At 62.5% G+C, this 56,486-nt stretch carries 53 protein-coding genes (2 of these 53 only partly in view); 25 read left to right on the plus strand and 28 right to left on the minus strand.

The features are described 5' to 3' along the window. The 3 genes from NNX38_RS14090 to NNX38_RS14100 all read left to right on the plus strand — a co-directional run. Positions 1-216, plus strand: the 3' end of a protein-coding gene (locus NNX38_RS14090) for an AAA family ATPase (RefSeq protein WP_255798559.1). Its footprint begins 2,538 nt before the window's first position; only the last 216 of its 2,754 coding nucleotides appear in the window; the start codon falls outside the window, past its left edge; its stop codon occupies positions 214-216. Between the two features lie 233 nt (positions 217-449). Then, the gene (locus tag NNX38_RS14095) at positions 450-1,964 is read left to right on the plus strand and encodes a sugar transferase (RefSeq protein WP_255798560.1); all 1,515 of its coding nucleotides are present in this window, start codon (positions 450-452) and stop codon (positions 1,962-1,964) included. A gap of 24 nt (positions 1,965-1,988) precedes the next feature. Next, entirely contained in the window at positions 1,989-2,441 is a 453-nt protein-coding gene (locus NNX38_RS14100; RefSeq protein WP_255798561.1) for an adenylyltransferase/cytidyltransferase family protein, read from the plus strand. On the opposite strand, the gene NNX38_RS14105 is transcribed toward NNX38_RS14100, so the two are convergent. Then, positions 2,411-3,307 carry a family 16 glycosylhydrolase gene (locus NNX38_RS14105; RefSeq protein ID WP_255798562.1) on the minus strand — a complete coding sequence of 299 codons (897 nt, stop codon included), beginning with the start codon at positions 3,305-3,307 and terminating at the stop codon, positions 2,411-2,413. The genes NNX38_RS14100 and NNX38_RS14105 overlap by 31 nt on opposite strands. A 249-nt stretch (positions 3,308-3,556) precedes the next feature. Here NNX38_RS14105 and NNX38_RS14110 point away from each other — a divergent pair, with 249 nt between their 5' ends. The 3 genes from NNX38_RS14110 to NNX38_RS14120 are packed head-to-tail and all read left to right on the plus strand — an operon-like array spanning position 3,557 to position 5,496. Continuing rightward, entirely contained in the window at positions 3,557-4,447 is an 891-nt protein-coding gene (locus NNX38_RS14110) for a YveK family protein (RefSeq protein ID WP_255798563.1), read from the plus strand. A gap of 36 nt (positions 4,448-4,483) precedes the next feature. Then, positions 4,484-4,933 (plus strand): PssD/Cps14F family polysaccharide biosynthesis glycosyltransferase, encoded by a 450-nt coding sequence (gene pssD / locus NNX38_RS14115; protein WP_255798564.1) that lies wholly within the window; start codon positions 4,484-4,486, stop codon positions 4,931-4,933. Beyond that, a complete protein-coding gene (locus NNX38_RS14120) occupies positions 4,930-5,496 on the plus strand; it encodes a glycosyltransferase (protein WP_255798565.1) in 567 nt (188 codons plus the stop codon). Before pssD ends, NNX38_RS14120 begins: the two co-directional genes overlap by 4 nt. Here NNX38_RS14120 and NNX38_RS14125 read toward each other — a convergent pair. From NNX38_RS14125 to NNX38_RS14150, 6 genes are read right to left on the minus strand one after another with little or no spacing between them, the layout of a single operon-like run. Continuing rightward, a complete protein-coding gene (locus NNX38_RS14125; RefSeq protein ID WP_255798566.1) occupies positions 5,437-6,999 on the minus strand; it encodes a polysaccharide biosynthesis C-terminal domain-containing protein in 1,563 nt (520 codons plus the stop codon). The genes NNX38_RS14120 and NNX38_RS14125 overlap by 60 nt on opposite strands. Then, positions 6,996-8,276, minus strand: a complete 1,281-nt coding sequence (locus NNX38_RS14130; RefSeq protein ID WP_255798567.1) for an O-antigen ligase family protein — start codon at positions 8,274-8,276, stop codon at positions 6,996-6,998. Before NNX38_RS14130 ends, NNX38_RS14125 begins: the two co-directional genes overlap by 4 nt. Continuing rightward, positions 8,273-9,196: a glycosyltransferase family 2 protein gene (locus NNX38_RS14135; protein WP_255798568.1), complete on the minus strand. Its 924-nt coding sequence runs from the start codon at positions 9,194-9,196 to the stop codon at positions 8,273-8,275. Before NNX38_RS14135 ends, NNX38_RS14130 begins: the two co-directional genes overlap by 4 nt. 13 nt (positions 9,197-9,209) lie before the next feature. Further along, positions 9,210-9,956 carry a CDP-alcohol phosphatidyltransferase family protein gene (locus NNX38_RS14140; protein ID WP_255798569.1) on the minus strand — a complete coding sequence of 249 codons (747 nt, stop codon included), beginning with the start codon at positions 9,954-9,956 and terminating at the stop codon, positions 9,210-9,212. A 16-nt stretch (positions 9,957-9,972) separates the two neighbouring features. Further along, positions 9,973-12,807, minus strand: coding sequence for a fibrinogen-like YCDxxxxGGGW domain-containing protein (locus NNX38_RS14145; RefSeq protein WP_255798570.1), 2,835 nt, complete (start codon positions 12,805-12,807; stop codon positions 9,973-9,975). A gap of 24 nt (positions 12,808-12,831) precedes the next feature. Beyond that, positions 12,832-13,512, minus strand: coding sequence for a hypothetical protein (locus NNX38_RS14150; RefSeq protein WP_255798571.1), 681 nt, complete (start codon positions 13,510-13,512; stop codon positions 12,832-12,834). A gap of 372 nt (positions 13,513-13,884) precedes the next feature. Here NNX38_RS14150 and NNX38_RS14155 point away from each other — a divergent pair, with 372 nt between their 5' ends. From NNX38_RS14155 to NNX38_RS14170, 4 genes are all read left to right on the plus strand, one after another. Next, the gene (locus NNX38_RS14155) at positions 13,885-15,201 is read left to right on the plus strand and encodes a cysteine desulfurase (protein ID WP_370646459.1); all 1,317 of its coding nucleotides are present in this window, start codon (positions 13,885-13,887) and stop codon (positions 15,199-15,201) included. Then, entirely contained in the window at positions 15,202-15,651 is a 450-nt protein-coding gene (gene sufU / locus NNX38_RS14160; RefSeq protein WP_255798572.1) for a Fe-S cluster assembly sulfur transfer protein SufU, read from the plus strand. Between the two features lie 63 nt (positions 15,652-15,714). Continuing rightward, positions 15,715-16,791, plus strand: a complete 1,077-nt coding sequence (locus tag NNX38_RS14165; protein ID WP_255798573.1) for a hypothetical protein — start codon at positions 15,715-15,717, stop codon at positions 16,789-16,791. Further along, the gene (locus NNX38_RS14170) at positions 16,791-17,657 is read left to right on the plus strand and encodes a hypothetical protein (protein ID WP_255798574.1); all 867 of its coding nucleotides are present in this window, start codon (positions 16,791-16,793) and stop codon (positions 17,655-17,657) included. The genes NNX38_RS14165 and NNX38_RS14170 overlap by 1 nt, the downstream gene beginning before the upstream one ends. Positions 17,658-17,664: 7 nt before the next feature. On the opposite strand, the gene NNX38_RS14175 is transcribed toward NNX38_RS14170, so the two are convergent. Continuing rightward, positions 17,665-18,978, minus strand: a complete 1,314-nt coding sequence (locus NNX38_RS14175) for a UDP-glucose/GDP-mannose dehydrogenase family protein (RefSeq protein WP_255798575.1) — start codon at positions 18,976-18,978, stop codon at positions 17,665-17,667. 158 nt (positions 18,979-19,136) lie between these two features. Here NNX38_RS14175 and NNX38_RS14180 point away from each other — a divergent pair, with 158 nt between their 5' ends. Continuing rightward, positions 19,137-19,274 carry a hypothetical protein gene (locus NNX38_RS14180; RefSeq protein ID WP_255798576.1) on the plus strand — a complete coding sequence of 46 codons (138 nt, stop codon included), beginning with the start codon at positions 19,137-19,139 and terminating at the stop codon, positions 19,272-19,274. 108 nt (positions 19,275-19,382) lie between these two features. On the opposite strand, the gene NNX38_RS14185 is transcribed toward NNX38_RS14180, so the two are convergent. From NNX38_RS14185 to NNX38_RS14200, 4 genes are all read right to left on the minus strand, one after another. Then, positions 19,383-19,940: a peptidase gene (locus NNX38_RS14185; protein ID WP_255798577.1), complete on the minus strand. Its 558-nt coding sequence runs from the start codon at positions 19,938-19,940 to the stop codon at positions 19,383-19,385. Positions 19,941-20,185: 245 nt separating this feature from the next. After that, positions 20,186-21,808 carry a DUF4012 domain-containing protein gene (locus tag NNX38_RS14190; RefSeq protein WP_255798578.1) on the minus strand — a complete coding sequence of 541 codons (1,623 nt, stop codon included), beginning with the start codon at positions 21,806-21,808 and terminating at the stop codon, positions 20,186-20,188. A 371-nt stretch (positions 21,809-22,179) separates the two neighbouring features. After that, on the minus strand, positions 22,180-23,664 hold the full coding sequence (locus tag NNX38_RS14195; protein ID WP_255798579.1) for a sugar transferase: 1,485 nt from the start codon (positions 23,662-23,664) through the stop codon (positions 22,180-22,182). Then, the gene (locus tag NNX38_RS14200) at positions 23,664-25,139 is read right to left on the minus strand and encodes a polysaccharide biosynthesis tyrosine autokinase (RefSeq protein ID WP_255798580.1); all 1,476 of its coding nucleotides are present in this window, start codon (positions 25,137-25,139) and stop codon (positions 23,664-23,666) included. Before NNX38_RS14200 ends, NNX38_RS14195 begins: the two co-directional genes overlap by 1 nt. A 295-nt stretch (positions 25,140-25,434) precedes the next feature. Here NNX38_RS14200 and NNX38_RS14205 point away from each other — a divergent pair, with 295 nt between their 5' ends. From NNX38_RS14205 to NNX38_RS14215, 3 genes are read left to right on the plus strand one after another with little or no spacing between them, the layout of a single operon-like run. After that, on the plus strand, positions 25,435-26,214 hold the full coding sequence (locus NNX38_RS14205; RefSeq protein WP_255798581.1) for a glycosyltransferase: 780 nt from the start codon (positions 25,435-25,437) through the stop codon (positions 26,212-26,214). After that, entirely contained in the window at positions 26,205-27,275 is a 1,071-nt protein-coding gene (locus NNX38_RS14210; RefSeq protein ID WP_255798582.1) for a glycosyltransferase, read from the plus strand. The genes NNX38_RS14205 and NNX38_RS14210 overlap by 10 nt, the downstream gene beginning before the upstream one ends. Further along, complete coding sequence (locus NNX38_RS14215; RefSeq protein ID WP_255798583.1) at positions 27,215-28,603, plus strand: hypothetical protein; 1,389 nt, start codon at positions 27,215-27,217, stop codon at positions 28,601-28,603. The genes NNX38_RS14210 and NNX38_RS14215 overlap by 61 nt, the downstream gene beginning before the upstream one ends. 529 nt (positions 28,604-29,132) lie before the next feature. On the opposite strand, the gene NNX38_RS14220 is transcribed toward NNX38_RS14215, so the two are convergent. Beyond that, on the minus strand, positions 29,133-30,239 hold the full coding sequence (locus tag NNX38_RS14220) for an acyltransferase (RefSeq protein WP_255798584.1): 1,107 nt from the start codon (positions 30,237-30,239) through the stop codon (positions 29,133-29,135). A gap of 1,095 nt (positions 30,240-31,334) precedes the next feature. On the opposite strand from NNX38_RS14220, the gene NNX38_RS14225 reads away from it, so the two are divergent. Further along, entirely contained in the window at positions 31,335-32,096 is a 762-nt protein-coding gene (locus NNX38_RS14225; RefSeq protein ID WP_255798585.1) for a hypothetical protein, read from the plus strand. A gap of 822 nt (positions 32,097-32,918) precedes the next feature. Here the strand turns inward: NNX38_RS14225 and NNX38_RS14230 are convergent. Then, entirely contained in the window at positions 32,919-34,580 is a 1,662-nt protein-coding gene (locus tag NNX38_RS14230; RefSeq protein ID WP_255798586.1) for a cell wall metabolism sensor histidine kinase WalK, read from the minus strand. Between the two features lie 157 nt (positions 34,581-34,737). Here NNX38_RS14230 and NNX38_RS14235 point away from each other — a divergent pair, with 157 nt between their 5' ends. Next, positions 34,738-35,541: a response regulator transcription factor gene (locus NNX38_RS14235; RefSeq protein ID WP_255798587.1), complete on the plus strand. Its 804-nt coding sequence runs from the start codon at positions 34,738-34,740 to the stop codon at positions 35,539-35,541. A 7-nt stretch (positions 35,542-35,548) separates the two neighbouring features. On the opposite strand, the gene NNX38_RS14240 is transcribed toward NNX38_RS14235, so the two are convergent. The 4 genes from NNX38_RS14240 to NNX38_RS14255 all read right to left on the minus strand — a co-directional run bounded on the left by NNX38_RS14240 (position 35,549) and on the right by NNX38_RS14255 (position 39,012). Then, positions 35,549-37,153: a sensor histidine kinase gene (locus NNX38_RS14240; RefSeq protein ID WP_255798588.1), complete on the minus strand. Its 1,605-nt coding sequence runs from the start codon at positions 37,151-37,153 to the stop codon at positions 35,549-35,551. A 193-nt stretch (positions 37,154-37,346) separates the two neighbouring features. Next, on the minus strand, positions 37,347-37,841 hold the full coding sequence (locus tag NNX38_RS14245) for an Hpt domain-containing protein (protein ID WP_255798589.1): 495 nt from the start codon (positions 37,839-37,841) through the stop codon (positions 37,347-37,349). A 161-nt stretch (positions 37,842-38,002) separates the two neighbouring features. Beyond that, the gene (locus NNX38_RS14250) at positions 38,003-38,437 is read right to left on the minus strand and encodes a VanZ family protein (RefSeq protein WP_255798590.1); all 435 of its coding nucleotides are present in this window, start codon (positions 38,435-38,437) and stop codon (positions 38,003-38,005) included. After that, the gene (locus NNX38_RS14255) at positions 38,434-39,012 is read right to left on the minus strand and encodes a low molecular weight phosphatase family protein (protein ID WP_255798591.1); all 579 of its coding nucleotides are present in this window, start codon (positions 39,010-39,012) and stop codon (positions 38,434-38,436) included. Before NNX38_RS14255 ends, NNX38_RS14250 begins: the two co-directional genes overlap by 4 nt. Before the next feature lie 215 nt (positions 39,013-39,227). Between NNX38_RS14255 and NNX38_RS14260 the strand changes: the two genes are divergently transcribed. The 5 genes from NNX38_RS14260 (at position 39,228) to NNX38_RS14280 (ending at position 42,761) form a co-directional block, all read left to right on the plus strand. After that, positions 39,228-39,773 (plus strand): alternate-type signal peptide domain-containing protein, encoded by a 546-nt coding sequence (locus tag NNX38_RS14260; protein ID WP_255798592.1) that lies wholly within the window; start codon positions 39,228-39,230, stop codon positions 39,771-39,773. An 87-nt stretch (positions 39,774-39,860) separates the two neighbouring features. Then, the gene (locus NNX38_RS14265; protein ID WP_255798593.1) at positions 39,861-40,427 is read left to right on the plus strand and encodes a SipW-dependent-type signal peptide-containing protein; all 567 of its coding nucleotides are present in this window, start codon (positions 39,861-39,863) and stop codon (positions 40,425-40,427) included. A 15-nt stretch (positions 40,428-40,442) separates the two neighbouring features. After that, positions 40,443-41,201 (plus strand): signal peptidase I, encoded by a 759-nt coding sequence (locus NNX38_RS14270; protein ID WP_255798594.1) that lies wholly within the window; start codon positions 40,443-40,445, stop codon positions 41,199-41,201. Further along, positions 41,201-42,169 carry a hypothetical protein gene (locus NNX38_RS14275; protein ID WP_255798595.1) on the plus strand — a complete coding sequence of 323 codons (969 nt, stop codon included), beginning with the start codon at positions 41,201-41,203 and terminating at the stop codon, positions 42,167-42,169. The genes NNX38_RS14270 and NNX38_RS14275 overlap by 1 nt, the downstream gene beginning before the upstream one ends. Positions 42,170-42,209: 40 nt before the next feature. Further along, a complete protein-coding gene (locus NNX38_RS14280) occupies positions 42,210-42,761 on the plus strand; it encodes a hypothetical protein (protein WP_255798596.1) in 552 nt (183 codons plus the stop codon). Between the two features lie 4 nt (positions 42,762-42,765). Here the strand turns inward: NNX38_RS14280 and nhaA are convergent, their stop codons facing one another. The 4 genes from nhaA to NNX38_RS14300 form a co-directional block, all read right to left on the minus strand. After that, on the minus strand, positions 42,766-44,133 hold the full coding sequence (gene nhaA, locus NNX38_RS14285) for a Na+/H+ antiporter NhaA (RefSeq protein WP_255798597.1): 1,368 nt from the start codon (positions 44,131-44,133) through the stop codon (positions 42,766-42,768). A 166-nt stretch (positions 44,134-44,299) separates the two neighbouring features. Further along, complete coding sequence (locus tag NNX38_RS14290) at positions 44,300-44,521, minus strand: SCO4848 family membrane protein (protein WP_255798598.1); 222 nt, start codon at positions 44,519-44,521, stop codon at positions 44,300-44,302. Positions 44,522-44,524: 3 nt separating this feature from the next. Next, on the minus strand, positions 44,525-45,028 hold the full coding sequence (locus NNX38_RS14295; RefSeq protein ID WP_229952412.1) for a DUF2505 domain-containing protein: 504 nt from the start codon (positions 45,026-45,028) through the stop codon (positions 44,525-44,527). Between the two features lie 127 nt (positions 45,029-45,155). Continuing rightward, positions 45,156-45,821: a hypothetical protein gene (locus tag NNX38_RS14300; RefSeq protein WP_255798599.1), complete on the minus strand. Its 666-nt coding sequence runs from the start codon at positions 45,819-45,821 to the stop codon at positions 45,156-45,158. Positions 45,822-46,099: 278 nt separating this feature from the next. Between NNX38_RS14300 and mfd the strand changes: the two genes are divergently transcribed. Then, positions 46,100-49,699, plus strand: coding sequence for a transcription-repair coupling factor (gene mfd / locus NNX38_RS14305; RefSeq protein ID WP_255798600.1), 3,600 nt, complete (start codon positions 46,100-46,102; stop codon positions 49,697-49,699). An 8-nt stretch (positions 49,700-49,707) separates the two neighbouring features. Here mfd and NNX38_RS14310 read toward each other — a convergent pair whose 3' ends face one another. The 4 genes from NNX38_RS14310 to NNX38_RS14325 form a co-directional block, all read right to left on the minus strand. Continuing rightward, the gene (locus NNX38_RS14310; protein WP_255798601.1) at positions 49,708-49,845 is read right to left on the minus strand and encodes a hypothetical protein; all 138 of its coding nucleotides are present in this window, start codon (positions 49,843-49,845) and stop codon (positions 49,708-49,710) included. Between the two features lie 133 nt (positions 49,846-49,978). Further along, a complete protein-coding gene (locus NNX38_RS14315) occupies positions 49,979-50,230 on the minus strand; it encodes a hypothetical protein (RefSeq protein WP_146363517.1) in 252 nt (83 codons plus the stop codon). A 39-nt stretch (positions 50,231-50,269) separates the two neighbouring features. Continuing rightward, positions 50,270-50,944, minus strand: a complete 675-nt coding sequence (gene deoC, locus NNX38_RS14320; protein ID WP_255798602.1) for a deoxyribose-phosphate aldolase — start codon at positions 50,942-50,944, stop codon at positions 50,270-50,272. A gap of 155 nt (positions 50,945-51,099) precedes the next feature. Next, positions 51,100-51,261 (minus strand): hypothetical protein, encoded by a 162-nt coding sequence (locus NNX38_RS14325; protein WP_255798603.1) that lies wholly within the window; start codon positions 51,259-51,261, stop codon positions 51,100-51,102. Positions 51,262-51,491: 230 nt separating this feature from the next. On the opposite strand from NNX38_RS14325, the gene NNX38_RS14330 reads away from it, so the two are divergent. From NNX38_RS14330 to NNX38_RS14340, 3 genes are all read left to right on the plus strand, one after another. Next, a complete protein-coding gene (locus tag NNX38_RS14330; RefSeq protein ID WP_255798604.1) occupies positions 51,492-52,520 on the plus strand; it encodes a hypothetical protein in 1,029 nt (342 codons plus the stop codon). 167 nt (positions 52,521-52,687) lie between these two features. Beyond that, entirely contained in the window at positions 52,688-53,170 is a 483-nt protein-coding gene (locus NNX38_RS14335) for a hypothetical protein (protein WP_255798605.1), read from the plus strand. Further along, positions 53,167-54,735, plus strand: a complete 1,569-nt coding sequence (locus tag NNX38_RS14340; protein ID WP_255798606.1) for an EAL domain-containing protein — start codon at positions 53,167-53,169, stop codon at positions 54,733-54,735. Before NNX38_RS14335 ends, NNX38_RS14340 begins: the two co-directional genes overlap by 4 nt. 15 nt (positions 54,736-54,750) lie before the next feature. Here the strand turns inward: NNX38_RS14340 and NNX38_RS14345 are convergent, their stop codons facing one another. Both NNX38_RS14345 and NNX38_RS14350 read right to left on the minus strand, forming a co-directional pair. Beyond that, positions 54,751-55,308, minus strand: coding sequence for a dihydrofolate reductase family protein (locus NNX38_RS14345; RefSeq protein ID WP_255798607.1), 558 nt, complete (start codon positions 55,306-55,308; stop codon positions 54,751-54,753). A gap of 18 nt (positions 55,309-55,326) precedes the next feature. Then, positions 55,327-56,486, minus strand: partial view of a phospho-sugar mutase gene (locus tag NNX38_RS14350; protein WP_255798608.1) — the 3' portion only. It continues 607 nt past the right edge of the window; 1,160 of the gene's 1,767 nt are visible here — the last part of the coding sequence; the start codon falls outside the window, past its right edge; its stop codon occupies positions 55,327-55,329.

Genomic DNA, 56,486 nt, shown 5'->3' on the forward strand with positions numbered 1-56,486 from the left:
CTCGTCCGCCTTACCCGACGCGAACACGAGATTGTGGCCCTGTTGCTGTCCGGGGCAACCACCAAGGACATTGCCGGCCACTTCACGCTGTCCCAACGGACCGTGGAGGGGCATGTATACCGGATTTACGTCAAGCTGGGGATCAGCCGGCGGGCGGATCTGGAATCTGCCTACCGTGCACTGGAACCGGGCCCCCGCAGCAGTTCCCTGCTCTAGCGGCTGCTGTCCGGGCAGCGGGCAATACCGGGGGCCGGAATTACCGTCGGTTAGGCGGAACGCCGCGGCCCAAGAGTTTCATCTCCCAAACTGGGTAGTTGGCTGTACATGGCACAAGTTTGTGGCCCATGGCTGGGTATCCGGTACTCGTGCCAACTGAATTCCCAGCTCCTAGGCTTGGCCCGATCCAGTATCAAACAGGTCTTTTTCGGGTGGTTCACGGGGGACGAATGATGACGGCGGTACAAGAACCAGCGGCTGAGGTCCGGCAGGCTCCGGGCTACACCTTTCCGAGCTTCACCACCCAGGGGATCTTTGGCAGGGCCGGGCAACCCACAGCAGCTGCGTGGAGACGGCGGTACCGCCGTATCCTCGCGGCCTCCGATGCCGTCGTGGTGTCCGTTGCCGTACTGGCCGGATACCTCTGGCGGTTCGGCCCCGAACCAGCCGGTGCGCGGGTGGGGCCGTTCACGTACCTGTGGGTCTCCCTTTTTATCAGCGCGGCTTGGATGTTTGCGCTGCATATCTACCGCAGCCGGGATGCGAGGATCACCGGCATCGGCACTGACGAATACAAGCGCGTCGTCAATGCGACAGTCACCCTGGCGGGAAGCCTGGCGTTCACGGCCGTGGTCTTCGATGTGGACATCGCCCGGGGTTACTTCGGCTTCGTCCTGCCTGCGGGCGCCGCCGGGTTGATCAGTAGCCGCTGGTTGCTGCGGAGATGGCTCTGGGCCCAGCGGCGGCAGGGGGATTATCTCTCGAAGGTGGTGGTGCTGGGACGGGCACGGGACGTGCGATACGTGGTGCACCAGATTGCCCGGAAGTCCGCGTACCAAGTTGTGGGAGTGGCGCTGACCGGGAAGCCGCGCAGTTTCTTCGAGGTGGACGGTGAATCGCTGCCGGTGGTTTCGGACGAGCGGTCAGTGGTCGACGCCGTCCGCCGCGTGGGTGCCGATGCCGTCATTGTTGCGGGCCCTACCAAGGGCGGCAGCCAATACGTCCAGGAACTGGGGTGGGAGTTGGAAGAATCGGCAACCGAACTGATCCTGACAACGGGCCTGACCAATGTCGCCGGCCCTCGGATCCATTCCCGCCCCGTCGAGGGCCTGCCCCTGATGCATGTGGAACTGCCGCAGTACTCCGGGGCGCGGCACGCCGTCAAACGGATTTTCGATATTGCCGTCTCGGGTGTTGCACTCGTTCTTCTGCTCCCGTTTATGGTGCTGCTCGGCATGCTGGTCACACGCGACAGTCCCGGCCCGGCCCTGTTCCGGCAGGAACGGGTGGGACGCGGAGGACGCAAATTCCTGATGCTGAAGTTCCGTTCCATGGTGGAAACGGCCGAGGATGATCTGGCCGGCCTCTTGGACCGCAATGAAGGCGCCGGGCTGATGTTCAAGATCCGTGCAGACCCCAGGGTCACGAAAGTGGGTGCCTGGATGCGTCGTTACTCCCTGGACGAGCTGCCGCAGTTCTGGAATGTCCTCATCGGGGACATGTCGCTGGTGGGCCCTCGGCCGCCCCTGCAGCGCGAGGTGGACGGCTACCCCAGCCGGGTGCACCGCCGCCTCTATATCAAGCCCGGCATCACGGGCATGTGGCAGACCAACGGCCGCTCTGACCTTAGCTGGCAGGACAGTGTGCGCCTGGACCTCTATTACGTCGAGAACTGGTCCCTGACAGGGGACCTGATCATCCTCTGGCGCACCGTGGTCCAGATGTTCAAGCCGCTTGGATCCTACTAACCCGCGTCCTACGAAGGAGAAACCATGGGCATTCGAATAGGCTATGCCGCCGGCGCGTTTGACCTGTTCCACGTAGGCCACCTCAACATCCTTCGTCAGGCCCGCACGCATTGCGACGTCCTCGTCGCGGGTGCCGTCTCGGACGAACTCTGCCTGGCCACCAAAGGCCGGCTCCCCGTGGTTCCCCTGAACGAACGCATGGAGATACTGCGGCACATCGACCTGGTGGACAGGGTTGTCAGCGAGACGTCGCCGGACCGCCTGCGGGTCTGGCAGGAAGTGGGATTCAATGTCTTCTTCAAGGGAGACGACTGGAAGGACACCGCAAAGGGCAGGGCCATTGAGCGCAGCTTCGCCGCCGTCGGCGTGGAAGTGGTGTATTTCCCCTATACGGTCCACACCTCGAGCACGGTGCTGCGGCGGGCACTTGAAGTACTGTCCACCGGTCAGCGGGGGAGTTCCCAGACCCTGACGTAGTCGATTTCGAAGGGAGCCCGATCCACGGTGACCGAGGGATCAACCGGATCCGGATAGCCCCAATACTTCGAGCCGTACTGAAGGTTCAAGCGCATGTGGAACTTCGCTCCCGTTCCAAACGCAACGTCGTAGGCCGGATAATCCTCCCGAAGGACCTTCTTATAGAGCAGTCCGTCGATGTACCAGGCCATGCCCGTGGGCGTCCATTCGAAGGCCCAGACATGGAACTCGGTGTCCAGCCCCGGGATTGCCGGCGTCCACCCGCTGGTCTTGTTCTGTCCGGACTGGTCGAAATGCAGTGACGCCTGCGTCCGGCTGCGGGTTGAGAAACTATACGGGGAGGATGCCGCGGTCCCGTACGCCTCCATGATGTCGATTTCTCCTTCGGTGGCGCTGTTGTCGGGACGGAGCCAGAAGGCGGGCCAGATGCCTTGGGACGAGCCCGGAGGCAGCGGCAGCCTTGCACGGATTTCCCACCGGCCGAACTCCTGCGAAAAAATACCGGCGCTGTCCACATATCCCGTGACAAACGGACGGTCTTCGTTGCCTGGGATCGGCGCCTCAAGGCGCTGACCGGTGATGGTGAGCATCCCGTTTCGGACGGCCACCTGGCTACTGGCGATCAGGGCACGGTCATAGCTGAGGGAGCCGTGCGTGGACCGGTCTCGAACCGTCCACCGCTCCAGGCCCGAGTCGAACTCGTCCCGGTGGACGGGAACGCCCCACTCGGGCAGGTAAGCCTCGTCCGCGCCAAGCGCACGATCAAGGACTAAATCGCTGGTGCGGCTTTCCCGTCCGGCGTCCCCGCCAGAAGGCAGCGTAACAAGCAGGAACGCAATCAGGAACAAACCGGGTACCAGCAGCATCGTCGCCGCCCTGATCGGCGGCGGGGTCAATTTCGTTATTTCGGCCCTTAAATCCACATCGTCCCCCGCGGTGCCTATTTGTATCTATTGCGGTACTACTCGGGTAAATTCGGGGGGCGAACCGCGGCGCCCGGGTATAAAGATGAGCATCGCATTTCCAGAACGGTTATTTTTACTCGTGCGGCGCCTCCCTGCCAACTCTAGGATGAATTGTATCAACGCGCCACTGCTTCGCTGGGGGGAAACAGCATGGGTAAAAATTCATTCGTCTCGGTCATTGAATTGAGAGTTATTGTGGGGGTAATCATGCGCCGATGGCTTCTGATAGTGACAATGGCGCTGCTCTTTGGGGCGGCAGGGCTTGTCCTCGGAGCAGCCGTGCCCGTGACCTACTCAGCCGGCGCATCACTGACCGTTGCACCGCTCACTACCTCACCGTTCGCCTCCTCGGCGCCGCAGCAGGTGAACATGGCCACCGAGCGCGAAGTGATGGCCTCGAGGGAAGTTGCCCAAACTGCAGCTGAGAGCCTGGACGATGTGACTGTGGATGAGCTGATGGAACAGACTTCCGTCGCAGCACCTACGGGTTCGCAGGTCTTGAAGGTGAGTGTGCGGGATGCGGACGCGCGAACGGCTGCTGACCGGGCCAATGCACTGGCCCAGGCCTACCTTGATTTCCGAAGGGCTGGCGCCGGTGAAATCGCCGCAGGGCAGATCGAACTGCTGAATCAGCAGGTCGCGGAGTTGACGTCCGCCGATTCCCTGTCGGAAGCGGAAAGGGATGAGCTGTCCGCGCTGCACGAGCAGTTGACCGAGCTCAGCCTTGTCGGTGAAATTCCTGGCCGCGTTATTTCCTCCGCCGCCGTTCCAACTGCCCCGGCTTCCCCGGGGGTCATGGTTTACACGACGGCCGGGGTGGCGCTCGGCCTGCTCGTGGGCTGCACGCTGGCGCTGGCGGGCGCCAGGAGTAGCCGAAGGAGCACGTCCGGGGAGCGCGGTAAGCGTCATTCCGACTCCCTGCCCGCTGATGTGCGGGATGGCGGGAGAGCCGCCGGAGCACATCGCACCGGCGCGGACAGGCCTGCCGGTCCGGCCGATAATCCAGGCCGCGAAGCAACGGGCAACCGGGTCCAGGTCTAGGGCCGGCAGCGCCGGAATCTACGGGGGAGGAACGGTATGAGAATCCTATTAGTTAGTTCCGGCGGCGGGCATCTGGCCCAACTACTGCCCCTGCGTCCATGGTGGGGAAAGCAGGAGCGGCGATGGGTTTCCGTTCGGCAAAGCGAAGTGGAAAACACGTTGTCCGGCGAGAGCGTGGTCTGGGCGCACTTTCCCACCACCCGGAGCGTTCCGAATGCCTTGCGAAACCTGTTTCTTTCCTGGCCCACCCTCAGGAACTTTCGGCCCGATATCCTCGTCTCCGCGGGCGCCGGCGTCAGCGTCCCGTTCTTTATCATGGGAAGAATTCTGGGAATTCGCACCGTATATATCGAATGCTTTGATCGGATCACATTACCGACACTGAGCGGGCGGATCTGTTATCCGCTGTCTGACGTTTTTTGTATTCAGTGGGAAGAGCAGAGAGAATTTTATCCGGATGCAGTCAATATAGGGCCCCTGCTGTGAATTCCCCGGAATATCGGATTATTGTGTCCCTCGGTACTGACTATCACCGTTTTGACCGGCTGGTGCATTGGATCGACCATTGGCTCGGCCTGTTCGCGGAACCGCCGTCCTGCCTGGTGCAGCACGGTTCCAGCATCACCCCGCAGCTGGCGAAGGGCATAGACCGCATGCCCCGTTCGGAACTTCTGGACCTCTACCGGGACGCTGACCTGGTGGTGGTGCAGGGCGGTCCCGGTTCGATTCTTGATGCCAGGGAAGCGGGCCATATTCCGGTAGCTGTCCCTCGGCTACCGCAGCTTGATGAGGTGGTCGACGCGCACCAGCTCGCCTTCACCAAGGCCATGCAGGAACGGGGGGAGGCAGTAATGGCCACCCGGTTGGAAGAGTTGATCCTGCTGGGGGAGGCGGTGCTACGGAGCCCGGGACAGGCACGAACAGTGCCGCGGCCCCCTGGCGGGGCGGAAGCAGCCGGGGTACTGGGCCGGGCTGTCACCGACCTCGTTTCAACGCCGCCCCAGCGGCATACCCTCCGACGGTTGCGGCAGGTGTGGCTTCGCCGCTAGCGCAGCCAGGCCCAAAGGACGCCGCAGGGCGGCCAGCAACACGGCGTAAAGGGTGCCGCCGCACACGAGGAGAAGCAGCAGTCCGTGGAAGGTTGGACCCGTTGCCCAGCGCAGGAACCAGCCACCGAGACCGAAAACGGAAAACGCCAAAGCCGCCGGGAGCGCCACTACGTTGAGCCGCAGTCCAATACCCAGGAAGACCCGGACCTGGAAAGCGGCCAGGCCTGTGTCCACTAGGGCCGCGGAGGACCAGGCAATCACAGCTCCGTACAGGCCCAGGGCGGGAACCAGGAACAGGTTCAGAATGAGGGCCACGGCAAGGGCCGCGATTTTATTCAGGAGCTGCCAACGGCTGCGTCCGGACATCAGCAGCACGCTCTGGACTCCGCCCGCGGAAACCACCAGGAGCATGGTGGCGGCAATAACGGTGAACGCGCCGGAAGCTACGTCGAACCCCTCGCCGAAGATGCGCAGCACCGGAGCACCGAAAAGAAGGTAGACAAGGTACAGCGGCCAGGCCCCCAGGATCAGCAACCGGGTGACGGAATTGAAGAGCCGGGCAGCCGAAGCCACGTCTCCCACCGCGAGGGCCGCGCTGAGTGAGGGGCCGGAAACAATCCGTGCGGTGTGGTCCAGCATGCTTCCCAGCCTGATGCACCGGTTGACCACCCCGTAGACGCCGGCCGCTGCTGGACCGAGGAAAACCGCCACGGCCAATACATCCACCCATTCGAGCAGGATCTCCACTCCGGAGCTCGCTCCACGTGCACCGGAAAAAGACCAGAACGTGCGCCGGGACGGGGCGCCGGAACCGGTCCGTGGCTGTTGTGGTTCTGCGGAAGTACGGTGGATCCTGAGCGTGCGCCGCAGAAGCAGGGCCGCCGCAAGACAGACGATTAGCACCGGGACGGACCAAGCGGCGGAAAGGGCGCCGATGCCGGCACCTATCCCGATGGCCGCACAGAGCCCCGCCAGCCGAAGCAACGGCAGGGCCAGATTCTGGAGCGCTGCAAACCGGATGATTTCCCCGCTGCCGCGCAGCGCGCCGAACAAGACCGTCATCAGGCTGCCGATAATGATGAACGGGGCAGCGGAACGGATGCCTGCTTCGACATCGGCACCCCAGAGGTCCGCTACGGCAGGAGCCGCCACCCATAGGGCAACAGCTACTGAGGTAGCGGCAACCGCAACCGGTATCAGCGCCGTGGACAACAGGGAAGCAGCCTCATGCTCCCGGCCCATCGCCCGGCCGGCGGAGAGGAACCGCACCAGCCCGGTATCCGCACCAAACGTACACAGGGTGGTGAGGATTGCGAAGGAAGCACTGATTTGGAAAAAGACGCCTGCCCCTTCGGCGCCCAGCCTATTGCTCACCAGGAGCGTAGTGCCGAAGGCCAGAGCGGATCCCGAGAGAACCAGGAGCAGCGAAACCGTCCCCGTGCGGGCCAGTGTGCCGCCCGGGGGCCGGGCCGGACCTCCGCCCGGCTGCCCGGCGGCACTCACTCCGCCCCGTAGCGGCCGCGCAGGAGCAGTGCCAGGACCACGAACACGGCAGTCAGCTGCATAACGTCAAATCCGTAAAAGGGGACCATCACGAGCGCTGCCACTGGAACGCTGTGCAGCCACAGTCCGACGGTGGACGGCGTATGCCAGGTGCGCAGTACGGCGCCGGCCAGGAAATACAGGAACAGGCCCAATCCCACCAGACCGTAGGAGAACATCAGCATCCAGAGATACCCCTGCGTACCCAGGGAAACCCCGATGGTCTCTTCCAACTGCGGGGTGCCGTAGCCAAGCAGCGGCTGTTCCAAGGTTGCCTGCCATGTCTGCCGGTACAGGCTCAGGCGACCCGAGGTGCTGTCGCTGTACAGCTGGCGGTCGAGGATCTCCTGCAGCGAGCCAGTTGCCACGATCGTTCCGCCGGCCAGCAGCATCCCGGCAAGGCCCAGGGCTGCCGCTGCAAGCCGTCCCCGGAAGGCCAGACGGATGACCACGTAGACCACGGCGGCGCCCAGGCCCACGAGCATTCCCCGGTTGCTGGTTGCCAGCGCCGGCCAGAAGGACACCGCCATGCCCAGCACCAGCAGGGCCTTGGCGAGCGGCGATCGGACCAGGGCGACGGCGGCGCAGGCTACCGGGGTCAGGACCGCAAACATAACGCCCCAGCTGTTGGCGTAGGGAAACGGTGCTGCGGGGCGGTTGAAGGCTTCCGGGGCGCCTCCGGGGTGTTGGACCTCGGCAAGGGGAGGCAGGACCAGGTTCCGCACCAGGGGGTTTTCGAGCAGGGCATCCGGAAGAATCAGCCCCACGGGAGTGGTGAGGCGGTAGTCGGGGAAGTAGATGGCGGTGATCCCGAGAAGGACAATCGCCACCCACATCGCCAGCAGAGCGTAAACCACCTTGCGCACCGGCAGGCTATCCCGGGCATTGATGACGTACAGCAGGAAAATTCCCACTGCCAGCAGGATCCCGCTGCGCTGTCCGTAGGCCAGCAGTGAAGCTCCGGAGAGCAGGTTGATGCCGGCTGCCGCTACCCAGACCAGGAAAGCGGCCCACGGCAGGATCCCCGGGACCAGAACCGTGCCTCCGCGGGCCAGCATCAGTACAGCCATGACTCCCGCCAGGATCAACGGCATAAAGGCTGCTGCCCCCAGGGCCCACCAAAGGGGGAAGCCAACCAGCAACAGCATCAAAGGCCAGGCTGGAAGCGGTTGCCGGACCAGCTCGGCTGCCGGAGACGAAAAGTGCAGGTCCCGCCGCGTCAGCGCAGTGGCGCTCAAACCCCTCGCCCCCTCTTCTGCACAAACGCCAGGAGGGTGTCCGCGGAGACGGCACCCGTCGCCACGAGGACTGCGGCATAGGCCCGGACCTGGGCAGGATCGCGTCGCAGGGCGCTGCGGGCCCACCTCCAGGCCTCGCTCCGGTGCCCCAGCGCGGCGTGCGCAAAGGCTACCTGCCCGGCAATCCGGGCCGTCCCCGCAGCGCTGGTGGAGAACTCGGGAAACTTCCGCAGCAGATACGTCAGGCCGGCGACGAGCATCTCCCATTTTCCGGCGTACATCGAGTGTTCGCCCCAGCGCACCAGCACCAGGGGTTCCTGCACGCAGCGGACGTGACCGAAGCGGGTGGCCCGCAGGAGCAGGTCATAATCTTCCCCGTAGGAGGCGGGCAGGGTTTCGTCAACGAGCCCGATCCGTCCAGTGAGATCGGCCCGCCGGTAGAGCAGGGACGAGGAATGGACGGCGGTAACCCGCGAGCGGAGCAGGTCCCGGAATCCGACCCTGGATGGAGGGGTGCGGACGGCCATGGAGGTATCCGAAATCAGCCGAAGGCCGGCCCCGATGGCCACCGCTGCCGTGTCCTGGCTCCAGGCGGCAAGCTGGCGGCTTAGCTTGGTACGTTCCCACGCGTCGTCGTCGTCGCAGAAGCCCACATACACACCCCCGGCAGCGAGGATGCCGGTATTGCGGGCGCCGGCAAGGCCGGGGGAGCGGTGGTTGGTCATTACGGTCAGTGTCCTGCCCGGCGGGACCTGAACGTCGTCGAGCGGATTCGCGGACACTCGGTCGAAGACTACGAGGACCTCGACCTCCCCGGCGTAGTCCTGTGCCAGGGCGGCACGTACGGCGTGGCGCAGGAGGACCCGACGGTCCACCGTAGTGATCACCACGCTCACGGTCGGAGAGCTGGAGTTGTTCACGGCAGGATTCCTTTCACAACGAGACCAAGGAGCGGTACTTGCGGCGCATTGAGGCAGCACCGGCCAAGAGGTTGAGCAGGAACAGGCAGCCATAGGCGATGAGGAACGCACCCTGGTTGCCCCAGCAGGCAAACACCCAGCACAGGACGCCTGCATCGGAGGGAAGCAGCAGGAAGGAACGCAGCCGTGACGGCGCCGGCTCCGGGCGGCCGGCCTGCCGGTGCCGGCGGACTAATTGCTCCGCCAGGATCTGGCTCATGAAGTGCCCGGCCGACAGGAGGCAGTACAGCATCGGCAACGCCAGCATCAGGCGGGAGGCATCTGTGTGGAGCGCCCATCCGCCTAATACGGCCAGATGGACGGCCGGGGTCCGGACGGAATCCACCACGTGGTCCAGCCACTCTCCGGCCGGGCCGCCGCGCCCGGTCACCCGTGCCACTTGGCCGTCAGCGGAATCCAGCACGTAGCCTGCCGCGAGCAGCACGGCGGCAGCCATACCTGTGATGACCCCGGGCGGCCGCAGGAGCAGCAGCAGGAGCCCGCACAGGGACACTGCTGCGCTCGCCGCCGTCACCATGTTGGGAGAAATCCGCAGGGCGACGGCAGCAGCGGCGGCATAGCGCGCGAGCCTGCGGTTGATCCAACGGGTATAGGCAGGGACGCCTGCCCCCGGCTTCTGCGCCTCGTCCAGCTGCGCCAGGCAGTCGCGGAAGGATACCCCGCCGGTCCTATCCCGCTCGGCGGCAGGTGCCCTGTTCATCTCCCGACCCCGCATTTCATCGGCGCAGGTTCATGGACGCGGTGAGATCGAAACTGGCGCTCGGGGTGGAGCGGTAGTTGGAGTGGACCTCCGCGCTGATCACGTTGGTGCCGGTGGTAAAAGCGCTTCCGGGCACGGTAACCACCACGGGTGCGGCCACCGCTGCGGCCGTACTGGGGGCTGCAGTGGCGTAGGTGTTGTGGTTCGGTGTTCCCGCCGGCATATTGGCGCGCGCTACTTCCACGCCGTTCACATAGACCACCACGCCGTCGTCGGCCCTGGTGGTCAGGGTTACCGAGGCTAATTGCGACGGGTCGGGAACCTGCACGGTTTTGCGGTAGTGGCTGGAAAGCGGTTTGGTGCCGCTGGCCGTCAGGGTTGTGCCCAGATTCGTGGTGCCCCAGCCGAGCGCAGCAGTTCCGGTGCTCCAGCCGGCGTCATTGAAGGCGGTGCCGGTCCATCCCGTTGGAGGCGCTTCCCCGCTGAACCGGTACTTCCACTGGCTGCCGGCTGGAATCAGTGCCTGCGGAGCAGGAGGAACAACGCCCGTCGACCCGGCGGCCGCCGTCGTCGCCGAGTAATTGCCGGCGGCGTCCGCAGCGCGGACGTAGTAACGGGCCCCGGCGACGGCGGGCAGTGAGAATGTGGTGGCCGTGGTGGTGGCTACCACGCGGTCGTTGCGCAGCACATGGTAGAGAGCGGGAGAGCCGGCTGCAGCGGACCAGCGAAGCGTGTCGTTTCCACCGGCGCTGCTGACAGTGAACCCGTCCGGGGTGGAAGGGGCCGTGGCATCGGCGGGGGCGAACCGTGCGTAGCCGCCCGACCACTGGCTTCTGCCGGCGGAGGATACGGAGGAGACCAGGTCTCCGCCCGCCCACAGGATGCCGCGGCTGTCCACAAATGCGGACCAGATTCCGTACCCGGCCCGTCCCTTCATCACCGGGTTGAATCCCGGAATGTACTCACCGGTGCCGGCGTCCCAGGCGCCGATCAGGTTGATTTTGTCCGCCATCTGGAAATTCGATCCGACGCTGGGCCAGGTGGAGGCCCCGCTGTAGTTCCAGTGCCCGCAGTGGCAGGAGCCGTAGACAATGCCGTTGGCTGCGCTGACATCCTGGAAATCGCCGCCGGACAACGTGATGTTCGTGGACTGGCGGGTGAGGGTAGCGGTGTCGAAGCTGAAGAGGGAGTGCTCCGCACCGCCAACCCATACGCGGTTGCCCACTTCTTCAATACCCTGCTGGTATCCCGCTCGTTCACCCGAGCTGGGGACGAAGTTCCAGGGCACCACCGAGGCACCGGCTCCGGTGCCGATGGCGGCGGCACGGTAAGTGTTGGCCGTGTTCGAGGTGGAGAAATAGCCGGCCGCGTAGAGGCGCTGGCCGTCTGCTGAGGGGTCCACATCCACGACTGTCCCGTTGAAGGCCGGGTTCCAGGTGCCGTCCGGCTGGCCGGTGGCTGCGGCCACCCTTGCAGCCGACCGTGCGTAGACGGGGTTGCCGGTGGCGCCGGTGAGGTGTGTGAAGGCGCCGCCGACGTACAGCCAGCCCTCCCTGACCTCGAGGCTGCGGATCTGCACCGCACCGCCGCTGACCCGGTTTTCGACGCCAAGCCGCCACCCCGGGGCGGCGGCACCGCTGACGGGATCTATTGCGGTGACCGCACCGGCAGGCTGACCGTTCAGGGTGCTGAAGGTGCCTCCGATGGCAAGGGTTCCGTTGGGGAGTACGGCCAGGGCCTTGACCTGGCCGTTGAGGTTGGGCCGGAAACCCGAAATCCATTCGCCCGTGTTTACGTCGAAACCGGCGAGGTAGGACTGTTCCACGCGCCCGGTGCCGGCGGAGTCCTTCTGGACATAGCGGAAGTTCCCCGCCACGTAGACGGTGTTGCCGATCTGTGCGAAGGCCTGCACCTCGGAGTTCAACTCACCGGATCCGTTGGCCAGCCCGGTAACTCCCCACGACGTCGGTACGGCGCCGGTCTCCGGGCGGGCCTGCTGGGTGTTGCCGGGCGTACCCGATGCCGGGAGGGCAGTGAACCCCGCGTTCGCCTGCGTCAGCTTGGGCCGCAGATACATCTGGGTGAACGGACGCGGGTTACCGGCGGTGGCGGTATTCGACCAGATATAGGTTGAAGCCGAGTTCTCCCCGCGGGCCTGGCTGCCGTAAGCGAAGCCCTGCGTCCAGCCCTGCGCTTCGGCTTCGGAGGTCACCACGCGTGAATAGGTTTGATCCGTACCGAAACTGGCGGTCCGGCCGCCGGTAAAGGCGGTGGTCCCGAAGCTGCCGGAGGTGACCGGCGTGGCGGATCCCAGTGCCCAGGACCAGCGGGGCTGGTTATCGGTGCGGTACCGTACTTCCTGCCATTCGCTGCCGGTCTTATCCAAGGCCCGCCGCAGCCGGACGCCGTCCTCAAGCTCGTCGGGCGCCTGTCCGTTGAGCAGCCCGTCCACCAGGTTTGACGGCAACTGGCGTGGGGTGAAGGCGCCCGTGCCGGTCACCGTCCCGCGTACCTGGGCAGGTGTGCCGATGCCTTCGTAGAGTTCCTTCCACCCCTCGCGGCCGCGTCCGATCAGCACCCAGCCGCCGCCGTCGGTGGTTTGGTCGCAGTAGAACTGCTCCGGTGCGGCCATGGCTGGTGTGAGCAGCCAGTACACACCCGACGGCGCGGACGGGCTGGTCTGTTTGATCTCCCAGCAGGAGGCAGCCGCCGATGCCGAAGATGCCCCGTCGACCGCGGCCGGTTCCGCCGTGCTGGCCGGAAGGGCGGTAGCCAGTGTGGCGGCGGTTGCGAGCGCAGCCAGGGCCGCACACAATGCGGCGGATCTCCTGGGGCGGGGCAGATTTTTCATTGTTGGTCCTTTGGGCAAGGTGGGTCAGCAGGCAGGGTCGTCTGGAAAACTGTGGGATACGACTTTCCAGGTGCCGTCGCGTTCCTGGAGGTCGTAGTAATTGAGGGATTTTCGGCTGCCGGGTTCCGTTGCCGCCAGCAGCACTTGTCCGTCCTGGTCCTTCAATTCCATGGCGCTGGAGTCGATGCAGATGGACAGCCTGCGGATCGGTCCGCCCTCGGCTTCCAGGTCCTCTACTGCCTGCACGGACAACACTTCGGCGGGACCGGATTGGATCCATCCGTTGTCCTGGAATTCCTCGAACTGTCCCGTGAGCTCGCCGAGCGCGGATCCGTCCGCGATCCGGGAGTAGTCGGGTGGGGTACCGCGTTCGTTTTCGTTCGGCTCCACCCGCATGGCGGACGCCGTCTCGATGAAGCCCAGCAAAGCCTCGCGGGCGGGTTCCGGCAGTTCCAACAGGGCCGGGGACGAGGTGCCCTCCGGCACGGGGGCGGCACCGCCGTCGGTGCCGGGGCCCTCGTTGTCGGTCCCGGTGACTGCTTCCGCAGGTCCGCCCGTTGCAGGCGGTTTTTCAGCAACGGGAGTGGATCCCGACGCGTCGCGGGGATCCGCACTTTGGCCGGTAGCGTGTGGAACGGCAGTCCAGGCCCCGAAAATGAGCAGGCCGACCACGACTGTTGCCGCCAGGACATAGACGGTTCTCATTCGGGACGCCCGGGTAGTGCCCCCGCCAGCGGTACGGGGAGGAGAATTACGCATGTGTACCTCGAAATCTGTGAGACCTAGGGGTGACCATAGGGAGGCAGCCGCAGTCGGGGAAGGGTTTTCGTGCAGGTCAAGAGTCGGATCGAAAAAAACGGGTGAAGTACGGCTATCCACGCACGTAGTTCTGAGCATTTCGGACGGTGCCGGAGCGTACTCACAAGTAACCGGGGATGCGCGCGCCCGGAGCAGGTCCGTCGAACTAAGGCTGGACTCAGGTGCGGCTGGTGTTCACACCGTGGAATGATTAGCGCAGACTTGTTTTGCGTAATGCCCGCAGGGTGTTGGTCGGTCTCTAGCTGAGGAGATTCTTTCGTGCCTGTTGTTTCCACTCCCGCCAGCCTCCGGCGCGTCGGCGGTCCCCTGGACAATGCCGAGGTGGAGAGGATCCGGAACGACTTTCCGATCCTCGACCAGGAGGTCAACGGACACCGGCTTGTCTACCTTGACTCCGGCGCCACCTCCCAGAACCCCTTGAGCGTCATCGAAGCCGAGCAGGAATTCTACGAGCAGCGCAATTCCGCAGTCCACCGCGGCGCGCACACCCTCGCCGTCGCCGCCACCGACGTCTACGAACAGGCCCGCGAAACGGTGGCGGCCTTCATCAACGCCCGCCCCAATGAGCTGGTGTGGACCTCCAACGCCACCGAAGGCCTGAACCTCCTGGCCTACTCCTTCTCCAACGCCTCCCTGGGCCGCGGGGGAGAGGCGGCAGCCCGGTTCGCGTTGAAACCCGGAGACGAAATAGTCGTCACCGAAATGGAGCACCACGCCAACCTGATCCCGTGGCAGGAACTCGCGGCCCGCACCGGAGCAACTCTGCGGTTCATTCCGGTGGACGACGACGGCGCGCTGCGGCTCGAGGAGGCCGAGCAGATCATCGGGCCGCGCACCAGGATCCTGGCGTTCAGCCATGCCTCCAACGTGCTCGGCACCATCAACCCGGTGGAGACCCTGGTGGCCATGGCGCACCGCCACGGCGCCCTGGTGGTGCTGGACGCATGCCAGTCCGTGCCGCACCTGCCGGTTGACGTGAAGGCGCTCGACGTCGACTTCCTGGTCTTCTCCGGGCACAAGATGCTCGGGCCCACCGGCATCGGCGCCCTCTACGGCAAGGCCGAACTGCTGGATGCCATGCCGGTGTTCCTCACCGGCGGGTCCATGATCACCACGGTGACGATGGAAAAGGCCGCGTACCTTCCGGCTCCCCAGCGCTTCGAGGCCGGAACCCAGCGGATCTCGCAGGCAATGGCCCTGGGCACAGCGGCGAACTACCTCACCGAGACCGGGATGGACCGCATCCACGCCTGGGAAGCCACGCTCGGCCAGCGCCTGGTACAGGGCCTGGAGCAGATTGACGGGATCCGCGTGCTGGGTCCGAAGGCAGGTGAGGAGCGGATCGGCCTGGCGGCGTTCGACGTCGCCGGCGTCCACTCCCACGACGTGGGCCAGTTCCTGGACGACCAGGGGATTGCCGTGCGCGTGGGACACCACTGCGCCCAGCCGCTGCACCGCCGGCTGGGGCTGGTCTCCACCACCCGTGCCAGTACGTACCTCTACAACACCACCGACGACGTCGACGCGTTCCTTGCCGCGGTAGCCGGCGTCCGTCCCTTCTTTGGAGTGAAGTAAATGAGTTCGGACCTGCAGCAGCTCTACCAGCAGATCATCCTGGAGCATGCCAAGCGGCGCCGCGGCGACGGCCTGGCAGCGGCCCCGGACGGGGTTGCTTCGGGGGAGTCCCACCAGTTGAACCCCACCTGCGGCGACGAGATCACCCTGCGGGCCGCCGTCGACGGTTCCACCGTGCACGGCATCAGCTGGGAAGGACAGGGTTGCTCCATCTCCATGGCGTCTGCCTCTGTGCTGACCGAACTCGCGGCCGGCTTGGAGCGGGACGACGTACTCCACTTGGTGGACGAGTTCCGGACGCTGATGCGTTCGCGGGGCAGCATCGAACCGGATGAGGAAGTGCTCGGCGATGCCGCGGCGTTCGCGGGCGTGGCCCGCTACCCGGCGCGGGTCAAGTGCGCCATGCTCGCCTGGGTTGCTCTGGAAGAAGCACTGCTGGCGGCAAACTGACGCTCCGCGTGCGGCGGCGTGTCGCCGACGCCGGGCGAGACATCCGCTCCGTACGCTGGCGGCATGACCAGCCAACTGGATACCTCCGTCCTCCGCGACCCTGTGCCCGCAGAGGAGATCGCAGCCCAGCGGCCCACCGGTATTGCCGGACTGGCTACGGGGTCCAGGCTGTTCCTGGCGGGTTTCGCAGCCGCCTGCCTGGCAGTATGGCTGGTCTGCTCGATGGGTATTGCTGAAGCGACGGTGGACTCCTTTAACCTGGACGCGTCAGCGATCAATGTGGGATCGGGGATCTTCCTGGCCGGACTCCTGGCCGCCGCGGTCGGTTTCCTCCTCCAAGGCGCGAAAGAGGATCCCCGGATCACGGCCGCAAAGCTGAACCGGTTCGTACAGCGGAACGGGTTGTCCTACAAGGCGGACCCCAAGCTTCCCAGGATCGATGCCACCATCTTCGGAGAGGGCCACCATCCGCAGTCCTGGAAGCGGTTCCGTAACGGACCTGCCCACCTCTTTCCGTTCGAGGTTGCCCATTTCTCCTACCGGACGGGCTCGCGGGCCCGGAACCGGAACGACCGGCCGTCGGTCGTAACCTGGACCTACGCCGCGGTCACCGCGGAGCGGCGGCTGCCCCGGATGCTGCTCGATGCCAAGGGGAACGATCCCTGGCTTGGCTCCAGCGTGCCGGTCAGCCTCGCCAAGTCGCAGCAGGTTCCGCTGCCGGAGGACCTGGACCGCCACTTCACCCTGTACGCCCCGGAGGGGCACGAGGCAGCGGCCCTGGCCGTCTTCACGCCGGAGGTCGTGCGCCGGGTGCTCGCGGACGCGCCGGGGTTCGACGTCGAAACCGTGGACGATTCCATCATCTTCTTCACCCGCGGGGAACTTGATCTGAGCAGCGAAGGAACCTGGCAACGGCTCTCACAGGTCATCTTCGGGCCCGGTGCCGCGCTGGTGGGGCTGGCGAACGGCCCGGTGTCCGCGCAGCGGTTCGCCAGCGGTGCCGCGCAGCCGGTGCCTCCGGAAGGCCGCACGCTCAAACGCCGCACCCTTACCCCCGCCCTGATCTGGACCCTGGGCGGTTTCGCCGTCCTCGTGCTGGCGCGTTTGCTCCTGACCGGACCACTGAACGGACTGATCTAATGGGTTTGCTGGATTTCCTGGACGGTACCAAGCGTGCCGCCAAAGCCTCCGCGGCAGCCGCGACCGAGGCGCTGGTGGCAGACATGACCGCGGCCCTTTCCCGTGATGCAACGGTGTCGACGGATTCCCTGGGGGTTGGCATCACGACGTATACCGCAGCGATTACCGGCGCCCGCCGGGAGCTGCCCCATCTGGTGTCCCGGCTGAACGGGGCGATCACCGGGCTGGGCCGCACCGATGATCTGGAGGTGCGGATCGCGGAGTCGGCTGCTCCCGATGCCCCTTTTTCCTCGTTGCTGATTATCGGGCAAAAAAGGGACGCGGACATGCTGGACTTCCTCGTGCGGACGCATGACCAGTTGCTCGCAGGGTTCCCGGGGACGTCGGTGCTGGTGGACGGCTCCTACGGAGGATTTACCGTCAGCGGAGTGGCGCGCGACGACGCCGTGCCCGCCGCCCGCCGCCTGATCACCTGGTGGGAGGACATGCTGGCCGCGGAGCTGGAGCACTGGCCCTTCTCCGAAATCGAAATGACCATCGGCGGGACAGCCGAGGAACCGGACATCAGCTACTCCGTGGACCTGGATGAACCGGAGGACAATGCCGCACCAGTGCCCCTCGAGGAGAAGCGGCAGGAAGCCCGGCGGGCGGTTGCCGCCTGGACCCGGAGCCTTCCTGACCTGGAGGCCCTGGCCAAGACGCGGGTCCGCTCAGGCTACGCCGTGCGGTTCAGCTTCACGCCCACGAAGTTCAAGCCGCAGGTGATTGTGGAAGAGCTGAAAACCGGCGACGAGGATGAGGACGAGACCGCCGAGGTGGTTGCGGCAATCCGGTTCCACCATCCTGCGTCGACGGTGAAGGCCTGAGACCCGGTTACGGCCGGCCCATGCTCCGATAGGTCCAACCGGCGGCGCGCCACGCGGCCGGATCCAGCACGTTGCGGCCGTCAATGATGTTCTTGTCCGTGACCAGCGGGCCGGTGGCTGCCGGGTCCAGGGCCCGGTATTCCTTCCACTCGGTCAGCAGCACCACGGCATGGGCGCCCAGCAGGGCGTTTTCGGCCACCGGCTCATAGTTCAGTTCAGGGAAGCGTCCCTTGGCGTTCTGCAGGGCCTGGGGATCGGTCACCGTGACCGTGGCACCCTGGAGCTGCATCTGCGCGGCGGCGCTGAGGGCAGGGGAGTCCCGTACGTCGTCGCTCTCCGGCTTGAAGGCGGCACCCAGGATGGTCACCCGCTTGCCCAGCAGGGAGCCGCCGCAGATCTCCCGCGTCATCTCGACCACCTTGGAGCGGCGACGCATGTTGATGGCGTCCACCTCGCGCAGGAAGGTCAGGGCCTGGTCTGCGCCCAGTTCCCCGGCCCGTGCCATGAACGCACGGATGTCCTTGGGCAGGCAGCCGCCGCCGAAGCCGACGCCGGCGTTCAGGAAGCTGCGTCCGATGCGCTCGTCCATGCCGATGGCGTCGGCCAGGGCGGAGACGTCCGCTCCGGAGGCCTCGCAGACCTCGGCCATGGCGTTAATGAAGCTGATCTTGGTAGCCAGGAAGGAGTTCGCGGCGGTCTTGACCAGTTCGGCCGTGGCGTAATCCACCACCATGCGCGGGGTGCCGCCGGACAGGGGAGTGGCGTACACCTCGTCCAGGGCGGCGACGGCGGCGGTTCCGGTCTCGCCGTCCGGCACGCCGTAGACAAACCGGTCCGGGGTAAGCGTGTCCTGTACCGCGTGCCCTTCGCGCAGGAATTCCGGGTTCCAGGCCAGGACGGCGCCGGGGGCGTCCTCGGCCAGCTGGTCCGCCAGGCGTGCGGCGGTGCCCACCGGGACGGTGGACTTGCCCACCACGATGTTCCCTGGTTCCAGGTAGGGTGCCAGGCCGGCGACGGCGGCGTCCACGTAGCGTAGGTCGGCGGCGTATTCGCCCTTTCGCTGGGGAGTGCCCACACAGACAAAATGCACGTCGGCACCGGCGGCGTCCGCCATGTCCGTGCTGAACGTGAGGCGGCCGCTCTCCAATGCTTCGGCAAGAAGCTCGGGCAGGCGGGGTTCGAAGAATGGTGCCCGGCCTGCGGCGAGGTCCTCGATCCGGGCGGCGTCGACGTCGATTCCTACAACATCATGTCCCAGCTGGGCCATGGAAACTGCATGTACGGCGCCCAAGTAGCCGCAGCCAATAACCGAGAGACGCACTGTTACCCCATAAGGAATCGATAGCGGAAGACGGCTACCAGCCTATCGCCTGCACAGCCGTGGCTTGGAATGCTGACCGGGGCCTAGGTAGAAAAGCGTTCGGGGCAGGTAATGACTACTCTTCTCCTGCGACCTGAGTTGTTAATAGCTTCGAAACCATGAGCACAGTGGAACCGAGAAGAGAGTGGCGCCGTAAGCGGCCGCGCCGAACGGGAGCCGAATGGGCCAAGTATGCGGGTGTCGCCGTCTTGGCACTGGTGACCGTGGCAGTGGTGGTTTTCGCCTTGGGGTGGTGAACAAGGACGAACCGTGACGGAAACGCCAAAGGGAGGGTGGAAACCGGTTGGTTTCCACCCTCCCTCTTTAGCTGTTAGACCAGGCCCCTGCGGCCCCGTGAACGGCTGTTAGGCGTTCTTGCGGCGGGCGATCGTGACGGTAGCTACGCCTGCACCAAGCGCCAGGACGCCTGCGGCACCCCAGAGCATCATGGCGGAGTCAGCACCGGTGTCGGCAAGGCCGGCATCTGCAGAGGCGTTGGCGCCGGTTCCGGTGCCTGCGGCTGCCTCAACCACTACGGTGTTGGTGACTACCTTGCCGGACTGCACGCCCGTGGCCGTCAGGGTGTAGGTTCCGGCTTCGGCCAGGGTGACCTCGACGGCGAAGTTGCCGGCTGCATCGGCAACGGTGTTGTAGCTGCCGATCTGCTGGGCCAGGATGATCGGGCTGCTGACGCCGGTTCCGCCGACAACTACGGGGTTATTGGCGTAGGTGGCCGTTACGAGGACTTGCTCCCCGGGGATGAAGCCGGCGCCGCTGAAAACAACCGCCGAACCGGGGGTTACAACGCTGTCGCTGACCGTGCCGGTGGCGGGAGCAGGGTAGCTCTCAAGGGCGCTGGCAGCTCCGGCGCCAGCGAAGGCAAGGGCTCCGGTCAGAGCAAGTGCGGATACGGTTTTTTTCATGTGAGACTCCCCGGTGTGCGTTTGATAAGAGACTGTGTGGTTATTGACGGTCGGCTCACACCAAGAACCCGTAGAACCAAGCCAAGAATATTTCTATTTGCAATTAGTGTCCCCGGCCGCCTCCCGGATCGACCAGGTATACCTGCGTCCCTCCGCATAGCTTTCATGGAGTGGAACATGATTACGGTAACAGGTGTTGCCCCTACTTCCAAGACGTATGTTATATGGAAATTGAAAATCAACGATCAGCTACAGGATTCGCCTCGGTCAACTGGAAGTATTACATCCTTCAGAGGCTGGACGGACGGTGTGACTTGGAGCTTCGGTTCGGAATTTTGGACCACCCGGGAGAACTCGATATCCACTACTGCAGATTCGCCCGGGGCCAATTCCAGTGTCACCGTGCCCACGGGCCGCTGACCGTGTTTACCGGCACCAAATGCTATCGGTTCTCCGTTTATCCGGGCTGATTCGACGAGAGACTGGGCGGGACCATAGACAACATAATTTGTACGGAAGTGTCCGGGCTCCACCCCATACACTCCGGCGCCTGTGACATAGGCCGGAAGTGAGGCAGCAGCGTCCTGTGGAGCGGTGTTTTCCACCGTGAGCTGTACGTCGTAACGGCTGTACCCGTCGTCTTGGCACGTCTGCAGCAGTTGGGCCGTTCTCGATGCGAAGTAGTCCATTTTTGCCCCAGTTCCATCGTTGAAATATGCACCGAAGGACGCGCCGCCGGCATTCGCTCCAGTCACGGAACCGGCCAGACCGGTAGTGGCAATAATGTCCTGTTCCTCTTTGTTCTGGGACCAGAGATATAGGCGGTTTTCCTGAACGCTGGTAGTCAATGCAGGGATCAATCGACTACTGTCTCCCTGCCCGTCTGTGAAGGCCGAGAAAACGCTGGCAGCTACGGCAGCGAAGTACGCGTCCTGAGCAACGGGATCTTCGATTTCACGGTAAACATCGGATAGGAGTGTGGGAACCACATTGTCCTTAGTCAAGGACCTCGGCAAGGATGTCCCGTCGATGGGGCGAACCACTGCTGGGTCCGTTAAATCCACTGGTCCCGTGGCCTCCAACAGGTGGGCCAGCACAACAGGGTCCAGGGCGAGTACTCCATCCACAGTTTTCCCAGGCCGTCGTTCCTCCCACATTCTTTTGGCCGTTTCGGCTGCGGTTGGAAAATGGGGGGTAAGGTTTACATTCTGCATTTGCGTCCCGAGCCGCGCCGTGTAAAGGCGCTCCTGCTCCGGGTCCACTTCAAGGGGCGGCCTAAAGGCCTCCATGCCCGCAGCGCTGCTCTGGTCGCTCAGGCTGATTTGTCCATCCTTGACCGTCAGCACTGCAAGGGCTCCTGGAATACCGCCTGTCGCCCTCGATTCAGCACTGTTCTGGACCAAGAGTAGGTAATTGCGTTCCCCATCAGTACCGAGCATCGGTGGTAGGAGCTGAGCCGCCGACGCTGCCGTGCCCAGAGCGGTATCGACAGATTTCAATTGCTCGGTAGCGGAACGAATCGGATCCGCGACTTCCGGAAGGAGGCGCGACAGATCGATTGACGCCAGCCGGTCATGGGACAGACGTACGGTGTTTGCTGCCGTGGAAATGCTAGGGGCAGCCTCCTTGAGTTGGGCAGCATCGATCCGGCCATCCGTCGGGGAAAGCGCTTGCCAGTCCAGGGATTCGTATTGGCCCAGTAATGGTGCAACAGCCCGGGCGGCAACATCGTCGGCTGAAACTGCAACTTCCGTCACGGCGGCAAAGTTGGCGCCGACAACGGGAACTGCTGAAGCGACTTTCCACAACGGTCCGGTGGCGGTTGCACGAGCGCTCGAGGTGCTCTCACGCATCCGGTCAAAGGTCACCTTCCCGTCGCTATAAGCACCCTCTCCTAGCTCCGCACGAAGCACGGGCACCAAGCTCATCGCTCTTTCGAGGTCTGTGCGGACCGTGGAGACCTGCTGGGTCAGCATAACTACGGCTGCGCTGGCTACAACAGCCGCGGCGATAGCTCCGATGGCTGCCCGACGAAGGGCGCGTTTCCTCAGACCGGTGTGCCCTTTTGCGCGGACAGGTTTCGCTGCTCTCGGCTCGGAGTCGATGTCTGGGTCAATCGAGGTCATTGATGTAGGCCTTCGTCAGGAGGAATAAGAAGGGGTAGTTCGCATTTGAGATGCCATTGAACAGCACTGTGACGGGTTGACTGCTGCACGACTGAGCCCTAGGGAGCGCAGGGTTAAACCGCGCCTTCACTCCTAAACACCGCGCGAAATGTCTTGAGAAGGATGACTATGTCCTGTGTGAGCGACCAATTCTCCACGTAGTACAAATCGAGTTGAATCGCTTCTTCCCAGGTCAGGTTGGAGCGGCCACTTACCTGCCACAATCCGCTCATACCGGGACTCACAAAGAGACGTCGGTGGGCGGCGCCGTCATACAGTGCAACCTCGTGCTCACGTTGCGGCCGTGGACCTACTAAGGACATATCTCCTAAGAGGACGTTTAATAGTTGGGGCAACTCGTCGAGTGAGAACTTTCGCAGGATTCGTCCTGCGGAAGTGATTCGTGGATCATCCACGACCTTTGACAACGGTTTGTCGTGTGTACCTTGCTGCTCTAGCAGGGCAGCGAGTTCAGCATCCGCATCTTGCCGCATGGAGCGGAACTTCAGCATGCGGAATGGTTCGCCGCGAACGCCGATCCGTTCCTGGGAGTACAAGACAGGCCCTGGGCTGGTTAGTTTCACGACGACAGCAACTGCGGCGAACACAGGGGACAACAAGAGGATAAGAAATAGCGACCCGACCATGTCAAAAGAGCGCTTAACAAACCATCGCCATCCCGTAAGGCTCGGAGTGGAAACATGGATAAGAGGTAACCCGGCAACCGGCTGTGTGTGAATCCTCGGACCGGCAATGTCCGTAAGAGCGGGGGCCATGATCATCCTGACCTGCATTTCAGCAAGTATCCATCCGAGCTCACGAATAATTTTGGGAGACAGAGGAACCCCACTGGATAGCGCTACGACGTCCGGTCTGACGGACCTTACGGATTCCACTATCGAGTCAACGGATCTGCTTTCCCCAAGATTGGGAAGGCCTAGAGATGGATTCGCGACAGTTCCCGCCGGAGCGCCGGGTAAATAAGTAGCAATGGGCACATAGCCGGCCATTGGCTGGCTAAGTAGCGCTCGGGCCAAATGCTCAACACCATGGATACCCCCAATGAGCATAACCGTGGAGCTGCTGGCACCACGCTTCCGTTGGGTTCGAAGGTAACTGCGCAATAAGGTACGAGCAATGAATAGTGACAACACACCGGCTGAAAGCGCCAGTCCGACAAACCCTCGCGCGACCTCTAGACGGAAGATGTATGAAACTGTTGCTACTAGGCCAAAGAGCCAAAAAGATGCACTAAGCAGACGCTTATACTCTTCCGTGCCGTAGCCCAATACGGTTGTGTCCCGGCTGCCGCAGAAACCAAGCATGGCCCACCAGATAACTGAGAGAGCCACTGTCATCACAACGTACGGCTGGCCCTTCATCTGAATGAGATCTTGACCGGACGGCGCTCCAAACCTCAGGACTAACGCTCCCGACATCGCCCACAAAACTACTCCGGCATCAACCAGTTGCAGTAGCAGCGAGTAATTCTTACGCCAGTCAGATCGTTTTGAATCTTTTTTTAGTGCGTAGGTAGCCAGCCCCCCATGAGCTTCCACTAGCGGCGCCCGCCGACTGCGTGATCAGAGTCGCGGCTAGGCTTTTTCGAACGCCGAGCGGCTTTCATGTGGCTACCGTTAAAAGCCTTCGCAGGATTTCGACTCTTACGATGTGAGTCAGGCTTCGAGGCGTAGGAATAGTAGCTATAGGCGTAGGCATCGGGGCCTTTCGTGGGCAGGAGGTTGACAACGACTCCCAACAAGTCAGCGCCTACCAGATTCAGAGATTCCAGGGATTTTTCCACGTCGTGTGTGCGGACCTTCCCAGCGCCAACGACCAAGACCACACCGTGACCTTTTTGGGCGAGAACGGTTGCATCGGTAACGGGGATAAGTGGAGGTGCGTCGATTATTACGACGTCGAAGTTACTTTCCAGTTTCCGGATCAACGTTGCCATAGCATTCGATCCAAGTAGTTCACTTGGATTCGGGGGCACACGGCCAGAGCTTAGGACATACAACTCCTGTTCCCCCCACGGTTGAAGAAGGTCCATGACATCAGCAGATCCGACCAGGGCGGTTGTGAGTCCCGCACGTCCTTCGAGCCCTAGGTACTCCGCTACCATAGGGCGCCGTAGATCAGCATCTATGAGCACGACGCGTTGACCATCCTGTGCCATAGCAATTGCCAAATTTGTCGCCGTTGTACTCTTGCCCTCACCTGGCAGTGACGACGTCACCAACATCGTTTTGGACTTGCTACTCACATTGGCAAACTGCAGATTGGTACGTATATGACGGAAGGACTCCGCGCGAGGACTCTGGTGCCCCGCCTGAGTCAGAAGCGGTTTCTTTGACGCGTCGCCGTCGAACGCTACACCGCCTAGAACGGGAGCCTTAGTGATGCTTGACAGATCGTTTTCGCTACGAACTCGCGTGTCCGAAGACGATCGAATCAGCGCGCTCACCAGGCCGGCCAGCAGCCCTAAGAAGATTCCAATCACGAGATTGAGACCCATATTGGGGCCCGACGGAGATTCGGGGGCAACTGCCGGAGTGACTATGGAGAGCCGGACAGGGGACGAGACAGCTTCCGCAGGGCGCTCAAGCGTTTCAACCTGCTCAATGAGGCTATTGGCAATAGCCTGAGCTAAGGCAGCAGCCTGCACCGGAGAGTCGTCGTCCACTGCAATAGATATCAGTACAGTATCGAGGTCAGCCGATGCCCGAACCTGGTCCAGCAGCTCAACAGGTTCTATATCCAGGCCGAGTTCGTCAATTGCTGGCTGGAGGACGGCAGGGGTCTTTACGGTCTCAACGTAGGACTTTACCCGTCCTTGGCTGAAAGTATTTCCCTGTTGTAGCTCTGATACCGCGCCTGAATTCTGAATTGCCACGAAGAGGCGTGTGTTGGCTGTATACGTTGGGGAAGAAACCAAGGTTATTCCCGCTGCCGATAGGAGCCCGAGACAGCTGGCCACGACAACTAGTGTCCATTGCCGCCTCAAAATCCGTACGTACTCGTTGAGCTGCAAGTCCTAGGCCTCCTAAATGGGCGATATAATCCGAAACCGGTGCGCTGATTTACCGGTCAAGGAACCCACAGGCTTTAGTTCCGCGGCCTGACTCTAGAGCTAGGAGACGCAGAAGGGATATGCCCGTGTACGGTTGTCACTTGTGAGCAGTAACTAGACCTATACTAGCGGTACAAACGTACGTCTATACGCACGACTTTCAGCGAAGATACCGACAGCTTCTGGAGTTGTAAGACCCCTGGATAAGTCAGATTGGGGCGCGATGCCGTCAACTAGTTCGACCAAGTGGTCACTCGTGACCGTAACCTACAACAACTCGTCCGTTCTTAAGCGTTACTGGGATAACCTAGAATGGCCCGCCGGTGTGGAGTGGATAGTCGTCGACAACGCATCTTCCGACGACAGCGTCGCCGTAGCCGAAGCCCTTGGAGCCCGCGTTATCGCCTTACCGAAGAATTGCGGTTTCGGAGCGGCCAACAATGTTGGATTCGATCACGCCTCGGGGGACTATGTCGCCTTTGTTAATCCCGACGTGACCGTAGATTTCGGTTCCCTGGATATTCTTCGAGAAGTCATTGATACCGCGAACGCCCTCGTGGCACCACAGTTAACGAACGATGACGGGACGTTGCAAGCCAACGGACGCGGTCTGCCTTTCCTTCTGCACAAAATACGCCATAGGCTTGAGCCCTCAAGCCTAGACGAACAGTACCGCTTGTTCAGTAACGATGGTGAGGACAGAGAGGTTTCTTGGTTCATTGGTGCGGTAGTAGCGGGAACTAAGGAAACCTTTGCGAAGCTAGGCCCTTGGGATCCGGCCTTTTTCCTCTACTATGAGGATGCCGACATTTGCCTCAGGGCGAAGAAAATGGGTCACAAATCTATCGTGTGCGGAAGTGCCCGCTGGGTACACGGATGGCAGCGCGAAACAACGTCATTCAGGTTTGTCCCCTGGAAACGAGAGCTAGCGTCGATGGCGAAGTTCTATTCACGCTACCCTGCACTCCTCTCACTATTCCCGTCAGGCACCGCCAAGAAGCTGCGGGCTACGGAGGAAGCTAGATCATGCGTATAGTGTTCGACATTTCAGGTGCCACCGAGATGTCCGGAGGCATGCGGCTGCACGCAACCGAAATCGTCAGGGCATGGGCGACAAGGTATCCAGAGGACCATATAACCGTTTTCGGTACTAGGTGGGCGGCGGACGAATTCAGAGACTTGCACCAAGTTCGGGTGCTGAAATGGTCAAACGAGGGAATCCCCCTAAGATTTTTCGGCCAGATATTTGTTGCTCCTTCAGTACGACGTCTGCTAAAGGCGGACTTTCTGGTCTCGCTTAGTCCTATCGTTTCACCGCTGACGGCCAAGCGGCGTGGGGTGTGTTTCCAACATGACTGGCGGCATATTAAAAATCCGGACGAGTTTTCGAAGGCCAAGAAGGTTTACCGAAAGTTGTGGACATTATCAGCTTCGCGTGCCCTTGTGAATGCGTGCATATCCGAAAAGACTAGAGATGAAACTCTCACCATCGTTCCTGGATCGAGGACCATTCTCGTCTCCAACGGGGGCGATCACCCCTCACGATGGAACACGGTGATGGAAAAAGAGGCAGAGGATCTTGCTGGGTCTATTGTGACCTTCGGGCATCACAACAATAAGCGGCCTCATCTAGTGATCGAGGGGTTTGCTCGCTTCCTTGCCAGCAATCCAGAATCTAAGGCGCAACTTGTTGTGTTGGGGGCGCGAGGATCCTTACAGGAGAGACTCGAAAGCCTCGCCAGTGGGCTAGGAATCACTTCTCGGGTAGTGTTCCCAGGGTTTGTCTCGGATACTCAGTACCAGAATATCGTGGCGCAGGCAGTCTGCATTGTGCTTGCCTCCAGCGACGAGGGTTATGGTCTGCCCATGGCGGAGGCGGACTACTTTGGGTTGCCGGCTATAGCGACATCGGACAGTGGCCTCGATAGCATTTTCAATAACTTGATTGTTGCTGAGCCGACATCGTCAGGTTTGGAAATTGCGATTAAGCAGGCGCTGACGGTGGATACGACCTCGCGCGCCAAGACCCTGCCATCATGGCAGGACTCAGCATCTGTCCTCCGACGTTTTTTGTCGACCGTTGCCCTGGCGCATTAGCAGCACGCGGAAGGCAGAGGAAGGTTGAGGCCACGGGTGCAAAATCGATGCGACAGGTACTGATGAAAAACGCACCGAGCCTGAATCACAAAGGGCTCATAAGAATCACTTCGCGGATGGGTGGGTTCGGAGCAACTGCTCTGCTTTCGGGACTGATTAACGTTGCCACTATCCCTGTTGTCGTTGCATCCGTAGGCGCGAATGCTTGGGCCAGTATTGCTGCCGGCCAGGCTGTGGGTATTATCGGCAGCATTTTGATCCACCTTGGATGGGGGATTACTGGGCCTGCAGAAATCGCCGCAACTGCGAATGACCTGGCACGGAAGCACATCTACCGCGAATCCATCGCTTTTCGAGCGGTAATAGTTCCACCAATATTGGTTCTTGTCTCATTTATTTGTTGGAATATTGTTCCGCCCGCATACTCCATAGCAGCTGCCGTCGCAGGTATCGGATCCGCGCTTCTCGGGCTCACAGCTGCGTGGTATTTCGTCGGGAAGGGCGATCCAGTTGGACTGATGAAGCTGGATACACTGCCAAGAATCCTGCCGACGGTCGCAGGCGCGGCGCTGCTTCTTATCTACCCCCACGAGATTGTGTTCTCGCTTGCAATCGTGGTCTCTTCAATTATGCCTCTCCTGATGGCCTCACGAGCTATCTCGGTAGGGGCTAAGGGAAGTAGTTATGTTTCCTATCTGACCATGGCTCGTGCACGAAAGCTGCTTCATTCACACGCGTCAGGACTCGTCGCGTCAATCGTTTCTCAAGCCTATCGCTATCTGCCTCTGATCCTGGTCACCGCAATAAGGCCTGACCAAGCAGTCGCATACGCTTTGATAGACAGAATTATAAAGTTTGCAGAAGCAGCGGTGAAACCTCTTTCGCAAGGTTTGCAGTCTTGGATTCCCACCGCCGGACCCAGCTACTTGACCTCGAGGGTCCGGAACGCCATGCGTGTCGCAAGCCTTGGAGGCCTCGCTGCGTTTTTATTCTTCCTGCTACTGGGTCCTTTTGCTAGCAGCATTCTAGGGAACGACTCGATCGAAATTTCAGCAAACCAGTATCTACCTGCCGCGCTGGCAATTGGTTTGACGGTCGTTACGCAAATGGGGATGCTTGGGTTATTAGCACTAGGGCATCGTTCATCCGTAGCATTATCTGTATGCGTAGGCGGCGGACTCGGGCTAGGAATATTGTGGCCTGCGGTGACATGGACCGGAGCAACTGGCGGTCTCTATTGCCTTGTCCTCGCGGAGGCTGCAGTATTGGTATTCCAAGTCGCTGTTCTTCGACGCGATTTCACGGTCCGCAGGCGCCGCAGAACTTGATAGCGCTGGGTGCTGTTACGCCTTCGGCCATGCGTGCGGAAAGGGAGCAGGCTTTTCGAAACAGATCGGTCCTATTGACCCAAACGCTGACTTGCGATGTTGTTTGTGTCCTCAAGCGTGCCGTTACGGTCCCGGAGCAGAACGGTATCTAGACACGGTAATTGGGTCGTTGGGCGGTGCCCTACTGATTGCCCGGCACGGACTTTTCCTGAGCGAGCTCTTACTTCAGGGGGTGCTGGTGCTTCAGCAATCTCATAGTCGCCAATGAACGGTCTTCGACTACTTCGGTTCGGCAGATGTCTCGGATATAGCTCTAAGTTCCGGAGCTATCTCCATTGTCATGGCGGCAGACGAGATGCGAAGGCGGTGCTTACATCAGTGTTTTCCCGCACTTTGAACATTCTGGGCCGTTTCCGGGGCTAAAGAAGTACCGTTTGCGGGCAGAGCTCCTGGGGGTTGGGTGCCTGGACCGACTAGGGCGAACTATAGATCGCCGACTGAAGCTTGGGACGTTACCCGGAATGAGATGTCAGCTAAGTTTTTGGGGATAGTGGCGCTCTATTCTTTTTCGAAGATGGAGGGCGGGAATCTCTACGAGCTGATAGAGCAGGATGCCGGATATAACGCCAGCGGTCGAAAGTATGGCGACGCTGGCCAGCATAGGCATTTCGGACAATACCGGAGCAAAGAATTTTGCCAGCGGATAATGAACAAGATAGATACTGTAGCTTGCCAGGCCTACCAGTTGAATTGGGGCCCATCCCATGGCCCGATAGAATGGCCTTTTGAAACGCGTGGTCGCCGGGACCATTCCATAGATGATGACTAATACACCTGCGATCGCATGGGCACTTGGCCTAAACGCGTGCTCAGCCCATCCATCACGGAGTGCCATACCTCCAAGGAATAAGAAGGCTGCAACCCAAAGTGCCCAGTCCTTGCCGAGTTTCGACAACCATTTGGCCTGTCCATGCTCCCACATGTAGACCAAGACTGCGGCCAATACTCCCCAAGCAATGGCATCGAGGCGAGTATCGGTGCCCCGAATGACGCGAATGACATCGTTCTCTTGACTTAGGAATACCCTGATCAGTGTCGAGCCTATAATCGCGCAGATACTCGCCGTGAGTAGTGCTTGCCGCCACCACGTTGAACGGATAATCATTACCCACAAGGCGGCGAAAACGATGTAAAACTGCTCTTCAACAGCGAGCGACCAAACGATCGTGCTTCCAGGAAGGACTTGATCATATCGCTGATAAAAAATCTCGACCCAGTTATAAGAAAAGAATATTTGGCTTAGGAAGGCGATCCCGTCTACTTTATGGTTTATGCAGTAGATAAGGGTCGGCAAGACAATGGCAACAGCAAACGGCGGTGCGATTTTGAAGATGCGACGAAAATAAAAACCGCCTGCCCTGAACCCGTTTGTTCTCTCTCGCTCGCGGATCAAAATGTGAGTAATGATAAAGCCGCTGATTCCGAAGAAAATTGTCACCCCGCTATCGCCGGGCACGAATGTATAGCCAGCGTGCATCGCGACTACCAATAAGACAGCTAAGGCACGTAGGCCATCAATGTGGTTAAACCTGTTGACCTGATTCTTCGGTACATCCAACGCCTTCAACGATGACATCTAGTCCCCCATGTGTACGCACCCCAGCGATGCCACTGGTCTAATTGTAGGTGAGGTTTCCCCGGTACGCGTTCGCGCTCCTTGCTTGACTGATGCCGGCGCGCAGGCCTTGTTGTGTTGGGACGCTGATCCCCGTGTCCTAATCGCGAGCAGTGATGATTATCGAGGTGGGCTCGGTCCTTACCGACATTTGTGCAGACTTGACCAAGCGGTACAGGTTGACCTGGTTCCAGTGCCGTAGCCGGCGTCGGAAACGGCTACGAATTGGAGTCTCGGCTTCGTCCTTATGATTTGGTCTCGGGTAATCCTCCTTTCTCCGGGAGGAACGGGACCGGACGAAAGATGGTCGCTAATCCACGCTTCGGTGTGGAAGACCTAGTGCTGTTAGAGCGTATTGTGGAAGTCATGAGGGAAAAATCTACAGCCCGTCAAGGTCCGCATGTAAATCCATGGGCGATCCCTTTGTTGGTCACGGCACTTGCTGCTGCCGTATGGTTAGCGTCCAAAATTGACTCCCCGGGGCTAGCGGTCCTCGCGACAGTTAATGCACTTGCCTGTGGAGCAGGCATTATAAGGTCGATAGTGAATGGCCTGCGACCCGTAGCCACAGTTTTTTTCACGTTCAGTTTCGCATGGCTGGGCGTTGCGCCGATCATACAGATATCGGAGTCGACGGTCGCGTGGGGGGATGGTGCAGCTCTTTACGATCCCATGCGCGTGGCTACGGCCCTTGCCCTGAATCTCGCTGGCACTGTGGCTTTTTTTGCAGGTGTCGAATTCACCAGAGCTCGGTATAATAAACGGAGTTTCGTGCATCCGTACCCGATGCCTGCGGGCCGCATACGTCCCTGGGTGTTGTTCGCAGTCATTGTTCTAGGTATAGCGCTGATGCCTATAGCGATACAGGCAAACGGTGGTCTTGCATCGCTATTTCTCACGAGAGCAGAGTTGTCCGCGCAGCGTGCCGAGTTGGGAAATTCCTATGATGAAATCGGCGGACCTGCGCATGCGCTAACAGTGCTTCTCCCGGGGTCATTGGCCATCGTGGGCGCCCTCCTCTGTATATATGCGATTCAGGGCCGATGGACGAGCTTCATGCAGATTCGGGTGGCCCACTTTGTGGGCCTTTGCGTTGCCTGTGTGTCTCTGGTGCTCTTCAGCAACCCTATTGCTAATAGTCGTTTCACAGCTGCTGCAGCATTCGGCACACTTTTCCTCGCGTGGATACGACCTCGGTCTGCAAGGTGGGGGTATCTCTTTGCGGGCTTTATGTTGATCGCCACGCTACTTATTTATCCCTTGGCTAATGTTTTCAGGTCCCAAACGTTCAACGTTTGGACCGGAACGGAGGCGTTTACTAGTCCAGATTTTGACGGCTTTCAACAGGTTATTAATACGTTGGACTATGTTAGCGATTATGGGCACACCTGGGGGATTCATATTCTCTCTGGCATTGGTTTCTTCGTGCCTAGGTCTATATGGGCGGCTAAAGCTGAGCCAGCATCTGAGGCTATTGCGGCGAACGCTGGATACGTTTTTACCAACTTGTCACTTCCCATTCACGCCGAGTTTTATCTCGAGTTTGGGTGGCTCGGTCTCTTAGCAGGCATGGCTGTTCTTGGAATAGTTGCTGGTCGTCTGGACGGAGCTTGGCTGAAGGCACCTGGGACGAAAGCAGCGATGGTCGCCCCCTACGTTGCATTCGCAATGCTGGGCGTTATCCGGGGTCCTATCGGGGGTGCTACTCCGGTCTGGGGTGCGGTGGTGGTTCTGCTGATGTTGGGAATCACAAGCAGGGAAAAAACCTCATCTCCGGAACTGGTTGAGGCGGCGGAGCGAAACACAGCTTTGAAATAAGTTCGATCGACAAGAAGCGTGATGCAAGTAAGGTATGGAAGGTATACCGCATCCCTTCCCACTCAAGACATCGATCCCGCCAATTGGTATGCGCGTGCACTTACCGCCGTTGGGGGACGGTGGAACATGGTCAAGTTATGCTGCATATGGCCGAACAACGATAATTCAGAGGTTGTTGCGACCAAACTTTTGGAGCGTCCTTGAGCGGATTGCTCAGGGTGCTAGAGCGGATTATTTCCATCTCTCCGGCTCAACCAGAATCTGAAGAGCTGAGATAACAACAGTATGCGGTGTGACCCTGTTCGTTCCGCTTCGATGGCGCCACTTTCAACTTCTATGTCCGGAGGTCCGGGGCCAGACCGATCGCGAGCCCGGTCGCTAGGCTGGGCTCCAGATACGGAGTTAACTCCCTACGTCCCAGCGCCAAGGGCCCGGGCTGGGATGCAGAGTGGATACGCCGAGCGATCCACCCTCCGTCATACATGGGCACGATGGAGGGTGGATCTGAAGGTTTGCTTGCAACTGATTCCTGCTCGCGACTGCACCGCCCCGTCCAGGCTTAGAAGCGTAGCCAAAACACCTGCAGATACTATGGTGGTCTCTCCGCCGCCAACGGATGATACTGATTAGACCGTTGGTAAGGAGGTCAATCACGCCGAAGCCTGCGGTCGCAAAACCCGTTGGGCAGGTATAAACGCTTTCGGTTTTCCCGCAGATTGGTTTCAGTATTTAGGAGCGCACTTTACTGTTGCCTTTCCGGGATGGATGGCTTCTGAATCCATAGCTCCTGCTCAGTAGCGCAACCACCAGGACAAGCATCTGTCACTCCTCGCAGAGCGGAACCCCGGGGGACGGACGCACCACAGGTACCTCGACCCGGAACGTGGTGCCGGCCCCCAGCGTCGAGCTGAAAGAAATCCGCCCGCCGTGGGCTTCCACAATCGACTTGGTGATCACCAGGCCCAAGCCGACCCCGGGGATGGCAGCCTTCTTGACTTGGCCGGTGCGGAAGAACTTGGTGAACACGTCCCGTTGGTCGGCCTCGCTCATGCCGATACCGGTGTCCTCCACCTCCAAAACCAGGTTCCCGTCCTCCCTCCGGGAGCGGACGGTGACCTTGCCGCCGTCGGGGGAGTACTTGATGGCGTTGGAGAGCAGGTTGTCCAGTACCTGGGAGATCCGGTCCGGATCCACCGAGGCACGCAGCTCCGCTTCGCAGTCGCACTCCAGGTCCACACCGATGGCGGTGGCGCGGGGCCGTGCGGAGTCCAGAGCAACGCGCACCAGTTCGGCGACATCGGTTTCGGAGCGCTGCAGGTGCATGGTTCCGGAGGCCGTGGTCAGCAGATCCGCCACCAGCAGCAGCAGCCGCTCCGCGTTGCGCTGCGCCACCTCCAGGGCGTTCACGAGGTGCCCGGGAAGACGGGAGGTCTCTTCGTCGTCGACCACAAGGTCGAGGTAGCCAATGATCGAGGTCAGCGGGGTCCGCAGTTCGTGGGAGACACTGGAGACAAAGTCCTCCCGGGCGTTGAGTGCATTGACCATCTCCGTGACATCGCTGTAGGCCAGCACAGACCCGGCGAATTCTCCCTGTTCGTGCATGGCGCGGGCACAGACGGCGAGGGCGCGCTGCCGTTCCCCGGTTCCCACCCAGACAATGACGTCCGAAAATGATTCCTCGCGCATAGCCCGCTGCGAAGGCCTTTCCGCCGCAGACACGGGGGTGATCTGGTCCAGACCGTAAATCCGGGCGTCGCTGCCCGTGTCAGCTCCATCGGTGAGGCCGGCCAACGCATGGTTGATCCGCTGGCGGCTGTTCATCAGGATGGTCCGGCCTTCCGCGTCCACCGCCATCACGCCCACATCGACAGTTTCCAGCACGGCGTCCAGCAGCTGGGAGCGGCGGTGCGTTTCCCCCAGGCTGGCCTGCAGCTCGGACTCGATCGCCACAAGCCGTTTCTGCTGGGCGGTAGTATCCGATTCCATCGTCGAGATCACTACGCCGATACCCAGCATGACGAACGGGATCAGAAGCGGGGCCAGCAACTCGTCCAGAGCGGGGATGCCGCCTACCTGCGTGAACAGCGGAGCCCATAGCAGCAGTGTGGTGCAGACGTAACCGAGTATCCACGCCCTGCGCGGTGCCGCACCAGACCAGGCCATCCAGAAAACGGGGAAGACTGCGAGGAAACTCAGCCCGATCACCGAGTCGCGGCCCTCGTAATAAAGACCGCCCACAACGGCGAAGTCCAGCACAGGAATACACCAGTAAGCCAACGGTGAATACCGTTCCCACGGGACCACCACGCATGCCGCTGTCAAAGCGGCAAGAAGCACCGTCGCAAATCGAAAGCCGAGGCTGTCCAATACGGCCGGAGCCACCGCCGCAGTAATCACCAGCGCCACAACAACGGCAATCAGCAGCGGCAGTTGACTCACCAGCAGCCTCCGGCGAAGACTCAGTTCGTTGAACTGCAGTTTCATACCCGTCAGGGTGGCCACTTGGGCTTTGAGACTGGACATAAAAACGGAACCCCCGGATTCCCATAGTGGTACGTCAGATTATAGGGGGGAAGCTGTAAGATACCGGGTAAGGGGAGCGGGGAATCAGAAGGTCTCGCAGGACAGGAAAAAATAGAACATGGAAATTCAACGTGTAGCCGTCATTATTGAGGACGATGCCGATATTCGCGATCTTCTTAACGCGGTTCTGCAGCAGTCAGGTTTTAAGGTTTATACCGCTCCGAACGGCTCCGAAGGAGTTGAAGCGGTTCGGCTGCACAATCCCACCGTGGTCACGTTGGACCTGGGCCTTCCGGACATTGACGGGTTTGAGGTGATCCGGCAGCTGCGGCAGTTCAGCGATGCCTACATTGTTATGCTCACTGCCCGTGCCGAAGAGCTTGACACCCTGATGGGGCTTGAAGCCGGCGCGGATGATTACATCACCAAGCCGTTCCGGCCCCGGGAACTGCGGGCCCGGATTTCAGCCATGCTCCGCCGTCCCCGCGGGGAGTCAGCCGGCGACGCCGAGACCGTTTCCGTTGATGCTCCTTCATCCAGCGTCCAGGGAACCGGAGCCCCCGCGGTGCAGGCCCCGGCCCCCGCAGCTGCTGCAGGCACGCTTGCCCACAACGGGCTGACCCTGAACCCGGGTACGCGCACCACTGAAATCCACGGCAAGGGCGTAGAGCTCACCCGCACCGAGTTCGACCTGCTGCAGGCCCTCCTGGAGGGCGGCCGCCTGGTGCGGACCAAGACGGACCTGGTCCGGCGGCTGCGGGGCGAGGAATACGACACCGGATCCTTCATCAGTGACGCGGATGAGCGGACCGTGGAAGTGCACGTGGGTAACCTGCGCCGCAAACTCGGGGACGATTCGAAGGCACCGCGCTGGCTCGAAACCGTACGCGGCGTCGGCTACCGTCTGGCTCCGCAGGCCTGATCCGCCGCTAAACGCCCGCGGGAACGCCCGCAGGGAGCTCGACGGTAAAGCTGGTGCCGCAGCCCAGAGTGCTCTCCACCCGGATGCTGCCCCCGTGCGCCTCGGCGATGTCTTTGCTGATGGCCATGCCGAGCCCGACGCCGGGGATGCCCGCCTGCCGAACGGTGCCGGTGCGGAAGAACTTCTCGAAGACATCATGCACGTCATCCGCGGACATACCCATGCCGGTATCTGCCACACGGAACACCGCACGGTCCCCTTCGCGCCACGCGCTCACCGTGACCGTGCCGCCGTCGGGGGAGTACTTGACGGCGTTGGAAAGCAGGTTGTCCAGGACCTGCGCAATACGGTGCGGGTCCGCGAACATCGGCAGCTCTGCCGGGGCATCGTTGACCAGGTCGACGCCGGCCTCCCGGGCCCTGGTCCCCGCAGCGCGGAGGCTGGTGCGGATGATCTCTGCCAGGCACATGGGCCGGGATTCCAGCTGGACCGTGCCCGAGGCTGCGGTGAGCAGGTCCGACACCAGGCGGAGCAGCCGCTCGCTGTTGCGCAGCGCCACCCGCAGTGAGCCTGGAATGGAGCCCTGCAACCCGGTCTCTTCTGCCTCGTCCAGGGCCAGGTCCAGGTAACCCATGATCGACGTCAGCGGGGTGCGCAGTTCGTGCGAGACGCTGGCCACGAAGTCGTCCTTTGCAGCCAGCGCACCAACCATGGCCGTGACATCCGCGAAAACAATCACCGCACCGTTGAAGCCGCCGTCGTCATTGCGCAGCACGGCCCCGGAGACGTTCATGGCCATCTGGCTGCCGGGCGGGCCCAGCCACAACTGTAGGTCGCTGAAGTCTGCGCCGCGTAGGGCGCGGGCAACGGGACGCTGTTCGAGGGGTACGGGAGTAGTGCGGTCAACTGTGTAGAGGAACAGATCGCGTTCATGCGGGTGGACCGTGCCCGGGGGCAGCGCCCGTTCCTGCAGCATGCGCTGGCGGCGGTTCATATGCCGTGGCACGCCGTCCTCGTCCACCAGGAGGACACCGACGTTGATGGCGTTCAGCACCCCGTCGAGTTGCCGGGATTGCCGCTTGCTCTCCGCCAGCGCGGCCTCGAGCAGCCGGTCCTTGTTCTCCAGAGTCTCGCGCTGGGAACGGATGTCTTCGCGCAGCACGGACACGGTGATCGCGACGCCCAGGCTCACCAGTGGAACGAGCAGAGGGGCGGAGAGATCCGCGCCGCTGACCGGACCGGACATGCCGAGGATGAACGGGTGCCATACGGACAGCAGGGGGCAGAAGAAGCTCAGGTACCGGGCGGCGGGCGGCGAGACGCGGGACCAGGACATCCAGAACACGGGGAAAACGTGGAGCAGGCTCAGCCCGGTAAGAATGCCGGCACTGCCGTGCTGGAGTTGGGCGATGGCCACGAAGTCAAGCAGCGGGATGATCCAGTAGGACGGATACCAGAACCGGTTCCAGGGAAGAGCAATGCACACGGTGGTGACAACGGCCAGCGTGACCAGGCCTGCCACGAATTCCCGCCGCTGGAAGACCTCCGGCAATTGCCAGGCGGCAACGGCGCAGATCAGCGCCACAACGACGACGAGCGGCGCCTGGCTCACGGCGGTCCGGTACCGCAGCGGCAGTTCATGAAATTGGGACGAAATGCCAAATAATTTCAGCGTCGACTGCGACAACCGCGACACGCGTGACCCCCTCGTAAGACACAACAGGGTCTAACGATACCGGGGGTATGTCGCTGCCGTGACCGCGCTCACGATGGAGCTCCGGCGGCCGGGATGGGAAGGCCGGGACTTATGCGGCGGAAAAGAGGTCTGACTGGTTCAAATAAGCCATGGTTTCGGCACCGCAGGCGCGGACAGCAGTCACCATTTCGTCGAGTCCACGCACATCGCGGCGTGCTACGAGGTCCTGTGCCGCGGCGCCCAGGGCGGATAGCCGTTCGGCCCCGGCCATGTGGCTGGAAATCTTGATGCTGAGGACCACATCCATGGCGGCGTCGAAGTCCCGGCCCTGCACCGCCTGGTGAAGGCGGGTGAACCGGCCTTCCCACATGGAAGTGAAGTTGGAGACGAACCGGCGGCAGGATTCTACGCCGACCTGGTCGCTGAGTTCCCGCAGCCTGTCCATGGAGATCAGCCGCGCCTCGAGTTCTTCCTGAGGCGTCATCAGCTGGCGCTCCGGCGGTGACGGGCAGCGGCGTTCTGCGTCCGCGGCCCTGCCTGTGCAGCGGAGGGCGGGCTCGTTGGCCATACCGGTGGGGGCTGCGGGGGAGTGGGAGACAAACAAAATATCCTTCGGTGTGGGGTCGCCGTCGGGCGTTGGGAGCCTGATGGAAGCCAGCCGAATACTCCCGGCTGATGTCCCACGGTCTCACCCGAACCTCAGGAAAAGTTGCCTGCAACGCTCAAGATCGAGGCAATATTGGAGGCCTGATTGCAGGCATGGCGTTAATCGTCTTTCCGGCTGCGGGCGGCGTAGACCACTAACGTGCCGAGCACCACGCCCAGGGAATTGGCGATGACGTCGTAGACCGTGGCGTAGCGCGCCGGCAGGAACACATGCTGCCCGGCTTCGATGGCGCAGGAGGCGGCCATGCCGACGACGGCGGCCAGCCAGGCGAAACGTGCGGTGAGGTACGCAGCGGCCAGGACGCCGAAGGGAACAAACAGGACCACGTTCGCGACGGACTCCACGAGGGCGTAGTTGACCCAGACGGGCACGCCGTGGCTGTGCAGGGCCGTCAGGACGGCGCGGAGGGTGCCGGCCGATCCGGCGTCCACCGGGGAGGGCCAGAACGCGATGAACCCCACCGCCCCTATATAGAGGAGGAAGAGCCCGGCCAGCAGCCGCCGTCGTCGTCTATCCCGGATGACCAGGTTCACCGGTAGCGGCGCTCCCAGGCGAGCAGCTCATCCACGGCCGGGGTGAGCTCGCGGACCATCTGCTGGTAGACGGCGTCGCTGCGGCGGTAGGGGTCCACTACGTCATCTTCTTCCGGTCCCGCCGGGTGCGCGCTGCGCAGCCGCAGCGCCCGGGACATGGCGGCCTGCCAGCGCTCGGCGGCGGGGGCGTCGGGATCGGCGTCCACCAGGGGGAGCAGGCGGGCCAGCTCGCGCAGCGTGAAGGTGCGCCGCAGCAATCCCGGCGCCAGTTCCACCACCTTGCTCCGGTGCCCCCGGGTCAGGGCCAGCACCAGGTCCTGCCCCTGGAGGATCTCCGCAGTGAGCTGCCGTGAGGTGAACCCTGAGGAGTCGCCGCCGAAGATATTCACGAACCCGGCCACGTGCGGCTCGATGCCCGAGCCCACCAGTGCGCCGGTGCCGGCACTGGTGATTTCGAATTCGCCGGGGGCCAGGCTGTCCAGGCCGGCCTGGAGCAGACGCTCGGCCATGGGGGAGCGGCAGATATTGCCGGTGCAGACGGTCAGGATGCGGAACGGGGCAGTGGTGGTTCTCATGTCCTCAAGCTTCGAATAGGGCTGGTTTCCGGGCCGGAGCCGGCCGGATGCGCTGGTTTTGAGGTTACCTTGTGTGGCGCTTGAGCTTTGCCGGAATGTTTCACGAACCCTGTGTTTGGGTGGCGTTGTTTCTTGAGGAGCGGGCGGCAAAGTAATACCCAGCGGCAAGGAAAACCTTCCAAAGCCAAACGGGTTACACGGAACAAGGGGACATGATGAACAAGATGGCTAAAGGCGCACTGGCAATCGGTATCGGCTCGGCACTGCTGCTCGGCGGCGGCGGAACCCTGGCCGTCTGGAACGACACGGAGACCTCCGCTTCGGGCACCATCACCGCTGGTGACCTCAACCTGGCTAACACCACCGACGGTGCCGGGAAGTGGACAAATGCCAAGAACGAAGAGGTGAACATCAACACCTACAAGGTCGTACCCGGTGATGTGCTGACCTACACGCAGAAGATGCAGATGACGCTTGCCGGCGAGACGATGCAGGCAAAGCTGACCATGACCGGCGGCAACATCATCAAGAGCACTTTTGGCAGTGAAGTGGACGTGGTTCCGCCTACCATCACGAAGGCGGATAACACGGAAATCAAGGCCGATACCGTCCTCACGAAGGACGACTCGGGAGTAGTCACCGCAAAGGCGACGTTCATCTTCAAGAATGTAGCGAACAGCAACGCAGCAAAGAATGCCAGTGCGTCTTTCGACGCCGTGCAGTTCAGGCTTGACCAGATGGCTCCGGGCACCACCAAGTAACGCCGGCTAACGCCACCTTGTTCCAATCCCTGGCTGTGCGCGGTGCACACGCTCCGCGCACAGCCTGTTCCCCCCTGAAAGCGGATCATGAAGAGCACAGTGAAAGCGGCAGGTCTGATCCTCTCCGCCGTCGTGCTTGGTCTGATGACGGTCCAGGGAACCTACGCATTATGGAATGCGACGGCAACGTCCACTCCCGGCACCGTCCAGGCCGCAGATTTCAAAATCCTGGTCAACGGCACGGAAATGACTACAGGCCCTACGGAGATCAAATTCCCCCAGGTCCTCGTCAAGGGCAAAAGCGCGTACGCCCAGATAACCGTTCAGAACGCTGTCAACGTCACTCAGGAATCACCCTTGGCGCTCAAACTGGATGCCTTGGTCTACGCACCGGTTGATAATTTCGGCGGGAACCTTACCGCGAAAACCGCCGTTCTACAGCCTGGCCACACGTGTGAATCGATGCCGGCAAATTCATATGCCGCCGTTTCAGCACCCGCAGCAGCTCACTCAGTGACTCTTCCTCGGCAGGCGGCACAGACAATCTGCGTCCAGGCAAGCTTGACCGCAAATACCCCCGCTGCCCTGATGGGCAAAGAAATCAAGATCAATACAAACCTCACTGTGGCGCAGGTTGCGCCAGCCGCGAAGTAGTGGATAGGACAAACCATGAGTGGTCGCAGGAAAGCAGAAGCCCCCGCCAGCCCCCTGGGCTTTCTTGGTGCCGGGCTGAGCTACGTTGCCCTCTGCCTCGCCGCTTTGGCCGCCCTCGTTTTGGTGGCGGTACCGCTGCTTACCGGATCGCAGACCTACAGCGTCCTGACCAGCTCCATGGCTCCTAAGTACGCTCCGGGCACCTTCCTGGTGGTCAAGCCTGTCCCCTTCGAAGAACTCCGGGTGGGAGACGTCATCACCTACCAGATCGAGTCCGGCAGCCCCGCCGTCATCACTCACCGCATTACGGCGATCAGCCCCTCCCAGTCCGGCGAAATCACCTTTATCACCAAGGGAGACAACAACGACGTCGAGGACGACCTGCCCGTCCGCGAGGTGCAGGTCCGCGGCAAGCTCTTCTACGCCGTGCCGTACGTGGGCTTCGTGGCCAACGCCCTGGGTAACTCCGACCGCGGTGCAGCTCTCCAGTGGGGCGCCGTTGCCCTGATGGGGTACGGAGTCATCTCCCTGGTCCGCGGCTCACTTGCCAAGCGGCGCGAGAACGGTTCCCAGGACGATTCCCAAGACCCGTCCCGGAACGGCGACGGCCCGGGCGAAGGCGGCTACGGGGATGACGCCGAGTCCACGGACGACGACCAGCCCGAGTACGCCGACCCGCTGGAGTACGACGATCCCATCCTCACCGACTGCGACTGTGACACTCCCGCAAGGCACCGCCACTCGATGAGTTACCGAACGCCCGCAGGCGTTTGATGAAAAAACCAACCAAGGGGGCCCGGCAGCTGCTGGGAGCGTCCGCCGTGCTCACGCTGGCCGGCACCGTATCCCTCGCTGGTGCCCCGAGCGCCGGGGCAGCTGATAATTACCTTGAATTCAGCGCGGACGGCAACCGTTACAGTCCCACCATGCAAGGGCCGCTGTTCGACGAATCCGTGACCTACATTCCCGGAACCGGGCAGGCCGCTACGGTCTGGATCCGGAACAACAGCGCCGATCCGGCCCGGTTGAGTACCGCTGCCGTCATGGTGCGATCTGATCCCGAGCTGACCGGGTACCTCGGCCTGGCCGCCGGACCGAATTCATCTCTTTCCGGACGGGTGGCGCTCGGAAGCCCCGGTAGCTGCCTGGACGTACCCGCCACCTGGAACCTGGGCGCAGGGGAAGAGGTTGCGCTGACCTTCGCCGTCGACATGTCCCTTGACGCCCCCAACTCCACGCGAAACCGGGAGGCGGAATTCGACCTGCTCTTCTACCTCGAGTCGACGGAGGCCGAACTAGCGGCACGGCCGGCGTGCGACGTTCTCAACGGCGGAACGGATGGCGACATGCCTGGCAACGGCGGACCCGAAGAGAACGGAACCGCGAACGGCGGATCCGGCATAGGCGGAAGCAACGAACGTCCCCCGGCAGGCGGCGCCCCCTCGGACGCCGGCGGGGCGGCTCCGGTACCGGGCTCACTGGTTGCCCTGCCCGGCAGCGGCACATCTCCCGGCGGTCCGCAGGCCGTCCCGGCGGGAGCGGTAACGGACCGTCCTGCCGTCCGGACTCCGAACGGCACGGATTCGCCGGGCCGGACTGCAGAGCCCCAGGTCTTGGACGCCCGGGTCCAGAGCACGGTGGAACCGGTGATCCGGTCACTGTCCGGTACGCTCCTGATAGCAATGTCGGTGGCCTTCACGGCGGCCGTGGTTCTTCGGGTCTGGAGTAGAAGATATGTGTGACAAGCAGTTGGGGGCTGCTCCTGAGGCGGGAACTGAGCCGGTGAAGGGTTCCGGTTGGTTTGCTCGTCTGCGCGCCCAGCCGGGCTTCCGCGCGGCAGCGGTGGCCTTCGTTCTGACCGTGATCCTGGGCGTCGGCGGGCCGGCGGCGTATGCCTACTGGACCCAGTCGACCGCGGTGACCGTTACCGGGACAACTGCACCTCCAGTGACTCCTGTTCCTAAGGGCGTCAAATGCCAGCCCTCTCCGGTCCGGATCACCTGGCCGGCTGCCGCAGGCGCCGATCCGGAGGTCCGCTACATCGTGTCGCTTAACGCGGAGGCCGTGGGCCTTTCTGCTGTTTACGCCCTACCCGCGGGCACCACGACCATTGATCCCTGGACGGTGTACGCCGCGCACACCGGCGGTGCGGCTCCCCGTTCGATGAGTACAACAATCAAGGTGACGGCCACCGTACGCTCGGCCATTGTTCAGCCGTACGTTTCCGCCTCGATGGTCAAAGTTGCGGACACCGATTTACGGTATGTATCAGCTCCGAGCGAGACCGTGAAAATGAATGTTGCGGTGTCGACGCTGAGCCTCACCTGCGGCTAGGCCCCTAACGCCCCTCCCCGTCCTGATAGACATCGGGAATGCCGTCCTGGTCATCGTCGCGCCGGTCCTCCGCCTCGATCAGGCGGTAGCGCCGGTTCCGAGCCGTCAGCAGGGCTGAAGCCAGCAGGGCCGACAACACCGAGGCCACGAGGATGCCGACCTTCGCGTCGTCGTTGTGCAGCGAACCGACCTCGAAGCTCAGGTCATTGACCAGCAGGGAAACGGTGAAGCCGATCCCGCCCAGAATGCCGATTCCTGCCAGATCAATCCAGCGCACATCCGCGTCAAGCTTTGCGCGCGTGCCTGTGGTCACGGCCCAGGTGGTGAACAGGATGCCGATGGGCTTACCGACAACGAGGCCCAGGATGATTCCGATCGCCACCGGGTCCGTAACCGCAGCACCCATGCCGCTCCAGCCGCCCAGGGCCACGCCGGCGGAAAAGAAGGCGAAGATCGGAACGGCAAAGCCCGTGGAGACAGGCCGGAAACGGTGCTCAAAGATCTCAGAGAGGCCGGGGGCCTCCGGGTTGGCGGGCAGTTTCTGCCGGTCCGGACCGCGGCGCAGCACCGGAACCGCAAAGCCCAGCAGCACCCCCGCCACGGTGGCGTGGACGCCGGAGGCATGCATCAGCGCCCAAACGGCGATACCAAGGGGCAGCAGGATCACCCAGGCGGCCCAGGCGCGGGTGCCGAAGAAGCGCGGGACACGCTGGACCAGCAACGTGAACGCGGCCAGCGGCAGCAGCATCCACAGCAGGTAGCCCGGGTGCACGTCTTCGGAGTAGAAGAAGGCAATGATGGCGATGGCGATGAGGTCATCCACCACAGCGAGGGTCAGCAGGAAGATGCGCAGCGCGCTGGGCAGGTGCGAACTGATGACCGCCAGGACGGCCAGGGCGAAGGCAATATCGGTGGCGGTGGGGATGGCCCAGCCGCGCAGGCCGTCCGAACCGGCAATAAGGTTGACGGCTACGTAGACAAGGGCGGGGACAATGACACCGCCCACCGCGGCCGCGATGGGTACGATCGCCTGCTTCAGGTCCCTCAGGTCACCGGCAATGAATTCCTTCTTCAGCTCCAGGCCGACCAGGAAGAAGAAGATGGCCAGCAGCCCGTCGGCCGCCCAGGCGCCGATGCTCAGCTTGAGGTGCCACGGCTCGTAACCGAATTCAAAGTCGCGCACGGCGAAGTAAGTGTCTGCAGCCGGAGAGTTCGCCCAAATAAGGGCAGCCACCGTAGCGATCAGCAGCAGAATGCCGCCCACGGTTTCCTTGCGGAGAATCTCGCTGATGCGAAGCGTTTCGCCGTAGCTGCCCCTGCTCAGAACAGTGCGTGCGCCGCTGGGCTTGGGGGAGGAGGGATCAGAGGCCATGAAGGATTCCTATCAAATTCGGGTACGGCAAAGTTATTGCCGACCAGACTTCCCGGCGCACCGTGTACCAGTCTAACTGCATCAGGCTGGCAGCGTGTGATGCAGGCCGCCCCGGCAGCAGAACGCCCCGGCAGGAAACTGCCGGGGCGTGCGTCACCAGGGGTGTTCAGCCGATCAGGCCGCGGACACCGATAACGAGGGTGGCCAGTCCGAAGACCATGGCCGTGCTGATCTTCATGAGATTCGTGGTCATGTACCGGGTGGGCGCACCCTTGTCGTCCCGAGCCTCCGGGGACTTCAGGACGTTCCGCAGATACGGCGGCCAGACGATGAGGGACCAGAGGCCGGCAATCACCAGGACCAGTGCGAGGGGAGTGGAGAGGACCATGGGTTAGCTCTTCCGGCTTTCAATCCACTTGCCGGCCTGGCCCGCCTGGATCGTGAGGGCCTTGCCGATCATCGGTTCGGCGGCTTTGGCGATCTTGTCGCCCAGGAACGGAATGCTGGAGGCCACCTTGCCGTCAACATCGACGCGGGTGCCCTCGGGGGTGCTGACCAGCCGCTGCACGGCGTTGACCTTCAGCGGCACCCCGCCCACGGACAGTTCCACGGCAGCTTCACGGGATCCGTCGGCAGCCGGTGCGGCCCACTGCTCTTTCTGGGTCACGGTCAGGGTGGCACCCACAAACTTCTTCGCCATGTCCGGCAACCGGTCTGTGGGCATCGTCCGCACAGCGGTGAGGACAAATGCCCCGGCGGTGTCACCGTCCACGGAAGCGGAAACCAGGGAGCCGCCCACGTGCTCGCTCATGCTGCGCAGGAACCCCTCGTCGGCGAACGTGTCCGTCACGGTCCGTACGTCGTAGGGCAGGATAGTTGATGCGTTCAGGGCCATAGGTCCTCCGTAAGGTGAGCGGTATTGCCGGATTCCGCGGGCTCGTACAGCCCGCCGGCCAGCCAACCCTCATCCTAAACCGCACGCACAGCTGCCCCGAAACCGGGGCCGGGGAGTCCCGGACGGGTCAGGGCACCAGATTGATGCAACCTACCGGGTCTCCCGCCGCCCCGCCCTGCCCCGCATCGAGGATGAGGAGGGACTCGGCGTCGTCGTCCGCCAGCGTCCACTGAACCGTGGTGCTCGCGGTGGCGTTTCCCGCCGCGTCGGTAGTGAAGTCCAGGGCGAGGCCGCCGGAGCCGCTCTCGTACTCCGCGCCGGAGTCCGCTGGATCTGCTCCGCAGCCGTCCTCATGCAGCCGGGCGCTGTAGGTGGTGTTGGCAGCGAAGCTCTGCGCCTGGAGCTGCACAGTGGTGTCCTCCTGGCTTTCCTCCACGCTGACAATGGCGACGGAGTCATCCGGGATCAGGGCAGTGCTGTAGGTGGTCGCGACGGCGTCGTCGCAGTACGGGCCGAAGGTCCCCTCGATGATCCCGCCCGGCGTCGGGGACGCAGTGAATTTTCCGCAGCGATCGGGGTTGGCAGTGATGCCGGGAACGCCGGCGGCCTGGCAGTTTTCTCCGCTGGCGTTCGGGGAACCGGTGCCGCAGGGCGAAGGGCTGGAAGACGAAGCTGACGAAGTGGAACCTTCGGGATCGTTGTAGCCGTCGCCGTCGGGGTTGCCCGCGCAGCCGGTGAAGGCCAGCGCGAAGACCGCGCATCCCGTGGCCAGAAGGGTCGCTTTGCGTGCCATGGGGCAATCCTTACGTTGTCGAAAGGCGAATCCGGCGAATGGGAGACAGCCGTCTTCGGGTGGCCCGTGCTTTTCCAGCGTGGCAGGCGCCCCGGGGAAAATCCAGATCCAGCGGCGCTGCAGGCGGGTGTAACGGCTTCCCGGCTTTCGTGCGTTTTCCGCTCTCAGCGCGAGCGCCGGACCGCTGTCCCGGCAGCAGGTAATGTGGAAGAAAACCCCGGGGTTCCGTTTGTGGACTTCGGGTATTTGCGTTGCCATCATGAAGGAGAAAACACCCCATGAGCCTGAACGGACTGCGTGCCGCCCTCGCTGAGGACCCCTCGTACGCAAGGGTGCGGACCCTCTCCTCCCGGCCGCCCGCAGGCCGCAGCGAAGACCTGCAGATCGGGGCTCCGCAGGGCATGCGTGCTGCCCTGCTGGCTGAAATCGTGGACGGGCTGGCCGCGGCGGGAACCGGCGACGGCATTCCGCCGGTGGTGCTGGCCATGACGGCGACGGGACGCGAGGCGGAGGACCTGGCGGCCGCCCTGCGCAGCTATCTTCCCCTGGCCGGCATCGAAGAATTCCCCAGCTGGGAAACCCTGCCGCACGAGCGGCTCTCCCCGCGCTCGGATACCGTCGGACGGCGCCTGTCGGTGCTCCGCCGTCTGGCGCACCCGGAAACCGCTCCGGTGCAGATTGTGGTTGCCCCGGTGCGCGCCGTGGTCCAGCCGCTGGTTGCCGGACTGGGCGAACTCAAGCCGGTGGCGCTGAAGGTCGGCCAGGAACAGCCCTTCGACTCCGTGGTGCAGGCGCTGTCAGAGGCCGCCTATGCGCGGGTGGACATGGTCTCCCACCGCGGCGAATTCGCCGTTCGAGGCGGCATCCTTGACGTTTTCCCGCCCACCGAGGACCACCCCATCCGCATCGACTTCTTCGGCGACGAAGTGGATTCCATGCGCTGGTTCGCGGTCGCAGACCAGCGGACCCTCACCGGGGAGCACATCACCCACCCCTCCGAGCTCTACGCCCCGCCCTGCCGCGAAATCCTGATCACGCCGTCGGTGATGAGCCGCGCCGCCAAGCTCAAGGACCAGATGCCGGCAGCCTCGGACATGCTGGAAAAGATTGCCGGCGGCATTGCCGTGGAAGGCATGGAATCCCTGGCTCCGGTACTGGTGGACTCCATGGTCCCGCTGATGGGCGAGCTGCCCCGTGGATCCATTGCCGTGGTCATCGAGCCGGAGAAGGTCCGGGCCCGTGCCCACGACCTCGCCGCCACCAACGAGGAGTTCCTGGCCGCAGCCTGGGCCACGGCGTCCGACGGCGGTGCGGCGCCCCTGGACCTTTCCGCCGGGCTGGCCTCGGACCTGGACGCCGCAAGCTTCCGTTCCCTGGCTGATACGCGCACTGCCGCGCACGCCAATGACGTGGCCTGGTGGTCCATCACGTCCTTCAACCCCGACGACGAAACCGTCCTGGACATCGACACCCTGACCATCAATGCCCGTGAACCGCGCGGCTACCGGGGCGACGTAGCGGAAATGATGGAGTTCATCGGCAGCCGTGTCCGGGACGCCTGGCGCGTGGTGGTGGTGACCGAGGGGCCGGGTCCGGCCTCCCGCCTGGCCGAACTGTTCCGGGAGAACGACATTCCCGCAGCGCTGGTGGAATCCCTGGACGAGGAACCGCGCCCCGGCGTCATCGCCATCACCACGGCCAGCGCCGGCCGGGGGTATGTCTTTGACACCCTCAAGACCGGCCTGCTGACCGAAGCGGACCTGCTCGGCCGAGCCAGCACCTACTCCACCCGCGACATGCGCAAGATGCCCTCCAAGCGGCGCAACGCCGTCGACCCCCTGCAGCTGCAGGAGGGCGACTTCGTGGTGCACGAGCAGCACGGCGTGGGCAAGTTCATTGAACTCATCCAGCGCGCCACCGGTGCCGGCACCAACAAGACAGTGCGCGAGTACATGGTGCTTGAATACGCGTCCTCCAAGCGCGGGGCGCCGGGGGACCGGCTGTTCGTCCCCACCGACCAGCTGGACCAGATCACCCGGTACGTGGGCGGTGAAACCCCTGTCCTGTCCAAGATGGGCGGCTCCGACTGGGCCAAGACCAAGAGCCGGGCACGCAAGGCGGTCAAGGAGATCGCCGGGGAGCTGATCCGGCTCTACTCCGCCCGGATGGCGTCCAAGGGCCATGCCTTCGCAGCGGACACCCCGTGGCAGCGTGAACTTGAGGAAGCCTTCCCCTATGTCGAGACCCCGGATCAGCTGACCACTATCAACGAGGTCAAGGCGGACATGGAGCGGGAAGTGCCCATGGACCGGCTGGTCTCCGGCGATGTGGGCTACGGCAAAACCGAGATCGCGGTGCGTGCAGCGTTCAAGGCCGTGCAGGACGGCAAGCAGGTAGCAGTGCTGGTGCCCACCACCCTGCTGGCCCAGCAGCATATGGAGACCTTCGCCGAACGCTTCTCCGGCTTCCCGGTCCGGGTGGATTCGCTCTCGCGCTTCCAGACCGCCAAGCAGGCCAAGGCAACCATCGAGGACGTCAAAACCGGCTCGGTCGACGTCGTCATCGGCACCCACCGCCTGCTGTCCCAGGAGGTCCAGTTCAAGGACCTGGGCCTGGTGATCGTGGATGAGGAGCAGCGCTTCGGCGTCGAACACAAGGAAGCGCTGAAGAAGATGCGCACCAACGTGGACGTGCTGGCCATGAGCGCCACCCCGATTCCCCGCACCTTGGAAATGTCCCTCACTGGAATCCGTGAGACGTCCACCCTGGCCACCCCGCCGGAGGAACGCCATCCGGTGCTCACCTATGTGGGTCCGTACACGGACAAGCAGGCCTCCGCCGCCATCCGCCGTGAACTCATGCGCGAGGGCCAGGTGTTCTTTGTCCACAACCGGGTGTCCTCGATTGACCGGACAGCCGCGCATCTGCGGGAACTCGTGCCGGAGGCGCGGATCGCCGTCGCCCACGGCCAGATGAGCGAGTCCAAGCTTGAGCAGATCATCGTGGATTTCTGGGAGAAGCGCTTCGACGTGCTGGTTTGCACCACCATCATCGAAACGGGCCTGGACATCTCCAATGCCAACACCCTGATCGTGGACCGTGCGGACCATTTCGGGCTTTCACAGCTGCACCAGCTGCGCGGCCGGGTGGGCCGCGGCCGGGAGCGGGCGTACGCCTACTTCCTGTACCCGTCGGAGAAGCCGCTGGGCGAGGTGGCGCTGGAACGGTTGAAGGCCGTGGCCACGCACAACGAGCTGGGGGCCGGCATGCAGCTGGCGATGAAGGACCTGGAGATCCGCGGTGCCGGCAACCTGTTGGGCGGGGAACAGTCCGGCCACATTGCCGGCGTCGGCTTTGACCTGTACATCCGGCTGGTGGGCGAAGCCGTGGCCGATTACCGGGGCGAGGCCGAGGAGAAGGCGGCCGAAATGAAGATCGAGCTGCCGGTCAACGCCCATCTCCCGCACGACTACGTTCCGGGGGAGAGGCTGCGGCTGGAGGCCTACCGCAAGCTGGCGTCAGCGCTCACCAACGAGGCGATCGACGAAGTGCTGGCCGAACTGGTGGACCGTTACGGCGAGCCCCCGCAGGAAGTGAAGAACCTGATCGATGTTGCCCGCTTCCGGGTGGATGCACGTGCCGCCGGCCTGACCGACGTCGCGCTGCAGGGCAACTTCATCAAGTTCGCACCGGCGGACCTGCCCGAATCGCGGACCATGCGGCTGCAGCGGATGTATCCCGGGGCGCTCGTGAAGCCGGCGCTGAACGCCGTGCTGGTACCGAAACCGAAGACCGCCCGGATCGGCGGCAGGGATCTGGTAGACGCCGAAATCCTGGCCTGGGCCAAGCAGGTGCTCGATGCCGTGTTCAAGGAGTAAGTCGGAGGCTAGCCGGTCACCGCAATGACGAAGACCGCTGCGGCGGCCACTACGCAGGAGGTCAGTACCGAGTAACCGACGAGGACGATGCGCTGCTGCAGGGCCCGGTTCCGGCGCCACTGCCTGCGGGTCATGGTAGTAGTCATAAACCGAATCTAGGGACGGTACGGCACCGCGGCGAAGAGTAGGACACACCTGCTTAGCCCCGGCGACTACTCAGTTAAACAGTGATGCACCCCAGCCCGCGGGCTGGGGTGCATCACTGTTTACGCAGGAAGACTACTCGTTGTGCGAGTAACCCTTGGCCAACTCCGTGGTGGTGTCGGAACGGCCGATGCTGAACGCAACGAGGTACATGCCGGTGGCGGCGACCAGCAGAATGGCCATCGGCCACACGTTGTCCAGGGTCAGCCAGTTCACCGCGTAGATGGCGCCGAGGAAGATGGCGAACATCACGGCAAAGATGAGGATGTTGCTGACCAGATGGCCCTCGCCTGAGTGTGAAGGCTGCTTTGACCGTGTTCCAACCATGAAGTTCTCCGTTTCAAAAAGTGTCAGTAGCTATGCCGGTCAGTAGTCCGACGTGGCTTTGCTTCCATTAACAATAGCGATTCCGGAGCTCGCTCCGATACGCGTGGCGCCGGCGTCGATCATTGCCTGTGCATCTTCGAGCGAACGGACGCCGCCGGAAGCCTTGACTCCGAGGTTCGGGCCGACTGTGCGGCGCATCAGGGCAACGTCTTCGGCGGTGGCTCCGCCGCCGTTGAAACCGGTGGAGGTCTTCACGAAGTCGGCTCCGGCTTCGACGGAAGCCTCGCAGGCCAGGACCTTCTGCTCATCATTGAGCAGGGAGGTTTCGATGATGACCTTGAGGATGCCGCCGGCGGCGTGCACGGCGTCGGCTACAGCTGCGATGTCGCGGACCAGGGCTGCACGGTCTCCGCGCCGGGCTGCGGCGATGTCGATGACCATGTCGATCTCATCGGCGCCGTCCTGAAGCGCGCCCTGGGCTTCGAAGACCTTCACCTCGGTGGTGGTGGCTCCCAGCGGGAAGCCGATAACCGAGCAGGTGAGCACTCCGCTGCCCTTCAGGGCGTTGCGGACGGTGCCGACCCAGATCGGGTTTACGCAGACGGACTTGAACTGGTACTCAGCGGCTTCGGAGCAGACCTTGAGGATGTCGTCGCGGCTGGCCTCGGGCTTGAGGAGCGTGTGATCAATATACGAGGCAATGGGTGTAGACATGGGATCTATCTTGCCACAGGGCAGTGCGCCTCCGTGGCCGAGATCACGGAGGTGGGGGTGGGTGCGGGGCTGACCCGCCTGGCCCTGCGTCGGGAACGGCAAAGGCCCGGACGCCCCGCGTCGTAGCGGTTCATCCGGGCCTTTGCACAAAATCTTTAGTCGCTCTTAGGCCAAATGCCGAAAACGGATACACCCGTTGACTGCTTGACTACGGCGTCCGAACCCGCTGCCGAGAGAGGTGCGGCCGATGCCGGCACAGCCACGCCCGCGCCGGTTATAACAGCTGCCAGCAGCACTGCTGCACCAAGCTTTTTCATGTTAGCTCCTAATAAGAGGTGTGTGCTGAACAATTCAGACCCTTGGAGTATAGCTATATAAGTTCCGCAGAGAAGTACAAGATGTTTTGCGTATCGGGAATCCTGAGCAAAACTTGTGTCCACGTCTTCCGCAGTCAGGCATCGTAACCTTTCCGGTGGCATGGCAGGGTACAGTCAGAATGCGGTTCGCGGTCATAACCGAACGAATACTGTGAGAAGGTGTCGAGATTTTGGATAACAATGCAGTATTCATTCTGAATGAATACCGTGCCCAGCAAGCACAGGAGCGACGTGACTACGTTGCCGCTATCGCGCACTCGTGGACGGCCGCAGAAGCCGCATCTGAGAGTGGCGACGCGTGGGGATTCTGTCGGATGGCATTTCAAGCAGGACAGCTCCAGTTGAATTTCGGCTTCACTGAGGATGCCGTAGCCACCTGTCGGCAGTTGCTCGAGTCCGAGGCTGTGAAGGACTACCCTGAATTTGAATCCCGCACGAGGGTGCTGTTGGCGCGGATACTGCACGACGATGGACAAATGCAAGAAGCCTTGGCGGTAGCACGAGAAGCGTCTCGAAGACCGGCGAAGGAACTTTCCCTCGACGGGCGGAGACGAGTCCAGCAGGTGTTGGTCGCGTCGCTGGCAGATGAAGGCGACACCGAGGCCGCGTGGGCAGAAACAGCCCACTTGGTCGCCATGCTGGATGGAGTAACCAGTGCACGGACCATCGGGATGACGTATTGGACCGTCAGCAACGTGGCTTTTATGTCTTCACGAATTGACGAAGGCTTGAAAAACCAACGCCTAGCAGCGGAGGCCCTATCACGGCTGGATGACGTAAATCTCTGGGCGCAGTTCAATAAGGCAACCGCCCACGTACGGTTGGTGGCCGGACTGGCTGGGGGTGAAACCGCAGAGTTTCTCGAGCGTGCTGAGGTAGCCTTTGCCGTCGCGGGTGGAAGTGAAGTGGATTTATATGAAATGCGAATCACCCGAGCTTGGTTTGAGCTCATGTCCGGCAATGAAGGCGTAGCCGAAGGGCTCCTGTGCTCTCTTGCAAAAGAACTCGCTGGTCCCTACCCGTTTCTGCATGCACGGACATTACTCATTTTGGCGCAGTGCCTGGACGGCACTGGTCGCCAAGACGAGGCATCGGAATGCGCCCTGCAATGTGAACGTATTTTTAGCGAACTCGGAGCAGACGTTTATGCGTCCGAATCGCGGGAGCTCATTGACACTATTCAATTAGGGGTCTCATAATCGCTAGTCACCGCAAAAGAGTTTCGGTTCCGAACGCTCGACAGATGAGCGTCGAACGGCGCACACTACAGGCAGGGCTATCGGGTCGATGCGGTGACTCCAAAACGTCCGGTACGGTAAGGCACATCCGCTGCATCGCGATCCTGCGCGGCGACTTGGGGGAAGCTATGGAACAACACACAGCGACGCATCACACCAGCACGGTGACGCTTAGCGGCGCACCGATGCAGCAGCGAATCGCCCCGGTTTCAGGCTCCGATCCTGGGATGGAGGTCGAGTTTCCGCAGCCGATCCCGGAAGCACGGGTGGGACTCGCCCCGGACGGCGGGCACATGGTGCTTGTGCTTCCTCCCGGAGAGGTAATCACTGGCTCCATGGCGGCAGTGGCAGCAGAGAAAATAGACCGTCTTGCGGCTCCGCGACGCCTACCGCTGCTGCTGACCCTGACCGGCGTCGATTCCATTTCCCGTAGTGCGCGCGACGTCTTTAGCGCTGCCCGTTCATTGGCAGCGGTTGCCGTCATTGGGGTTTCCCCGGTGGACCGAGTGATTGCCAACTTCCTGCTTGGCGGTGAGGTTCAGCCCTGTCCCACCCGGTATTTCAGTCGTGAGAGCGACGCCCTGGAATGGTTGAAGCGGTACGCCGCGTGACCATACCGAAGAACGGTGAACGGTCAGGGGACCCACGCCTGGACCGGATCGTTGAAGGCATTGTCCGTATCGCCGCCGGAAACCTGGCGAACCGGATACCTGTCTCGCCGGCACGGGACCAGGTTGATGCCGTCAGCACGGGCATTAACCTCCTGGCAGCGGAACTGGACGACATGTACCAGGACATGGAGCAGCGGGTTGAGTCCCGCACACTGGAACTCCGCGAAGCACACCAACAGGTGCAGCGAATGGCGCTTTCGGATCCGCTCACCGGACTGAGCAACCGGATTGACTTGATGCAGCAGGTGGAGCGGGCTCTGACGGACTGGCACGGTGGGGAATCCGCACCTGGCGTGCTGATGATTGATCTCGATGGTTTCAAGGAAATCAACGACGGCTTTGGGCACAAAGCCGGGGATCTGGTGCTGCAGGAAGTAGCGGTCCGGCTGGTCGCCTCGGTGCCGGAGGGAAGCGTTGTAGCGCGGCTCGGCGGCGACGAATTCGCCGTCCTGCTCCCTGAGGTTGCGCGGTTATCGGCACTCGCGGCCGCGGAAGGGATCCAGGCTGCTTTGGGCGTTCGGACCGTTGTTGAGGGACTGGACGTCTGGCCCCGTGCGAGCATCGGCGTGCACCTGGCCGAAGCTGGGCAATCCGCCGAGGACCTGCTGCTCCGGGCAGACACGGCCATGTACGAGGCGAAGGAAAACGGCCCCGGCCTGGTGCGGCTATTCGAACCGGTAATGCTCTACGCCCGCCAACTGCGGCGGGAAATGGCCGCTGACCTGCGCAAGGCCGTTGAACGCAGCGAGTTTCGATTGGTCTACCAGCCCGTCGTTGACCTGGTCAGCGGGCAAATGCAGGGTGTGGAGGTTTTCCTGCGGTGGGAACATCCCACCCAGGGACTGGTCATGCCGGACGTCTTCATTCCATTGGCGGAGGAAAGCGGGGCCATCCTAGGGATCGGCCGCTGGGTGCTGCGGTCTGCCCTGGAGCAATTGTCTGTGTGGCGTGCGGCGGGTCAGGACCAGAACGGCTTCCATATCCGGGTGAATGTCTCCCCGTCCCAGCTGCACAGCATGGACCTTGTCGACTACGTCCGGGCGCAGCTGCGGGAAACCGGCGCCGCGCCCGAGGATCTCACTCTGGAGATCACCGAGAGCGCCTTCGTGGGCAGCGGGGAAGTAGAGACCTATTCCTTGCGGGCATTGAAAGCCCTGGGCGTCCGCTTGGAAATTGACGATTTCGGCACGGGCTATTCCTCCATCAGCTACCTGCGGCGCCTGCCGGTGGACACAGTCAAGGTGGACCGGGCGCTGATCGCCGAAATCAGCCGCGACGAAGGGCAGCTGCAGTTCGTGGACGCCGTCCATAGGCTTATCCAGGCCGCCGGAATGGAAGCCGTCTTCGAAGGGATAGAGACCCTGCAGCAGGCTGAACTGCTGCAGGACATGGGCTGCTGCAGCGGCCAGGGCTACTATTTCAGCCGGCCGCTCACGGCCGAGCAGGTGGGGACGCTCCTGGCCAGCGGCAGCCGCCTGCCGCTGGCCACGGCACTGCTGGCCTAACCGAACGCAGGAAGCTCAGTTCCGGACCCGGTACCGCAGGAACACGACGCCGTTGGCGAACCGCTTCTCCTCCAGCAGCTCCAGATCCAGCCGCAAACCGTCCGGCAGGAACCGTTTCCCGCCGCCGACAATCACGGGGGAGAGCAGCTGCTGCAGCTCGTCAACCAGTCCCGCCTGCAGCGCCTGGCCGGCGAGGTTCGCTCCGCCCACGGACACGTCGCCGTCGGACTTCTCCACGAGTGCCCGCACGGCAGCGGGACGAAACTCCCGTTCCAGCCGCGTACGCGGCGCGGTGAGGTCGGTGAGGGTGCGGGAGAAGACCACCTTGTCCGCCGCCTGCCAGATCCGCGCGTAATCGTGGATGGCAGGCGGCTCGTCCTCAGCGGGAACGGTGTCCCAGTAAGCCATCACCTCATACAGCTGCCGGCCCAACAGGTGCGTGTGTACGTCGCGCTCCAGCCCGTTGACGAAGGAGTGGACCTCTTCATCGGGCATGCTCCAGTCAAAGGACCCGGACTCGTCCGCTATGTACCCGTCGAGCGAAGTGATGCTGGTGTAGATCAGCCGTCCCATGCCGGCCTCCCGCTTAGGTTAGAGTCCCAGGGCCTTCCGTACGTCCGCCAGCACTGCGTCCAGGGTTGCACGTGCGTTGGAACGCGCAGCCGGCAGCTCAGCCGCCGAACCGACGGGCTCAATCACCTCGAGATAGCACTTGAGCTTGGGCTCGGTTCCGCTGGGGCGAATGATGACCCGGGTGTTGTCACGGGTAATGTACCGCAGTCCGTCGGTGGGCGGCAGACCGTTGGCGCCTTCGGAAAGGTCGACGGCGGTTTCCACCGGGGAGCCGGCAAAGGAGACGGGCGGGTGCTCACGCAGCCGCTGCATCATTTCGGTCAGCAGGCCCAGGTTCTCCACCCGGACGGAGAGCTGGTCGCTCTGGTGCAGGCCGTGCTCCAGGGCCAGCTCGTCAAGTTCGTCAAAGAGGGTCCGGCCCTTCGCCTTCAGCGCCGCGGCCAGCTCGGCCAGCAGCAGGCCGGCGGAGATGCCGTCCTTGTCCCGGACCAGTCCGGGGGCCACGCAGTAGCCCAGTGCTTCTTCGTAGCCGTAGGTCAGCTTCGGCACCCGGGAGATCCACTTGAAGCCGGTCAGGGTTTCCTGGTGCTCAAATCCTGCAGCGTCCGCGATGCGGGCCAGCAGGCGGGAGGAAACAATCGAGTTGGCGAAAACAACGCCGGAGCGGGTTTTCTCACCCCGTACCTTCCAGCGGCCGGCAGCGATCCGCCGGGCAATGTGGCGGCCCAGCAGGGCACCCACTTCGTCCCCGCGCAGCATGCGCCATTCGCCCGTGGCAGGGTCCTTGGCGGCGACGGCGGCGCGGTCGGCGTCGGGATCATTGGCAAGGACAAGGTCCGCGTTCCGCTCGGCGGCAAGCTTCAGGGCCAGGTCCAGCGCCCCGGGTTCCTCCGGATTCGGGAAGGCAACGGTGGGGAAGTCCGGGTCCGGCAGTGCCTGCTCCGGGACCAGGGTCACCGAGGTGAACCCTGCCCCACGAAGTACGGCCGACATGGTTTCGCCGCCGACGCCGTGCATGGGCGTGAGGACGATGTCCAGGTCCCGGGCCGGGTAGCCCTCGCGGTGCGCCAGATTGTCCACGGCTCCGATGTAGTCAGCGATCAGCGACTCGGAAACTTCCGTGTAGCCGTCCGGTGCCAGCTCAATGGAGTCCAGCGGAACGGTGTAGTCGATCCGTG

Origin of the sequence: Arthrobacter sp. zg-Y238, assembly GCF_024385525.1 — a bacterium.
GTDB classification, from domain to species: domain Bacteria; phylum Actinomycetota; class Actinomycetes; order Actinomycetales; family Micrococcaceae; genus Arthrobacter_B; species Arthrobacter_B jinronghuae.

What these genes read in the sequence shown, in the direction of transcription:
- NNX38_RS14095 (WP_255798560.1), top strand. Translation starts at nt 450, where the DNA reads ATGACGGCGGTACAAGAACCAGCGGCTGAGGTCCGGCAGGCTCCGGGC.
- NNX38_RS14100 (WP_255798561.1), top strand. Translation starts at nt 1,989, where the DNA reads ATGGGCATTCGAATAGGCTATGCCGCCGGCGCGTTTGACCTGTTCCAC.
- NNX38_RS14105 (WP_255798562.1), bottom strand. Translation starts at nt 3,307, where the DNA reads ATGCTGCTGGTACCCGGTTTGTTCCTGATTGCGTTCCTGCTTGTTACG.
- NNX38_RS14110 (WP_255798563.1), top strand. Translation starts at nt 3,557, where the DNA reads ATGGGTAAAAATTCATTCGTCTCGGTCATTGAATTGAGAGTTATTGTG.
- pssD (WP_255798564.1), top strand. Translation starts at nt 4,484, where the DNA reads ATGAGAATCCTATTAGTTAGTTCCGGCGGCGGGCATCTGGCCCAACTA.
- NNX38_RS14140 (WP_255798569.1), bottom strand. Translation starts at nt 9,956, where the DNA reads ATGAACAGGGCACCTGCCGCCGAGCGGGATAGGACCGGCGGGGTATCC.
- NNX38_RS14145 (WP_255798570.1), bottom strand. Translation starts at nt 12,807, where the DNA reads ATGAAAAATCTGCCCCGCCCCAGGAGATCCGCCGCATTGTGTGCGGCC.
- NNX38_RS14150 (WP_255798571.1), bottom strand. Translation starts at nt 13,512, where the DNA reads ATGAGAACCGTCTATGTCCTGGCGGCAACAGTCGTGGTCGGCCTGCTC.
- sufU (WP_255798572.1), top strand. Translation starts at nt 15,202, where the DNA reads ATGAGTTCGGACCTGCAGCAGCTCTACCAGCAGATCATCCTGGAGCAT.
- NNX38_RS14165 (WP_255798573.1), top strand. Translation starts at nt 15,715, where the DNA reads ATGACCAGCCAACTGGATACCTCCGTCCTCCGCGACCCTGTGCCCGCA.
- NNX38_RS14170 (WP_255798574.1), top strand. Translation starts at nt 16,791, where the DNA reads ATGGGTTTGCTGGATTTCCTGGACGGTACCAAGCGTGCCGCCAAAGCC.
- NNX38_RS14180 (WP_255798576.1), top strand. Translation starts at nt 19,137, where the DNA reads ATGAGCACAGTGGAACCGAGAAGAGAGTGGCGCCGTAAGCGGCCGCGC.
- NNX38_RS14185 (WP_255798577.1), bottom strand. Translation starts at nt 19,940, where the DNA reads ATGAAAAAAACCGTATCCGCACTTGCTCTGACCGGAGCCCTTGCCTTC.
- NNX38_RS14210 (WP_255798582.1), top strand. Translation starts at nt 26,205, where the DNA reads ATGCGTATAGTGTTCGACATTTCAGGTGCCACCGAGATGTCCGGAGGC.
- NNX38_RS14215 (WP_255798583.1), top strand. Translation starts at nt 27,215, where the DNA reads ATGGCAGGACTCAGCATCTGTCCTCCGACGTTTTTTGTCGACCGTTGC.
- NNX38_RS14220 (WP_255798584.1), bottom strand. Translation starts at nt 30,239, where the DNA reads ATGTCATCGTTGAAGGCGTTGGATGTACCGAAGAATCAGGTCAACAGG.
- NNX38_RS14225 (WP_255798585.1), top strand. Translation starts at nt 31,335, where the DNA reads ATGCAGATTCGGGTGGCCCACTTTGTGGGCCTTTGCGTTGCCTGTGTG.
- NNX38_RS14230 (WP_255798586.1), bottom strand. Translation starts at nt 34,580, where the DNA reads ATGAAACTGCAGTTCAACGAACTGAGTCTTCGCCGGAGGCTGCTGGTG.
- NNX38_RS14235 (WP_255798587.1), top strand. Translation starts at nt 34,738, where the DNA reads ATGGAAATTCAACGTGTAGCCGTCATTATTGAGGACGATGCCGATATT.
- NNX38_RS14255 (WP_255798591.1), bottom strand. Translation starts at nt 39,012, where the DNA reads ATGAGAACCACCACTGCCCCGTTCCGCATCCTGACCGTCTGCACCGGC.
- NNX38_RS14260 (WP_255798592.1), top strand. Translation starts at nt 39,228, where the DNA reads ATGAACAAGATGGCTAAAGGCGCACTGGCAATCGGTATCGGCTCGGCA.
- NNX38_RS14265 (WP_255798593.1), top strand. Translation starts at nt 39,861, where the DNA reads ATGAAGAGCACAGTGAAAGCGGCAGGTCTGATCCTCTCCGCCGTCGTG.
- NNX38_RS14270 (WP_255798594.1), top strand. Translation starts at nt 40,443, where the DNA reads ATGAGTGGTCGCAGGAAAGCAGAAGCCCCCGCCAGCCCCCTGGGCTTT.
- NNX38_RS14275 (WP_255798595.1), top strand. Translation starts at nt 41,201, where the DNA reads ATGAAAAAACCAACCAAGGGGGCCCGGCAGCTGCTGGGAGCGTCCGCC.
- nhaA (WP_255798597.1), bottom strand. Translation starts at nt 44,133, where the DNA reads ATGGCCTCTGATCCCTCCTCCCCCAAGCCCAGCGGCGCACGCACTGTT.
- NNX38_RS14290 (WP_255798598.1), bottom strand. Translation starts at nt 44,521, where the DNA reads ATGGTCCTCTCCACTCCCCTCGCACTGGTCCTGGTGATTGCCGGCCTC.
- NNX38_RS14295 (WP_229952412.1), bottom strand. Translation starts at nt 45,028, where the DNA reads ATGGCCCTGAACGCATCAACTATCCTGCCCTACGACGTACGGACCGTG.
- NNX38_RS14300 (WP_255798599.1), bottom strand. Translation starts at nt 45,821, where the DNA reads ATGGCACGCAAAGCGACCCTTCTGGCCACGGGATGCGCGGTCTTCGCG.
- mfd (WP_255798600.1), top strand. Translation starts at nt 46,100, where the DNA reads ATGAGCCTGAACGGACTGCGTGCCGCCCTCGCTGAGGACCCCTCGTAC.
- NNX38_RS14310 (WP_255798601.1), bottom strand. Translation starts at nt 49,845, where the DNA reads ATGACTACTACCATGACCCGCAGGCAGTGGCGCCGGAACCGGGCCCTG.
- NNX38_RS14315 (WP_146363517.1), bottom strand. Translation starts at nt 50,230, where the DNA reads ATGGTTGGAACACGGTCAAAGCAGCCTTCACACTCAGGCGAGGGCCAT.
- deoC (WP_255798602.1), bottom strand. Translation starts at nt 50,944, where the DNA reads ATGTCTACACCCATTGCCTCGTATATTGATCACACGCTCCTCAAGCCC.
- NNX38_RS14325 (WP_255798603.1), bottom strand. Translation starts at nt 51,261, where the DNA reads ATGAAAAAGCTTGGTGCAGCAGTGCTGCTGGCAGCTGTTATAACCGGC.
- NNX38_RS14335 (WP_255798605.1), top strand. Translation starts at nt 52,688, where the DNA reads ATGGAACAACACACAGCGACGCATCACACCAGCACGGTGACGCTTAGC.
- NNX38_RS14345 (WP_255798607.1), bottom strand. Translation starts at nt 55,308, where the DNA reads ATGGGACGGCTGATCTACACCAGCATCACTTCGCTCGACGGGTACATA.